This is a genomic window from Mycetocola lacteus (assembly GCF_003667575.1).
GTDB classification, from domain to species: Bacteria; Actinomycetota; Actinomycetes; order Actinomycetales; family Microbacteriaceae; genus Mycetocola; species Mycetocola lacteus.
The window spans coordinates 1-56,308 of sequence record NZ_RCUY01000011.1 but is presented as its reverse complement, the minus strand read 5'-3'; the positions used below and the strand labels follow the sequence as shown (position 1 = coordinate 56,308).

Genomic DNA, 56,308 nt, shown 5'->3' with positions numbered 1-56,308 from the left:
GGTCCGCGACACTCCGGCCTCGGCACCGATGTCGTCGAGAGTGGCGGCCGGGTTCGTGCGGAGAAGGCGATCCGCGGCGACAAGAATACGTGTTGTTTTTGCGACGGCACCGTCGGAGAGGCTCTGGCCAAAGACCTTTTCCCGGAGTTCTTCGCTCAGTTCACTCATTCGATAATTGTACAGATGGCATCCACTTTTTGTGAAACATAGAACTTAAAGTCCTGTAGTCATGCCTAGCATGAAACATTCGTGTTTCAGTTAGGGGATGTGATGACAAGCGTGAACGATGCCGATGTGTTGATCGTCGGGGCGGGGCCGGTAGGGCTCGTCATCGCCCATGAGCTCGCACACGCCGGTGTTCGCGCGAGGATCATCGATCATCGCGAGCGTGCCACTCGGCACAGCAAGGCCAACGTGGTGTGGCCCCGGTCTCTGGAACTTCTGGCTCGGCTCAATCTGGCCGAGCCTCTGTTGAGGCAGGCGCACCAGATTGAACATGTCGGTTTCACTCAGCGGGGACAGTCACCGCAGATCCACGACCTCGCTGAGCTGACGGATACGGAGTTTCCGTTTGCCCTGACGCTGCCTCAACCAGATATTGAATTCCTGTGTGAACAGCGACTCCATCAATTCAGGGTGCACGTCGAGCGCGGCACCAAATTTTTGGATGCGTCCCAGGATGCTAGCGGGGTGCTCACGACACTGCGTCGAGCAGACGGAACACCCGAGTACGGACGGTTTGCCTGGGTGATCGGTGCCGACGGCAGTAAATCTCGTGTACGGGAATGCGCCGGAATCGCCTTTGTGGGGGAGGTGGTGCCGGTCGACTATACCCTCGTGGACGCAGTTGCCCAGGGCATCGCCGCCGATCAGGGCTCGTACTATTTCGATTCGCAGCGCAGCCTGGCGATTGCCCCCATCGGTGCCGACCTCTTTCGGTTCGCCACCAGTAACCTTTCCCCGGAGGAGGGATCCGTCAGGCTCGCCATACAGCACCTCCTGGATAGCTTTGAGATCTCGGGGCGGATTGGCACGGTTCGGTATCGGGCAGACTTTCGATCCGAGACTCGCCAGGCCGCCACCTACCGTGCCGGTCGGGTGCTGCTGGCCGGTGATGCGGCCCACGTGGGTACTCCGGCCTCCGGACAGGGGATGAACACCGGCATCCAGGATGCGATTGCACTCGGCTGGAGGTTGGGTCGGGTGCTTCTGGGGCACCTGGGCGAGACGAGCCTGGATGACTATGCTCGGGAGCGCCGTGCCCACGTGGACACGGTTCTTGCCCTCACCCGCGCGCAAACAGCCCGGGTGGACGAGCATGGTGAGGACGGGCGGGAAGCGCCCGCTCTCCCGGGCCTGCGCCAGCTAGCGCAGCTTGATACGGAGTATGGGGCGGGTCACGACCGGGTTCCGCCCCTGCCTGCCTCGGCGGCGCATCGCCGCGCCTCGATCGACGGGACCTCACCCACCGTTTTGCTGTATCCAGGGTCCGTGTACTCCGCCGCGCACTGGCAACGCACTGTGCTGCGCGTGCGCGCCGAGACACCCGGGTATTTCCGAGTGATCGACCTGGCCGGGATTGCCGGTGGTCTCGGATTCCGCGCCGTGATTGGTCCTGCGCGCACGGCGCTGATTGTTCGTCCCGACCAACACATCGATCAACGCCTGGATCCCGATGCCATCCGTGTGCATACCTTCACCCAACTGGGGTGGCGGCGATAGCCGAATTCGAAGGGAAAGACCATGCCATTCATCCGCGTCAACACCATCAACCTCCACTACACCGATGCGGGGGAGGGACCGCCCCTGGTTTTCCTCCACGGGTGGGGAACTAGCGGGCGCGTCTGGGATCAACAGGCCGTGCACTTCGCCGCGCGATATCGGGTGATTCAGCCCGACTGGCGGGGGTGCGGCTACACCGAGGCGCGCGCCGATGGCAACACCATTGCGCAGATCGCCTCCGATATCGTCGAGTTCCTGGAAGCCCTGAACCTGGATCGAGTCACGCTGGTGGGCACCTCGATGGGGGCAACCTTCGCGATCGAAGCCGCGCGGGACCAACCGCAACGGCTGCGGCGCATCGTCGCCGTCGACGCCCCCTTTCATCTGGGGACCCGTTCGCCCGATTCTGCCGTCCTGTCCCTGAGCGAACAGCTGGCGAGCAATCGAATTGCCACCCTGTCACGGATGGTCTCCTCATGGTATTCGGGCGCGGATTCCGAGGCGTTCGGCGCGTGGGCTCGGGCACAGGTGTTTGCGTCCAGCCCGTTTATCGCCGCGCTTTACGCGGATCACCGGGAGTATGACCCGAGAGCCTACCTTCGAAACATTGCCGTCCCAATCACCCTGATTCACGGTGCCGAGGACCCGGATGTGCCGGTGTCAATTGCGCACGAAATCGCCGAGCTTTTGGGTCAGGAGCCACCCCACGTGATTGAGCATGCGGGACACTTTCCCCATCACACGGAAGCCGTGGCGTTTAACGCGGTCCTTGAATCCATCCTCGTATCCGGGGAGGCCACATGATCCGGACGTCGCCGGGCCGCACCGTGGTCCCGCGAGCATCACGACCCGGGCAGCGCTATCGACTGGCGGCCGCCGTTCTGATCGCGGTATTTGTGGTGCCGCTGTCGGTCTCGGGGACCGCGGTTGCGCTCGCCGATATCGCGGCGGCTCTCGGTCCTGATCCGGTGGGTCAACAGTGGGCGCTGAACGGGTTCAACATCACATTTGCCGCGTCGACCCTGGCGTGGGGGTCGCTCGCCGATCGCATCGGACGCTGGCGGTCCTTTAGTCTCGGCGGGGCGATCTTTATTGGTGCGTCCATCGTGAGTTTCTGTGCCCCCGACTATCTGCTTCTCGACGCGGCTCGGATTCTTGCCGGCATCGGTGCCGGTGCCATATTCAGCGTGGGCTCGGCGCTGCTGTCGCTTGCGTTTTCAGGGCCCGAGCGTGCCCGTGCCTTTTCCCTGATGGGGGCCGTGGCCGGGCTTTCGCTCGCCAGTGGCCCCACCCTGAGCGGAATCGTGACACAGGCGGTGGGCTGGAACCATATCTTTGCGATCCAGGGTGTGCTGCTGATCCTGTCCGTGGTCATCATGCTGACCTGCCGGGACATTACCCGGAGTGAACCGCGGGCACCCGGCGCGTTTGACTGGCCGGCAGCTTTGCTCTTTTTTGGTGTGATTGCCGCACTCGTATCCGCATTTGTGGCGGGATCCTCGGGGACCTGGATCACCCCGGGCACGCTGATTCCGGTGGCGATTGGGGGGCTGTGTGTGCTGGGTCTGATCCTTCGAGAGCGTCGAGTCCGGGTGCCGCTTCTCGATTTTCGGCTCATCGGCCGGCCTCGCTTTCTGGGGGTCACCCTCGTGGTGGTGGTCGCCAGCTTTAGCTTTGCCTCGTGTGTGACCTATGTGCCGAGCCTGGTGCAGGCGGCCTGGGGCGTGAGTCCCACCGAATCCGGACTCTTTGTGATGTTTATGACCCTGCCGACGCTGGGCGTCCCGCTTGTGGCCGGCTTCCTGGTGGGCCGGTGCGCGGCCCCGCGGACGGTCTTGGCCATCGCGGTTGTTCTGATGGTGCTCGGGTCGGCGGCAATCGCGGGCTTCGCGGGTTCCCCTCCGGGTGTGCTGGCCGCGGTCATGGTTGTGCTCGGTATCGGTTTTGGACTTCACGCCGGGCTCGTTGATAACGAGGCTCTCGCGGTGGCTCCGGAAAACAACGCGGGCCTGGCGGCGGGTTGGATCAACACGATTCGTGTCGGCAGCGAAGCCGTTGCCGTCTCGCTGTTTGGGGCGGTGTTCATCCCCGCCCTCGCCCGCGCCGATGCGGTGACGGCATTCCGCTCGGTGGGGATCGCCAGCGCCGTGATTGCGCTGGTTTTTGGTCTTGTCTCGATCATCACCATGTACTCGCGACGAGAGGACGTTCGGATCGGAACTACCGATCGGAGTGAGAAATGAGGAGTAACACCATGAATACACCAATCAGAGCCGCGTCCATCGATGAGCTCTTGGGCGACGCGTCCGGCCGATTTTTCGGTTCCCTCTATCGAGGTGCACAACAACAATCTTCGCTGAGCTTCCAGGCCAGAGATCCGCAGACCTGGAGCGTCCAGGGCTCGGCGATGGTGCGATATCCGGCGGACTGGGGCCGACGCGGTCAGGTGCAGCGTCTGCCGCACCTCAGCACCATCGATGTGGTGCTCTTCCTTGCTCATATTGGCAGCCGGTTTGGTGAGCTGAACCGGCGTAGCGGCAGCATCGCGCCCACCGATATCGCCGCGCTGACCCACGTCGTCTTAAGAGCCGGGTCGGCCCCCATCGAAGCGCTCGACAACGTCCCCATCCTCGGGATTCTGTCGGTGCAGAATCGGGCCGTGCACGCGGAGGTGAAAATCGGCAACATGCGCACCTCGGCCGACTACGCCATCATCACGAACGACTGGGGCGAAAGCGGTCGTGCCTCGCACCGGGCCGGAGACACCCCCGTGATTACGCTCACCCGGGTGGAGGTGGATGCCGAGGCACACACGGCGCGGTGCAGAATCGGCCTCTCCGGTCGGGTCGAGGCGGTGCCCGGAGACCTGCGGGTGGTCGCAAATATCGTCGCGTGCTCCCAGACCGCTCAGGCGCTGATCGCGGCGGTTGATGGCCTCTCTCGCGAGGACAGCGACACACTCTGGATGCGGAAATATGAGGGCTGGATTAATCCACCCGGGCAGCCAGGCCAAGCCGAAGCGCGCGTGAGTGTTGACCAGCACCGCACGATGAACGTGGGCGACCGGGTCTTCAGCATTTTCGCCGGGCAGGCATGTGGCTACGGTGTGGACTCCCGGTTCTCGTTGGCTCACGCGATTCCGCACGGTCCGGTGGCCCGGGCTGCCTGATGCTCTCGATCATCCGTTCGCCCGGACAGACGGACCTCAGGGATATCGACGTTGTGCGTTTAGGCCCCCGCGGCCCGCCAGCGGGGATCCCGCAGAATCGCGACGGCGCGCTCCACCCGGGCCCGGGCGCTCAGTGCATCGGCCGCGGTCAGTGCCCGGGCCACCGCCTCGGGGCCGGCGACCTCCACATGGGCGGCCTCATGAACGGAGTAGCGCAGAGCCGGGAGTTCCTGCCGGGCCGAGAATGATCGGCAGACGGCAAAGAGCTCGAGGGAGAGGTCCGAAACCTCGGGGGTGCTGAGCCCCAGCGTGGAAACCGCGAGCAGGGCCGAGCCCCACACGGGCATGTCCGTGTGGATACCGCCGATGCGCTGCAGCGCGATGGCGCGGGTGCGCAGGCGACGGAACATGGCAAGCTCAGGCTCGCGGGCCAGACCGTGCGCGGCGAGGGAGCCCGACGCCACCATCGTGTACCAGGCATAGGCGCGGGCAATCGGGGTGGCAAAGTTGCGTTCGGCGAGACGATACTGTTCCAGACCGCGGGCGCGCTCGCCGTTTTTCAGCGCGAGTTCGGCGCGACCGGCCCACGCGACCGATCGGAAATCCTCCTCGGTGCTGTTCATATGTGGGCTGGGTTCATCGGTGATCAGCGGTTCCAGCTCGGCGGGAGACTCGGTGTAAATCGCCAGGAGCCAGAGGATATGACGTCGGTTCTCGGCCAGGCCCAGGGTCGTGAGTCCGGGCAGTGCGAGCTTCGCCCAGGCAATGGAGTCCTCGATATCTGCGACCTCACTGGTGAGCTGGGCGAGGACCACGCGGGTCATCGTGAGTGTCCACAGGTCGCCGAGCACGCGCGCGAGCTTCTCGGCGCGCAGCGCGAAGTTGATGGCCTCCTGGGCTCGTCCGGCATTCTCGGCCAGCTGTGCCGCCAGGAGCAGACCGTAGACGGCAACCTGGGGCTCGGGGTCCTCCGCCATCGTGTGCAGCACGGTCATCACGCGATCGGGTGCTGCGGAGCCATGCAGCATCCGATAGAACGCCTCGATCCGGCGATCGGTGACCGCCCCCGCGTCGAGCATCTTGCGAATTCGTGTGAGCGCGGTCACCCCGGTCCGAAGATCATCAAACAGCCCAAAGACGCCGAGCACCACAAATCCGAGGCCCGCGGCATTTGCGCGCACCCCGGTGTAGTTTCGCTCCACGCGCGGCAGGGCAAGGATGGCCGCGGCCAGCCCATCGGCGTCGGTGTAGATGCTGAGCCGAGCCTGATAGAACGACACCAGTCCAAAGATCGCCAGGGCCGCGTGCGCATTGCCCCGTTCCAGGGCACCACGCAGGGCCCACATGAACGTGTCGTGCTCGAGCCGCACCAGGGCAAACCCCTGTGCCTGTTCGGGGCCGTCGGTGCGCGGCAGAAGCTCCAGCGCGCTCGCCTCGGCCCAGGCGATGATGCGATCCCGAAACGCATCGGTATCCCCGCGCAGCGCGAGCTCGGCGGTGCCAAACTCACGAATGGTTTCCAGCATGCGAAAGCGCATCGTTCCGGTGACCGGATCCTCGGAGGCTCGAACCAGCGATTGGAGGACCAGACCCTCCAGGTCTTCGGAGGCATCCCGACCCAGGGCGGACGAGGCCGCGGGAAGCCCAAACCCGTCGGGGAAGAGCGAGCACACGAGATAGGTTTCCCGTTCGCGTTCGGTCAGTAGGTTCCAACTCCACCCGATCACCGCGGTGAGGGTGCGGTGGCGGTCCGGCGCGATCCGGTTACCACCCGAGCGTGGGGGATCCAGCACCCCGAGACTGTGCTCAAGTCCGCCCAGGATCTGCGGCAGGGTGAGCACCCGGGTGCGCGCGGCGGCCAACTCGATGGCCAGCGGGAGCCCGTCCAGGCGCTCACACAGCTCGGTCACAAGGACCGGATCGAACCGGGCATCCGGCCGGGCCGCGCGGGCGCGCTCGGCAAAGAGCAGGAGCGCGGGGCCGGGCATCTCGGCATCCCCGGAGGCCAGCGGTGTGGGTTCATATACCCGCTCGCCGGGGACGAGCAGCGGGGACCGCGAGGTGGCGAGCAGACGTAGTTCCGGGCAGGCCCCCAGCACGTCCGCGCTCCAGGCGGCAACCGCATCAATCAGATGCTCACAGTTATCCAACACCAGCAGGGTCGGGGTTTGTGCCAGGGCCGCGAGAACACGTTCGGCGAGGTCCAGGCGTGGGGCATCGCCAACGCGGGCATCGGCCAGATTGTCGCGCAGACCCAGCAGCGCGGCGAGCGTGCGGGGAAGATCCTCCGCGCTTCGTACACCGGCCAGCTCGGCCACCACGATCCGCGATATTTGACCCCGCCAGGAGTGGGCGACCGCCTGAGCGAGCCGCGTCTTTCCGAGACCGCCGGGACCCAGGATGGTGACCAGACGGTGCTGGTGGAGGGCCTGCTCGAGGGTGTGGACATCCGCGTCGCGGCCGATCAGGGCATCGGCAAATCCGCGCAGTCCCATACACACGGTCACGGGGGTGAGATCGAGGGTGTCCACGGCCGTGGGGGTGCGAACCTCGACATCGCTCGCGGCGGAGTCTGCACGCAGGAGGCGGGCATGCTCGGCGCGCAGCGCGGGACTCGGGTCGGTGCCCAGCTGTTCGGCCAGGCGTTCGCGCAGGGACGCGAAGGTGGCCAGAGCTGCCGCGGGTTCTCCGAGCGCATCAAGCACTCGGATCAGTGTCAGATGATCGTCCTGACTCAGGGGCTCCAGCGCGCACAGTTCGTTCAGGAATCCCCGTGCGCCGGCGGGATCGGGGCCGGAGAGGAGGGTACCGAGGGATCGAAGTAGTACGATCCGGGTGTCCCTGGCGTGGGTGGCCAGATCGTCGGCAACGGGGAACGGATCAAGGTCAGACCCCGGATCCCCGCTCCAGAGCCCCAGGGCGTCGCGCAGTGCCGTGGGATCCTGCGGGGTGCGCAGGGCGGCGTGGGTGCGGCTCAGGTCGGAGTCGATACTCAGCCGGTATCCGGCCGGTTCGAGTGTGAGGGTTCCGGCGGGCAGTAGCCTCCGCACCCGGGAAACCAGGGCCTGAAGGGCACCACGCTGATCCGCCGGGGGCTGCTCGGGCCACAGCTCGTCGGCCAGGTATCCGGGGGAGCGGGGCTCACCCTGAGCCAGAGCAAGTACGGCGAGGAGAACCCGTGCGCGCTCGCCGGAGACGGGGGTCTCGCCCACCCGGATTGGGCCGAGAACACGCAGGATCGGGTCGGCGAAGCTCACGTGCCGATTATACGATTCTCGGGCGCCGGTGTGGCGGTTCCGGCTACAGGGTGCCGCGAATCGTGTCGCCCACGGGAATCGGGATCAGCCGAGTCACATCGGCGGGGCGCTCGAGCAGGCCCACCAGTGCGGCGTTGAGGGCGGCCACGGCCGGACCCTCGCCATGGCGGTCCAGCTGCTCCACACTCGACCACTTCTCGATCATCACGATGTCACCGTTCGGGTGCTGGTGGATCGCATAGAGCTCGCATCCCGACTCGGTCTGCACCGCCTCGATCGCCGGACGCAGGGCGTCCAGCACGGCCTCAAGCTGACCCTGTACGGGTGTGAACACGGCGGTGACTACAACGGCAGACATGGTGCGTCCCTTGATCGACGGGCAAAACTGTATGCCCCGATGCTATTGCGCCGCGGGCGAGACGCGCCCGGACGTGTCACGAATAGGAGGTGTGTGGGATTGTGTGTATAGTTGTGACGTTGCCAAACACCGCAGTGTTTAGCGCGCACCTCTAGCTCAATCGGCAGAGCAACTGACTCTTAATCAGTGGGTTCTCGGTTCAAGTCCGAGGGGGTGCACCAGCCCATTACACCCCGATTCCGCATGGAATCGGGGTGTTGTGTTTTTCCGCGACACCGGGTGGTGCGCCACGCGGGTGTCGATTTTTTCTCGCTGCCTTCTCTGGGTACAGTGGAGGTATCACGTCGGTTACGGCGTGGGCACCTCTAGCTCAATCGGCAGAGCAACTGACTCTTAATCAGTGGGTTCTCGGTTCAAGTCCGAGGGGGTGCACCAACAGAGTCCCGGCGAGTTTCCCGCCGGGACTCTTGGTTTTGCGGCCTGTGTTTTGCGGCCTGTAGTTGGAGCCGGGAACCTAATCGAGTGGGTCGATCTCGGCGAAGCGGTGCACCACCGCCAGATCTTCCTCGCCGAGGCCCGCGTCCACCAGGTCCGTGAAGACCCCCAGGTTGGTGCGCAGCTGGCGGGCGGCGGTGCCGGTTGCGTCGGCCTCGGCGACCGCGGCGGTGAGGTCCTTGACCATAAACGCGGCGATCCCGGTCGGGGTGTAGTCCCGGGTAATGATCCGCTCGGCCTTGGTCTCCAGCACCCGCGAACCCGCATACCCGCCCTGGAGCAGGGGGAGGAGGGCGGCCACGTCGATCCCCGCCCGCTCGGCGACCACGGCCGCCTCGGCCACCGCGGTCATCGTGGCGGCGACGATCATCTGGTTACACGCCTTGGCCACCTGGCCCGAGCCCAGCGGTCCCAGATGCAGCGGGGTTCCCATCGTGGACAGGATCGGCAGAACCCGCGCCACATCCTCGGGATCGCCACCCACCATGATCGACAGGGTCCCCGCCTCGGCCCCCTCGGTGCCACCGGAGACCGGAGCATCCACCACGCGCAGCAGGCCGTCGGTGTCGGCAGTGAGGCGCGCGGCCAGGTCGCGCAGCCCGGCGGGGGAGACGGAGGAGCACACCACCAGGAGGGTCGGTGCCGTGATCCCCGCGAGCAGGCCGTCGGGTCCGGCGAGCACCTGTTCCAGCTGTGCGAGATCCGGCAGCATCACGATCACGATCTCGGAATCTACTGCCAGTTCGCGCGGGGTATTGCGCGCGGTCGCGCCCGCTTGGACAAACGGCACCAGTTTCTCGGGGCGACGGCCCTGGACGAAGACCTCCACATCATCCGCCCTATGAGAGAGCAGATTGTGGGTCATCGGCGCGCCCATCGAGCCGAGTCCGATCACGCCAACACCAATTTTGGGAACATCATTGATCACCATCATGCGGCCACTATATCGAACTCCGTTCAGAGAGTTGGCCTCCGGGGGTTAGGATGGGGGCAGACCCCGCTCATCGTCGAAAGGAAGGTCCGCGTCGTCATGACCGATTCCCCCACCCGCCTCCGCGTAGTTGTGGCCACCCCGCTGCCCGAGGAACTCGCCACCCTGATCACCGAGCGTGAGCCGCGAATCGACCTGGTGCGCGAGGCTGACCTGCTGCCCCCGATGCGCTTTGCCGCCGACTTTGCCGGCGATCCCTCCTTCACCCGAACCCCCGAGCAGCAGGCCCGCTTCGAGGAGCTGCTGGACTCGGCCGACGTGCTCTACGGTATCCCCGACGTCAACCCCGCGGCCCTCGCTCGCACCGTGGCCGCCAACCCCGCGCTGCGCTGGGTGCAGATCATGGCAGCCGGTGGTGGCGGGCAGGTCAAGGCCGCCGGACTCTCCGAGGCTGACCTTGCCCGGGTGACCTTCACCACCTCCGCCGGCGTGCACGGCGGACCGCTGGCCGAGTTCGCCGTGTTTGGCGTCTTCGCCGGGGCCAAGACCCTGCCGCGTCTGCAGAAGCAGCAGTCCGAGCACGCGTGGACCGACCGCTGGGAGATGGGTCAGGTATCGGAGCAGACGATTCTGGTCCTCGGACTCGGCGGCATCGGTGCCGAGGTTGCGCGTAAGCTCGACGCCCTGGGCGCGCACGTGATCGGAACCAGCCGTCGCCCGGTGGACGTTCCCGGAGTCTCCGAGATCGTGCACCCCGACAACATTGCCGAGGTGATCGGCCGCGCCGACTCGATCGTGGTGACCCTGCCCGGGACCGCCGCAACCGAGAAGATGCTCAGCGCCGACCTGCTCGCGCTGGTCAAGCCCGGCGTGACCGTGGTCAACGTCGGACGCGGCACCGTGATCGACGAGGATGCCCTGACCGTGGCGCTTCAGGATGGCCGCGTGGGCTTCGCCGCGCTCGACGTCTTTGCCTCCGAGCCGCTGGATCCCACCAGTGCACTGTGGGACCTGCCCAACGTGCTGGTCAGCCCGCACACCGCCGCGCTGAATGCCGCCGAGGAGCGACGCATCGCCGAGCTGTTTGTGGCTAACGCCACCGCGATTCTGGATGGATCCACCCCCAAGAACGTGGTAGACACGGTTCAGTTCTACTAGCAGCACCCCGACGAGACACCTCTCGAAGAAAGCGAGCCCAGCGCGCATGACCGACGCACCCCGTACCGAGAAGACGGCCGCCCCCGCGGTGACCCGAGCCATCGCGATTCTTGATGTCTTGGCTTCCGCCCACGGGCAGCCGCTCGGGATCAGTGAGTTGGCCCGCGCGCTGGGCATCGCCAAGTCCTCGACCGCCAACCTGTGTGTGGCGCTGGAGGAGGGCGGGCTGATCCAGCGCGGCGACCTCGGTTACCGGCTCGGTCGGCGCACGGTGGAGCTCGGCGGCGCCTATCTGGCGAGCTTTGATCAGGTGCGCGAGTTCTACCGGGTGTGCTCCGAGTCGCCCGAGCTGAGTCATGAGCTGGTGCAGATCGCGGTGCTCGACGGGACCGACGTGCTCTACCTGGCCCGGCACGAGGGTCGCGCGCCGCTGCGGCTCACCGCCGGCATCGGTGACCGCTATCCGGCCGCCCTGACCGCCGTGGGTAACGCCCTGTTGGCGCGCCTGGACGATGAGGAGATCCGCGCGCGCTTTGCCGATCCGGAAACCCGTCCACAGGTCACCGCCGCCTCGACCACGGATCTGGATGCGCTGATTGCCAAGATCCGGCGCGCCCGCGAGACCGGTTTCGGGCTCGACGAGGGGGAGATGTTCCCCACGGTTACCGGCGTCGCGGTGGTGATTCCGCCGCGCAATGCGGGGGATCAGCCGCTAGCCCTGGGTGCCTCCATGATGGGTTTGGCCCCCGAGGATGGGCGTCGCGAGCGTGTCACGCGCGCCCTGGGAACCGCCGCCGCTGCGCTGTCGAACCCGCTGCTGGTCGGGGACGTCGCCTAGTTCGTTCAATATGTTGAACTTCGTTCAGCATGCTGTTAGTGTGGGGGCGTGGGCACCGACGCCCACATCGAGGTAACCCTCGCGTCAAGGTAGACGGCCCCCACCCACGGTGAACCCGGGAAGTCTCCAGATGCGAGCCGTCCCGAAAGGTACAGACCGTGTCCACATCCCCCGCCGCAGAGGTCCGCGGATCCGACGATCCGGAATACGCCAACAACCTGCGCCGCGCCACCCTTGCTTCCAGTGTCGGAAGCGCGCTTGAGTACTACGACTTCGCCCTCTACGGGCTCGCCTCCGCGCTGATCTTCGGTCAGCTCTTCTTCCCCGCCCTCGGCACCGGAGCCGGCATTGCCGCCGGTTTCGCGACCTACGCGGTGGGATTCTTCGCCCGCCCCTTCGGCGGCATCTTCTTCGGTGTGCTGGGCGACAAGCTCGGACGCAAGTGGGTCCTGATGGCCACCATCGGCCTGATGGGTGGTGCCTCGACCCTGATCGGTGTGCTGCCGACCGGCGAGCAGATCGGCATCTGGGCCCCCATTCTCCTGGTCTTTCTGCGGGTTCTGCAGGGCCTCGGTGCCGGGGCCGAACAGGCCGGTGCCACCACGCTGATGGCCGAGTATGCGCCGGTTCGCCGCCGTGGATTCTTCTCCGCCCTGCCGTTTGTGGGCATCATGGTCGGTACCGTGCTGGCCTCGATCGTGTTCTACCTGCTGGGCCTCGTGGACCAGCAGATCGTGCACGACTGGCTGTGGCGTGTGCCGTTCCTGGCCTCGATCCTACTGATCGCCGTCTCGGTCTTCATCCGCTACCGCCTGGCCGAGTCGCCCACCTTCGTTCAGCTGGAAAAGCAGGAGCAGGAGCAGCACTCGCCGCTCAAGGAGGTCTTCACCAAGTCCTTCGGTAGCGTCATCCGCGGCATCGGCCTGCGCATGGCCGAGAACGGTGGATCGGCGCTGTACCAGACCCTGGCGATCTCCTTCATCACCGTGTATGTGGGTGTCGAGAGCTGGGTCGGCCCGCTGGCCATCGCGATCGGTGCGACCCTCGGTGTGATCATCCTGCCGCTGGCCGGTGCGCTGAGCGACCGCTTCGGACGGATGCCTGTCTACCGCGCCGGTGTGATCATCCAGCTGGTGCTGGCGATCCCCGCCTGGTGGCTGATGTCTCAGGGCAACGTGAGCGTCATCATCCCGGTGCTCGCCCTGACCTACACCCTCTCCATCAACGTGATGCTGGGCGCCCAGTGTGCGACCCTGCCCGAGCTGTTTGGTAACCGCCACCGCTACGTGGGTGTGGCCGTCTCCCGCGAGTTCTCGGCGGTGCTCGCCGGCGGTATCGCCCCGCTGATCGGGGCCTCGCTGCTGACCGCCACCACCGGATCCTGGATCCCGCTGGCCGGCTACGTGCTGCTGCTCGGTGCGATCACCCTGTGGGCCACCTTCGTCACCCCGGAAACCCGCGGCCGCGACCTGACCCTGCACGGTGACGCCCTCTCGGACACCGCCGCCCAGATCGCCGAGCGCCCGCTGGCCACCGTCGGACGCTCCTAGTGCGCCGGGCCAGACTGCACATCGGGGGCGGCGCACCCGCCGCCCCCGGCCTCACCCAGATCGTCCCGGTCCGCGAGATCGACGGTGCCTGGTACGAGGTTGCCGACGAGTGGGCCGCGGTTCCGCCGCTCACCGGTCGCTACTGGCCGCTTGAGGGCGCGGTGCTCGCCGCCCCGAGTGACCCCCGGGTCATCCTCGGCATGGCTCACAACGGTTCCGCGGCCGACCGGGCCATTCCCCGGCAGGCGTTCATGAAGTCCGCCCGGTCCGCAATCGGTTCGGGGGAGCCGATCCGGATCGTTCCCGGACACGGAAACGTTGTCGCCGAGGCCGAACTCGCCGTGGTCATCGGGGTGCACTGCCGCAACGTCAGTGCACGCGACGCCGCCGAGGTCATCGCCGGGTATACGATCGGCAACGACGTGACCGCGACCGACCAGATCGCCCTCGACGAAAAGATGATCCAGTCCAAGAGCGGAGACGGCTTCACCCCGCTCGGCCCCTGGCTGGTCGGCGACCTGGATCCCGACTCGGTTCCGCTCGAACTCATTGTTAATGGGGAGCTGCGCTGCCAGAGCGACACCGACCGGCTCGCCTGGAACATCGCCGAGCAGATCGAATACCTGAGCGAGTATATGACGCTCGGACCCGGGGATGTGATCCTCACCGGCTCGCCGGAGACCGCGTCCCCGATCAAGCCCGGGGATACGGTGCGGGCCGCGCTGGACGGCATCGGCATCCTCGAAAACCCGGTGACCGCCCTCTAGGCGCGCCGGTTATGCGGGGCCCTCACGACGTCTTCGTGAGGGCCCCGATACCACAAAACCCCACGGGAAACCGTGGGGTTTTGTGTTGGGTTCTATCCCGAAGTCGGATTACCGTTCCAGGTGGCCGGGACCATGACCCACAGCAGCTCGGCGCTCTCATCCCCGAGCACCTTCCAGGAGTGCGGTTCGCGCCCATCCAGGGTCAGCGAATCCCCGGCCCCCAGCTCCCAGACGGCGTCGGCAAAGCTCATCTCGATCCGTCCGCGCACCAGGTACACCAGGTCCAGCTCGGCGCTCACCGAGTACGGGGCTTCGCCGCTGTGGCCGCCGGGATCCACGATCGTGCGCACCACCTGGACACGCTTCTCGGTCCGCGGGGACACCAGGAGCTCCAGCATGCCCTCGCCACCCAGGGTGATCCGCGGGGCATCTGCGCCGCGCACCACGAGCTGCTCGGAGCGCTTAAAGAGGTCGCCCACGGCCACGTTCAACACGTCACACAGCGCCACCAGGGTGCTCACACTCGGTGAGGTCTGGTTACGTTCCACCCGGGAGATGAATCCCTTGGAGAGACCGGTGGTTTCGGCCAGCTGCTCGATGGTGAGCAGCTGCGCCTGTCGTGCGGCACGCAGCCGATGCCCAATCGCGGTGCGGGTGGGGTCTGGAGAGACGGGAAGGGCGCGCATAAAACTCCCGAAGGCGAGTCGAAGTGTGGGCGTGCGTGTATTCCCGGTCAGTCTAGGTCAGAACCGGGGAACGGCGCAGGAAAAAATTTAGTCGCGTTCGATGCGCGGGTTGTCTTCGGCAACGGTCCCGATCGCCAGCGCGAGCGAGATCAGCCAGCTGAACCACAGCAGGGCGAGGCGCCAGTTGCGCGGCCCGGAAGCGGTAGCCCGGATCAGGCCCACCGCACCAAACGCGGCGCTGATGACACCAATGTTCAGAAGATACTTACGCATGCGCCCTCATTTCGAACCGGAACCCTTCAACCCTAGCGTGCGACCGGGGCCAGGCGGGAATATACCCGCCGTGGATACGCAGAAATCTATCGCGTGTGCAGACCCAGGTGGGTGCGGGCAAACCGCACGGTCTTGCGCAGCGCCTTGAGCCGTTCGGCGTCGGACTTGGCCCGGCGCGTATTAATCTCGGCCACCACCGCGCCGTCCCAGTTCTTGGCCGCCAGATACTCCAGGGTTTCGGCCACCGGCTGGGTGCCCATGCCCGGGATCAGGTGTTCGTCAAAGATCTGGCCATCGTCCTGGGAGCCCGAACCATCACACAGGTGGATATGACGAAGTCGATCGCCAAAGTGCTGCGCGAGTTCAAGCCCGCTCTGGCCGGCCAGGGAGGCATGGGAGAAGTCCAGGGTGACGTTATCGCAGTCCCAGTCGCTGGGATCCCACCCGGGAGCGTAGGCGGCAACCGAGCGGCCCTTCGCCTTCCACGGGAACATGTTCTCCACACCGATGTTGATGCCGGAGGAGGTTTCGATCCGGCGCACGATTTCGAGGAAGTTTTCCGAGTAGTCCTTCTGCCAGCGAAACGGCGGGTGCACCACCACGGTGTCCGCCCCCACGGCGGCGGCAAGCTCGGCCGAACGCTCAAGTTTCACCTGCGGGTCGCGCCCCCACACGAACGTGGTGAGCAGTAGTACCGGTGCGTGGATCGACAGAATCGGCAGGTGATACTTCTTGCTCAGCTTGCGCAGTGCAACCGCATCACGGGTGGTTGCGGCATTGGTCACCATGACCTCAACGCCGTCAAAACCGGCCTCCCGTGCGAGCTGGAACGCCCGCTCGGTCTCGAGCGGGTATACGCAGGACGTGCTCATTCCGATCTGTATCATCGGGGCCAGCATAGACCCCACAGGTGAAAATGAGGTGAGATCTGCACATCTTCGACTGATAGCCTGTCTGGCAACCACGGGGAGTATAACGATGACATCAGGTACCAACCAGTCCGAAGCCCGCTTTGACTTTGTGGTGGTGGCCAACCGTTTGCCGGTAGACCGCTACACCACTGCCGAGGGCGAGCCGGGGTGGCGGACATCTCCGGGAGGGCTGGTGACTGCCCTCACCCCGGTGATGGAGCGCCTGGGTGGCGCATGGGTGGGATGGGCCGGTGCCGATACCGAGGGCATCTCGCCGTTCACCCACAACGGCACCCGAATCGTGCCGGTTCCGCTCAGCGCCGAGGAGGTGGAGAGCTACTACGAGGGCTTCTCCAACGACACCCTCTGGCCGCTCTATCACGACGTGATCGCGCCGCCCACCTATCACCGCGAGTGGTGGGACTCCTATGTGAAGGTCAACCGGCGCTTCGCCGAGGCCGCCGCCGAAACCGCGAACGAGCGCGCCACCGTCTGGGTGCACGACTACCAGCTGCAGCTGGTGCCGGGCATGCTGCGTGAGCTGCGTCCCGACCTCACCATCGGTTTCTTCAACCACATTCCCTTCCCCGCCTACGGCCTGTTCTCGCAGCTGCCGTGGCGGACCCAGATCATCGAGGGTCTGCTCGGTGCCGATGTAATCGGCTTCCAGCGGGTTGCTGACGCCTCCAACTTCACTCGGGCCGTGCGTCGCCTGGTCGGCTATGAGACCAAGGGCACCAGCGTCTATGTGCCGTTGGAATCCGACTCCGCGCCCGGACAGACCGGCGGCTACCGCCGCGGCGGTCCCACCCGTCACGTGCTCGCCAAGCACTTCCCGATTTCGATCGATTCGGCCAGCTTTGAGGCCCTGGCGCGCACCCCCGAGGTGCAGGCCCGGGCGGCCGAGATCCGCTCGGACCTGGGCGGCTCGGGCAAGATCCTGTTCGGCGTAGACCGGCTGGACTACACCAAGGGCATCCGTCACCGGCTGAAGGCCTACGGGGAGCTGCTGGCCGACGGGCGGATTGACCCCGCCGACGTGACCCTCATCCAGGTCGCCAGCCCGAGCCGCGAGCGGGTGGAAACCTACCGCCAGCTGCGCGATGAGATCGAGCTCACGGTGGGCCGGATCAACGGCGACTTTGGTCAGATCGGGCACTCAGCTGTGCACTATCTGCACCATGGCTATCCGCGTGAGGAGATGGTGGCGCTCTACCTCGCCTCCGACGTCATGCTGGTCACCGCGCTGCGCGACGGCATGAACCTGGTGGCCAAGGAGTATGTGGCCACCCGCTTCGATCAGGACGGTGTGCTGGTGCTGAGCGAGTTTGCCGGGGCTTCGGATGACCTGACCCAGGCGCTGCTGATCAACCCGCACGACATCGAGGGTCTCAAGGACACCATCATGACCGCGATCAACATGCCCCAGCCCGAGCGGGCCAAGCGGATGAAGTCGATGCGGAAGAAGGTGCGCGAGAACGACGTGGAGCGCTGGTCTACCGCGTTCCTGGCCGAGCTGGAACGCTCGGCCGCCGCGCGCCTGGATGAGGCGCGCGGGCACCGGGTCGGGGCGGAGCAGCAGTGACTGCGACTGGCGAAGGCGCATCGGCTCCGGAACAGCACGGAGCTGAGGTGAACCCGGCGGCGGGCCTCGACCCCATCCTTGAGGCGGCTCTGAGCCGTTTTGCCCAGAACCCCCGCATCCTGGTGGCGCTGGACTTTGACGGGACCCTGGCCCCGATCGTGGATGATCCGATGAGCGCCCGCGCGCTGCCCGAATCGGCCGCGGCCATCGCCGAGCTGCGCGGCCTCACGGACACCACCGTGGCCCTGGTCTCGGGGCGCGACCTGGCCTCGCTGGATGCGCTGTATCCGGACTCCGCGGGCATCCTCATCGTCGCCTCCCATGGCGGCGAGTACCGTCTGGGTGAGGACGCCGGACCCGAGCCCACCGAGGCCGAACGGGCACGGGTCGCGGCACTGGTGCAGGCACTTGAGCGTGGAGCCGCCGGGATCGCCGGGGCCTGGGTGGAACCCAAGCCGCTGGGGGCCGCCGTCCATACCCGTCTGGCCGAGCAGGTCTCGGTGCCGGCACTGCACGGTGCCGCGCGTGCCTGGGTGCGCGCCAACGATCCCGAACTGAGTGAACGTACGGGAAAAGATGTGCTGGAATTTAGTATTTTGTCGGCCACTAAGGGCGACGGAATTGCACGTTTGCGCGCACATACCGGTGCCGATGCGGTGTTCTATGCCGGGGACGATGTGACCGATGAGGACGCCTTCGCGGCCCTTGAATCCGGGGATTTCGGACTCAAGTGTGGGCCGGGGGAGACGCGGGCCGAGCATCGGGTCGCGGGCCCGCGCGAGGTTGCGCTGGTACTTCGTGCGCTCGCCCGTGCACGTGCATCACGCGCATATGCCAAAACGGTCACGGATTAGGTCCTAGACTCTCTTTATGTCCGAGATTGACCTGAAGCCGCGAAGTCGCGCAGTAACCGATGGAATCGAAGCCACCACGTCCCGAGGCATGCTCCGTGCCGTCGGAATGGGAGACGCCGACTGGGACAAACCCCAGATCGGTATCGCATCCTCGTGGAACGAAATTACCCCGTGTAACCTCTCGCTTGACCGGCTTGCTCAGGGCGCCAAGGAAGGCGTCCACTCCGGTGGCGGATACCCGCTCCAGTTCGGCACCATCTCCGTCTCCGACGGTATCTCGATGGGCCACGAGGGCATGCACTTCTCGCTCGTCTCGCGCGAGGTCATCGCCGACTCGGTAGAAACCGTGGTCATGGCCGAGCGCCTGGACGGCACCGTGCTGCTGGCCGGCTGTGACAAGTCGCTGCCGGGCATGCTGATGGCCGCCGCCCGCCTCGACCTGGCCAGCGTGTTCCTCTACGCCGGATCGATCGCCCCGGGCTGGGTCAAGCTCTCCGACGGCACCGAGAAGGACGTCACCATCATCGACGCCTTCGAGGCCGTGGGTGCCTGCAAGGCCGGCACCATGAGCGAGGAAGACCTCAAGCGCATCGAGTGCGCGATCGCCCCGGGTGAGGGTGCCTGTGGTGGTATGTACACCGCCAACACCATGGCCTCGGTCGCCGAAGCCCTGGGCATGAGCCTCCCCGGCTCGGCCGCGCCGCCCTCGGCCGACCGTCGTCGCGACTACTTCGCCCACCGCTCGGGCGAGGCCGTGGTCAACATGCTGCGTCTGGGCATCACCGCCCGCGACATCCTGACCAAGAAGGCGTTCGAGAACGCCATCGCCGTAGCCATGGCCTTCGGTGGTTCGACCAACGTCGTGCTGCACCTGCTCGCCATCGCCCGCGAGGCCGAGGTTGACCTGACCCTGGACGACTTCAACCGCATCGGCGACAAGGTTCCCCACATCGGTGACCTCAAGCCCTTCGGTAAGTACGTCATGAACGATGTGGACCGCCACGGTGGTATCCCCGTCGTGATGAAGGCGCTGCTGGACGCCGGCCTGCTGCACGGTGACGCACTCACCGTGACCGGTAAGACCGTGGCCGAGAACCTCGCCGAGCTGAACCCCGACCCGCTGGACGGCGAGGTCATCCGCACCCTGGACAACCCCATCCACGCCACCGGTGGTCTGACGATCCTGCACGGTTCGTTTGCCCCCGAGGGTGCCGTGGTGAAGACCGCCGGCTTCGACGCCGAAATCTTCGAGGGACCCGCCCGGGTGTTCGAGCGCGAGCGAGGTGCCATGGACGCACTGACCGAGGGCAAGATCCAGGCCGGAGACGTCGTGGTTATCCGCTACGAGGGCCCCAAGGGGGGACCGGGTATGCGCGAGATGCTGGCCATCACCGCGGCCATCAAGGGTGCGGGACTCGGAAAAGATGTACTACTATTAACGGACGGTCGATTCTCAGGCGGCACAACCGGACTGTGCATCGGCCACATAGCACCCGAAGCAGTGGACGCAGGTCCTATTGCATTCGTGCGCGATGGTGATCTCATTCGGGTCAATATCGCAGCTCGCTCTCTTGACCTACTTGTCGAGGAGTCCGAGCTGGCCGCCCGCCGTGAAGGCTGGGCACCGCTTCCCCCGCGCTATACCCGTGGCGTACTCGCAAAATACTCTAAGCTCGTTCGATCGGCCGCTGAAGGCGCGATCACCGGCTAATTTTGCGTCCCCAGTCAGATCATCATCACTTGAGGAATCATTTGTCACATGTCAGCTGACACTCCCACCCCACGTCCCCAATCCGATAGCCCGATCCCGGGTCCGGCTCGTACCGACACTCCGGTGCTGACCGGTGCCCAGGCGGTTGTGCGCACGCTGGAACTGCTGGGGGTGACCGACGTGTTCGGTCTCCCCGGCGGGGCCATCCTGCCGGTCTATGACCCGCTGATGGACTCCACCGAGCTGCGCCACATCCTCGTTCGTCACGAGCAGGGTGCCGGCCACGCCGCTCAGGGTTACGCCGCGGCCACCGGCAAGCTCGGTGTCTGCATCGCGACCAGCGGTCCCGGTGCCACCAACCTGGTGACCGCGATCGCCGATGCCCACATGGACTCGGTCCCGATGCTCGCGATCACCGGTCAGGTGTTCTCGAACCTGATGGGAACCGACGCCTTCCAGGAGGCCGACATCGTGGGTATCACGATGCCGATCACCAAGCACTCCTTCCTGGTGAAGGATGCCAAGGACATTCCGGCAACCCTGGCCGCGGCGGCACACATCGCCACGACCGGTCGTCCCGGCCCCGTCCTGGTGGACATCACCAAGGACGCTCAGCAGGACTCGGTGCCCTTCATCTGGCCGGTCACCCTCGACCTGCCCGGCTACCGTCCGGTCACCAAGGCTCACGGCAAGCAGATCAACGCCGCCGCGCAGCTGATCCTCGAAGCCAAGCGTCCGGTGTTCTACGTGGGCGGCGGCGTGATCCGCGGCCGTGCCTCGGAGGAGCTCCTGGAGCTGGCCGAGCGCACCGGTGTGCCGATCGTCACCACCCTGATGGCCCGTGGTGCATTCCCGGACTCGCACCCGCAGAACCTGGGCATGCCCGGCATGCACGGAACGGTTCCCGCAGTGCTCGCGCTGCAGGAATCCGACCTGATCGTGGCCCTCGGTGCCCGCTTCGATGACCGCGTGACCGGCAAGGCGGACCTGTTCGCCCCCGACGCCAAGGTTGTTCACGTGGACATCGACCCGGCCGAGATCTCCAAGATCCGGATCGCCGATGTGCCGATCGTGGGCGATGTGAAGGACGTCATCGGCGACCTCTCCGCCGCCTACGCTCAGGCCCTGCCCGAGACCACCCCGGACATCGCCGAGTGGTGGACCCGCCTGAACGGTCTACTCGCCGAGTTCCCGCTGGGATACGCGCCGACCACCGACGGCCTGCTCGCCCCGCAGCACGTGATCTCGCGGATCGGTGAACTCACCGGCTCCGAGGGCACGTTCGTCTCGGGTGTGGGTCAGCACCAGATGTGGGCCGCGCAGTTCATCAAGTATGAGCGCCCCAACGGTTGGATCAACTCCGGTGGTGCCGGCACAATGGGCTACGCGGTTCCCGCCGCGATGGGTGCCAAGGTTGCCGAACCCGAGCGTGTAGTCTGGGCGATTGACGGCGACGGCTGCTTCCAGATGACCAATCAGGAGCTCGCCACCTGCCGCCTCAACAACATCCCGATCAAGGTCGCGGTGATCAACAATTCCTCGCTGGGTATGGTGCGCCAGTGGCAGACCCTGTTCTATGACGGACGCCACTCCAACACCGACCTCAACACCGGTCACGACACCGTGCGCATCCCCGACTTCCTGAAGCTCGCGGACGCGTATGACTGCCTGGGCATCCGGGTGGAGCGCGAGGACCAGATCGACGCCGCCATCAAGCTCGCGCTGGAAACCAACGACCGCCCCGTGGTCATCGACTTCGTCGTCTCGGCGGACTCGATGGTGTGGCCGATGGTTCCGCAGGGAGTATCCAACAGCTTTGTTCAGTACGCTCGGGAGCACGCTCCCGCATTCGATGAGGAGGTCTAAGCCATGTCGCGTCACGTTCTCAGCCTCCTCGTGGAGGACAAGCCGGGTCTGCTGACCCGCGTTGCCGGTCTGTTTGCCCGTCGCGGATTCAACATTGAGTCGCTCGCGGTGGGTGCCAGTGAGGTCGAAGGCCTCTCGCGCATCACCGTGGTCGCCGAGGTGGACGGTCTGCCGCTCGAGCAGGTCACCAAGCAGCTCAACAAGCTGATCAACGTGATCAAGATTGTGGAGCTGGACCCGACCCAGTCGGTGGAGCGCGAACACCTGCTGATCAAGGTTCGGGTGGATAACACCACCCGCTCGCAGGTTCTCGAAGCCGTGAACCTGTTCCGTGCTCGCGTGGTCGATGTGGCCACCGACGCCCTGGTGATCGAGGTCACCGGAGACACCGGCAAGACCCAGGCGTTCCTGCGCGTCCTTGAGCCCTTCGGGATCAAGGAGCTTGCACAGTCGGGCCTGCTCGCGATTGGACGCGGTTCGAAGTCCATCACCGAGCGCGTTTTCAAACACTAAATTTCCGTGCCCCAACGGGGAACACGGTCCAACACTTGCGGATCCGCACCGGCGGCCGCGGGATCAAACAAGGAGAATAACCAGTGACTGAGATTGTCTACGACCAGGACGCCGACCTGACGCTCATTCAGGGCAAGAAGGTAGCCATCATTGGCTACGGCTCGCAGGGCCACGCACACGCGCTCAACCTCCGGGACTCGGGCGTTGAGGTCGTTATCGGCCTCAAGGACGGCTCCAAGTCCATCACCAAGGCCGAAGAGGCCGGCTTCGCCGTCAAGAACGTTGCCGACGCCGCCGAGTGGGCCGACTTCATCATGATCCTGGCGCCGGACCAGCACCAGCGCTCGATCTACACCGAGTCGGTCAAGGACAAGCTGACCGAGGGCAAGACCCTGGCCTTCGCCCATGGCTTCAACATCCGTTTCGGTTACATCGAGGCACCCGCCGGTGTCGACGTTGTGCTGATCGCCCCGAAGGCTCCGGGCCACACCGTGCGTCGCGAGTTCGTCGCCGGCCGCGGAATCCCGGACATCGTTGCCGTTGAGGTTGACGCCACCGGCACCGCCTGGGACATCGCCCTGTCCTACGCCAAGGCCATCGGTGGAACCCGCGCCGGTGTCATCAAGACCACCTTCACCGAGGAGACCGAGACCGACCTGTTCGGTGAGCAGGCTGTTCTCTGCGGTGGCGTTTCGCAGCTGGTTCAGTACGGCTTCGAGACCCTGACCGAGGCTGGCTACCAGCCGCAGATCGCCTACTTCGAGGTGCTGCACGAGCTCAAGCTCATCGTGGACCTGATGTGGGAGGGTGGCATCGCCAAGCAGCGTTGGTCGGTCTCCGACACCGCCGAGTACGGCGACTACGTCTCCGGCCCTCGCGTGATCACCCCCGAGGTCAAGGAGAACATGAAGGCCGTTCTCTCCGACATCCAGACCGGTGCATTCGCCAAGCGCTTCATCGACGACCAGGACAACGGCGGCAAGGAGTTCCTGGAGCTCCGTGCCAAGGCCGAGAAGCACCCGATCGAGACCACCGGTCGCGAGCTGCGTTCGCTCTTCGCCTGGAAGCAGCAGGACGAGGACTACACCGACGGTTCGGCTGCACGCTAATCGTTAGCTGTTAGCTTCTAGCCGAAACCCGCCCCGGAGGATTTCTTCCGGGGCGGGTTTGTGCGTCCTGCTAGGGTGGGCCACAGCACCACGCGCGAAGGGGACCCGCACACATGACCGATCAGCACACCATTCGATCCGTGTACACCGAGGCGCTCGGCACCGATATCGACAGGCTCAAGCCCGAGGTGCGCGAGTACGTGGTCGGTCCGGGGGAGCAGGGTATCGGTGTGGGCACCGGAGTTTTCGAATCAGCCGGAACCAAGTTTGGCCGGCTGACCTGGCTCGCCATGCCCGTGGTCGGGCCGGCGATGCTGCTGGATCGACACGAGAAAAACGTCCCCTTCACGATCCTCAACCAGCCCGGAACCGATGAGCATGGAGCCCCCACCCTCGCCGCCTTCCGCCTTTTCCGTTTCCGCCGAGTCACCCGAGCGATGAGCGACATCATCCTTGCCGGACCCACGCCGGGTACCCTGCGCAACCGGGTGGGTACCTGGCGTGTGATCGAAATCATCCTGCGCTGCACCGCGACCGAACGGGGTCACCTCTCCCTGCGCTCGGAGGAGTGCGCGCTACGCCTCGGCCCGCTGCGACTGCGTCTGCCTCGCCTGCTCGGCGTGAGCGTCCGCGTAGAGGACGGCTGGGACGCTGAAAACAATCGCCGCACCGTGCAGGTGCTCGTGACCAATCCGCTGCTGGGCACCGTCACCAACTACCGCGGCCATTTCACCTACTCCCTGGTCTAGGGTCTAAGTGAAGGACCCCTCGCCCATTCCTGGTGCCGGGACACGAGGGGGATGATCGGGGGAGAATGTACACCGAAACGCTGCGTGGTCCACGCGGGCTGACCTGGCTGGGTATCACGGCGGCGGTTATCGCCGCCGGATCGGAATGCCTGATTATTGGGTCGCTGGGGCCTGTCTGGGGAACCCCCGCTTTCCCGGTGCTTGTCGCGGCGGGAATCTGGCTGCTCCTGATCCTTGGTCTTGCGAGTGCCGTGGGAATCCTGAACCGCACCAGAGTGTGTGTGAGCGAGGGCGAGATTCGCGGCTATCTGTCTCCGCTGCGAGTTGTGCGCATCCCGGTAACGTCCATCGTCGCGATGCAGAAAGTCACGGTTTTGCCGCGCGCCGCGGGTGGCGTTGGTTATCGCCTGATGCCGGGGAAACGGTTCTTGTTGCTGAGCGGAGGCCCCGCGGTCACGCTGACGGTGCAGAATCGACCCGTGTATACCCTGCGTTCGGAGTGTCCCGAAGAGCTGATGTCTGGCATTGGTCGAGAGGCGCGGCGCGTCCGGTAATCTGGAGGTATGAGCACCCCCTCCGATGACGACGCCCTGAGCTGGGCCGGCGACGCGACCGATGCCACGCTGGTTGGTCAAAACCCGGCCGTAGCCCCCAAGAAGAAGCCCGCCAAGAAGTCTCAGGTCCCCGCCGCGGGCACCGAGGTGGCTCCGGGATGGCGCGTGGTGGGCGGACCCAAGGCCGAGGTCGCCGTCAACACCGGTGGCACTCAGATGAGTTCGGTGCTGCTTCTTGTGCACGGGATCCTCGCCGGTGTGTACCTGCTCTACATGATCGGTTGGCTGCTCTCGATTGGAACCATCGTGTTTGGTGGTGCCGACCCGCTGGCAACCGGAATGACCTCGATCGGTAAGATCCTCGCCGTCCTGGCACCCGCACTGTGGTTTGGCGCCACCCTGTGGAATACCCGTCAGGCCGAGTCGCTGCGCTGGCGCGTGGTGGCCCTGATCGTCGGTGCCATCGTCCTGGCCCCGATTCCCTTCCTGCTTGGAGTGCGCTAATGACCGAATCCACCCCCGGCACCACTCCGTCCGCTTCGTCCGCTCGGGATGAGGAAATCGTGACCGAGAGCGAAACTCCCGAGTCGACACCCACGCATACCGGCACGGTTTCGACCTCCGCGACCGACGCTGCTCGGTCCGGAACCGCCGACGGTAACAAGCGCTCCGCCACGGACCTCGACAGTGCTGACGCCGACATCCACGATGCAGGTGTTGACGATGCGGATCCTGCCGATGACGACCTCGATGCCCTGGCCACCCCGGCCGAGAAGGCGACCCCGATCTCGAAGGTTCGCCGCTGGCTGACCATCGCGATTGCCGTGGTGTTTGGTCTGCTCTTCGCCTATCAGGTGTGGGGCGGTGTGGGCAGCGCGATTACGATTCCGCGTCGGGTTTCCGAAGCCGGTGGCTCGGTATCGGCCCTCGGCTGGACCATGCTGATCCTCAGCATCATCGTTCCGCTGATCGCGTTCTACCTCTCCTACCGGATCGGTCGTCGTCGTGGCTGGATCTCGATGATCCTCACCTATCTGGTTGGTGTGGCGGCCTCTTCGGCCATCGCACTGAGCCTCGCCGCCGCGTTTTTCCTGGCCTAATACCACCCGCGGGTGAACGATCGTTCACCCGCGGCAAAAGTGGAATGAATCACCTAGTAGAGTGTACGTACCTGGCGTCCCGATGATGCGGCGCGAGTCTTCCCAACCCTCGTTCCAGAAGGATTTGTTTTCGTGTCGAAACCCGTCGTCCTGATTGCTGAAGAACTCTCGCCCGCCACTGTCGATGCCCTCGGGCCCGACTTCGATATCCGTAACGTGGATGGCACCGACCGTCCCGCCCTGCTCTCGGCCCTGGCCGAGGCAAACGCCATTCTGGTGCGCTCGGCCACCCAGGTAGACGCCGAGGCCATCGCCGCGGCCCCGCACCTGCAGGTCATCGCCCGCGCCGGCGTGGGCCTGGACAACGTGGACATCAAGGCCGCCACCAACGCCGGTGTCATGGTGGTCAACGCCCCGACCTCAAACATCATCTCGGCCGCCGAGCTGACCGTGGGTCACATCCTCTCGCTCGCCCGTCACATCCCCGCCGCGCACAACGCGCTGGCTCAGGGACAGTGGAAGCGTTCGAAGTACACCGGTACCGAGCTGTTCGAGAAGACCGTCGGTATTATCGGCCTGGGCCGCATCGGCGCGCTGATCACCGAGCGTCTGAAGGCCTTCGGCGTCAAGGTTGTAGCCTATGACCCCTACGTCACCTCGGCTCGTGCGCAGCAGCTCGGCGTGACCCTGCTGAGCCTGGACGAACTGCTCGCCCAGTCCGACTTCATCACCATCCACATGCCCCGCACCCCCGAGACCATCGGCATGATCGGTGCCGAGCAGCTCAAGGCCATGAAGAAGACCGCGTATGTGGTCAACGTGGCCCGCGGTGGCCTGATCGATGAGGATGCCCTGCACGACGCCCTGGTCGCCGGTGAGATCGCCGGTGCCGGCCTCGACGTCTTCGTGAGCGAGCCCCCCACCGACCAGAAGCTGCTGGGTCTGGAAAACATCATCGTGACCCCGCACCTGGGTGCCTCGACCGAGGAAGCACAGGAGAAGGCCGGCGTTTCGGTGGCCAAGTCCGTGCGTCTCGCTCTCGGTGGCGACCTGGTGCCGGACGCGGTGAACGTTGCCGGTGGCATCATCGACCCCTACGTGCGTCCGGGCATTTCGCTGGTCGAGAAGCTGGGTCAGATCTTCTCCGCCCTGACCGTTTCGCCGCTCTCCAGCGTTGAGGTCGACATCCGCGGTGAGATCACCAACTTCGACGTTTCCGTGCTGAAGCTGGCCGCGCTGAAGGGTATCTTCAGCCAGGTTGTGAGCGAGTCGGTGTCCTACGTGAACGCCCCGCTGCTGGCCGAGGCCCGCGGTGTCGAGGTGCGCCTGGTCACCGACCCGGTCAGCGAGGACTTCCGCGACGTCATCACCCTGCGCGGTGCGCTGGCCGACGGATCGCAGATCTCGGTGTCCGGTACCCTCACCGGTCCCAAGCAGATCGAGAAGCTCGTCGCCATCAACGGCTACGACATCGAGGTGCCGATCGCCGAGCACCACGTCGTGATGCTCTACACCGACCGTCCCGGAATCGTTGCCCAGTACGGTGCACGCTTCGGTGAGGCCAACATCAACATCGCCGGCATGCAGATTGCCCGTACCGAGGCCGGCGGCCAGGCACTCACCGTGCTGACCGTGGACTCCCCGGTCTCGGAGGAGCTGCTCGAGCAGGTTCGCACCGACATCGACGCCGCGATCGTGCGCGCCGTGGGTATCACCGCGTAACACTCAAACATCAAACGGCGGGGCCGGAGGATTTTTCCTCCGGCCCCGCCGTTTTGGTCTGTGAGGACGCTACTTTTCGATCTCCACGACGGGGGAGTCGGGTGCATTGCGTCGCACCGAGTCGATGCCGTTCAGCGCACCCGATTTCGAGGCGTATCCCTCCGAGACCGCGATGATCTCGCCGTTTCCCGCCTTGAGCCGGAAACGGTACTCGCCCGCCTTATCCGTGTAGAGCTCAAACTTTCCCGCCATGATGCCCCTTTCTCCGGTCCGGCGCGGCGCGCCCGAATCCTGATGTCAGATTAGTTGCGTGCCGTCCGGAAAATAGCCCCCAGTGCGAGTCACGCGCGCGACCCATCCTGTCCGGGGATAGCTGTCCACAGACCGACTCCGCCCTCAATTTCTCCACAGCTTTGGCCACCAAATGCTTTTTGCGTCCGCGATTCATAGCGTTGACGGGGAGGAGAAAACACGGGGAGCGATGGCAAATAAATTTGGACCACGAAAACGACAACGGACGGAGCGCGAAACCCGGAGATCGAGGCGCGCGGGCGGTAAGGCCGGTCTTTGGTTTCCCAGAGGCCAACCGACCGACGAATCCACTGAAGAAATCGATCTTCCCCGGAGCTTTACGATGGTTATCCGTCGCGTCCGCCTTGTCCGCAGCGGAATGCTGGTGGAGTTCGCCGTTGTACTTGCTCAGCGGGATCATCGTGGGAAATCACATGAGGTGATGTCGATAGATACCCGGAATCACGGGACCGTGCACCGACACGGGCCTGGGCACGGTCCGCCCGAGACGATTGAGGAGATCTCCTCGCCAAACATTTTGGAACGTGCTCTGTCGGAGGCCATAGACGAGACGTATGCTGCGTACAACCGGATCATAGAAGGGAATATCGAATGACGTCGCACTCACGCATCCGCGTGCACACTGAGGCCGCCAGAAGGATCACATACAGCCTGATGTCTCCTCAAATCTCTCCAACGGTTCACCGAGACACACGGGGCCGCTCCGCCTATGTCATCGTCCTGCACGACTCTCGAATATCCGAAGCCCTGCACCGCGTCACCGAGTTGGGTGTCACGGTTAACGTCATGGTGGCTTTTGAGCAGAGTTTTGTTCCGATCCAGGTGACCCCGGGCCGCGGGAGGCGTGGCATCGGTGTGCCGGCGGTGATGCTGGAGACTTCGAGTACGGCGGAGGCCTTCTGGCACCTCCTTGAGTACCAGCCGACAGATGAGATCCGTCTCCGCTGGGGCAATCAGACCTTCAGCGTTACACGGACTCGGGAGCGATGGGCGTATCAGGCCGCCGAGGTGCCCGCGGGCGGCGGCCCAGGGACTGCTTGAGTTCCCGCACAAAGGCGGTGTTTGCCTCACGGCTCAGGTGAGTGGCAAGTACATCCTGCATCCCATAGAGTTCGATCACCAGCGGGGGCTGCTCGTCTCGTGTATCGATTGTGAACACCACGCCGTGATGACGCATGCGTTGGGCCACCACAAACCGTGATTCGATTTTCACGATGTCTCTTCTGCCCACCTCGAAGATTTTACGATTGCCGCGACGTTTCCCGTGCCACAGCTGAAGCGAGCCCCGAGAAGCCACGAGGGTGAGACCACTCAGCACGGAACGCTCTCGGAGTCGAATTCCGGTAAACGGTTCGAGGCGTTGGGGGAGGGTCCTGCCCGGTGCGACCCACCACACCAGCGCATCGGGATTCGCTTCTCGGAGCGCACGTGCGCGCAGGCGGGGATAGCGCGAACGCCAGGCGATGATTGGTAGGACGATGGCGATTCCCAGCACGGTACCGATAATGATGGCCAGCATCGCGTCCCCATCGGGGACAACCTGAATCACCCCGAAGAGCACAACGTAGATCAGAACGATCACAAAAAAGATGAGGACCGAGCGGATGACGAGCTCTTCGCGTATGGTCTGCCGAAGGGTTTTGGGCCCTGAATCGTCAACAATGGTGATCATGCATTCCCCCGAGAACCCATCCTAGTGTGACAGGCGGGAACGCCCGTGGTTCGGCTAAGCGGCCTGCTCCGTGGACTCCGCGAGGGTGCGGCGGATCTCGGCGGCGAGAGCCCGGGTGGCGTGCTGGGTGAGGTAGGACGGCAGCACGTCGTGGACCCCCAGGAAGCCCAGGAGGTGCTGGTCGCCGGCCCGATCACGCACGGTCAGTGCGATGCCGATGCGGCGATTCATGCCGGCGGTGAGGCGGCCGGTTTCCACTCGGATGATGGAGCCTGCCGGGAGGGTCAGGATCTGTCGGGAATCGGTGCGCTCGGTCTGAAAGAAGCCCAGCCCGGTGGGTTCGGCGACCAGTGCCAGGCCGTCGGCAAGTTCCCGGCGGGTGAGGTCTGGGCCGCCCAGCGCGGAGAGTGCGGGTCCGAAACTATCGGCCGGGGTGATCCACCAAACCAGGGCGTCCGGGCGCTCGGTACGCAGCGCACCAATTCGGCGACGGGCGCGCACACTCATCAGCGCGAGTAGCCCGATCCCCGCGGCGATCACCACCAGAATGCCCAGGGCGAGGACCAAGATGCGGGGGATCGGCAGGATCTGATCCAGCACATCCAACAGGACAAACACCACCACAATCGCGACGGCGACGGCCAGCGCGGTGTAGGCGGCAAATTCGATTCGGTTTGAGCGGCGCAGGCGCGCTCGCGGGTGCGGGCGGGTCATTGCAGTTCTCCTCTTCGGGTTGGGCGAGGTTAGGTGGTTCGGGTGGGAATCAGTCGGTGCACAACCGCCAGGATTGCCTCGGCGGGTACGGCATTGGGAGTGGGGACAGTGCTGTCCTCGGGGGTGCGCAGCACCGAGTCGTAGTACATGCCGTCGCTGATCAACATGACCGTCTCGGCAAGGACCGGATCGCCCAGCTCTTTCTCCAGCAGGGCGATGGTGTCGCGGCGAAAGCGCTGGAGGCAGGCGATGGCCCGGTGATCCTCCTGAGCCAGCCGGTTGAGGGCGATGGTGGCGTGGTCAAAACGGTCGTCGCTGAACAGTGAGGTGCGAATCAGACTGTCCACAACTCCGTCGGGGGAGGCCGTCATCTCGGCCAGGTACTCGGCCGAGAGGACATCGGCCCGGGCGATCAGGCCCAGGATCAGTGCGTCTCGGGAGCCGAAGTGGTAGAGCAATCCACCCTTGGAGATGCCCGCCTGGGCGGCGCACGCCTCGATGGTGGTGGCCCGTTCCCCCTGGGTGATGAGCAGGGATTCGAACGCGTCGAGGATGCGTTCTCGTGTTGTGCTCTCGGCAGCCATGCGACTCCTTTCGACTGAAATTCACGATCATATTGATTGTATACCGTCCAGACGGTACAGTAAATAAGTTCGTAATTGAAGAGGTGAACATGCTTTCCGTCAACCGCACCGCGGCAGACTCGCTCAGCCGTACCCGCCGCTGGGCCGCACTCGTTGTGCTGATGCTCCCGGTGCTGCTCGTATCGGTGGACAACACCGTCCTAAACTTTGCCCTCCCGGCCATCTCGGAAGCGCTGACCCCGTCGGCCACCGAGTTGCTGTGGGTGGTCGATATTTATCCGCTGATCCTCGCGGGCCTGCTGGTCCCGATGGGCAGCCTCGGCGACCGCCTGGGTCGTCGAAAACTCCTGCTGATCGGATCGATCGGCTTCGGCCTGGTTTCGGTCTTTGCCGCGTTTGCCGGTTCGGCCGGACAGCTGATCCTCGCCCGTGCCCTGCTCGGTTTCTTCGGTGCCATGCTGATGCCCTCGACCCTGTCGCTGCTGCGCAACATCTTTACCGACCGTAACGAGCGTCGCCTGGCGATCGCCGTGTGGGCCAGCGCGTTCTCCGCCGGTAGCGCCCTGGGTCCGGTCGTCGGTGGCCTGCTGCTGGGCAGCTTCCCCTGGGGATCGGTCTTCCTGCTGGCCGTGCCGATGCTGCTGCCGCTGGTGATCCTGCTGCCGATCCTGATCCCCGAGTCCAAGGACCCCAACCCCGGCAAGATTGACTATCTGTCGATCCCGCTGGCTCTGGGTACCATGGCCCCGTTTGTGTTCTCGATCAAGACCTTCGCCGAGGGTGCGAACGTGCCCCTGGCGGTTATCACCCTACTGATCGGTCTCGCCTGCGGTGTCACCTTCGTGCGTCGTCAGCTGCGCATCGAGAGCCCGATGCTGGACATGACCCTGTTCCGCCGCGGCCAGTTCTCCGGTGCGGTGCTGATCAACCTGCTCAGCGTGGTTGCGCTGGTGGGTGGACTGTTCTTCGTCTCCCAGCACCTGCAGCTAGTGCTGGGACTCAAGCCGTTTGATGCGGCCCTGGTGCTGGTGCCCGGTCTGATCGTGATGATCATCGCGGGCCTCGGTGTGGTGCCGGTCGCCAAGCGGGTGCGTCCCTCGATCGTGATCCCGGTCGCCCTGCTCACGAGTATCGCCGGCTACGTGCTGGTGGCCCTCACAGGCGGCGACATCGGCGCCTACGAGATGATGGTGGCCTTCGCCCTGCTGGGCCTCGGAATCGGTGCCGCCGAAACCGTGTCCAACGAGCTGATCATCTCCGGTGCTCCGCCGGAGAAGGCCGGGGCGGCGTCGGCCGTGTCCGAGACCGCGTACGAGCTGGGTGCGGTGCTGGGTACCGCGACGCTCGGTACCGTACTGTCCGCCTACTACCGTGCCGGGGTGGTGCTGCCCGAGGGTCTGACCCCCGAGCAGGTGCACGCCGCCGGGGAAACCCTGGGTGGCGCGGCCAATGTGGCCGAGACCCTGCCGCCGGACCTGGCGGCAACCCTGCTGGAATCCGCCCGTCATGCCTTCGACAGCGGTGCCGGTGTGGTCGCCTGGATCGGTGCGGGCCTGGTGGCCGCCGCCGCAATCGTGGGTGTCTTCACGCTGCGTAACGCCCGCTAGTCTCACCCCACACAACCCCGGATGCCCCGTGCATCCGGGGTTGTGTTGTTAGCGCAGCGGATCGAATGGGGTGAGGATCTCGGGGGCGATACCGGTCATGATCTGCTCGGTCAGGAGCTCGGCGGTGATCGGTCCGAGCACCATGCCCCACATCCCGTGCCCGCCCGCAACATAGACCCCGGGGGCTCGGGTACGCCCGATCAGGGCGAGGCCGTCGGGGGTCACCGGGCGAGAACCGACCCACTCGTTCGAGCGATCATCCAGGTCGACCCCGCGAAACAGCGGGCGCACCGAGCGGACGATCGCCTGGATTCTGCGCTGCTGCAGGGGTTCGTCGGGTCCGCGAAACTCCATGGTCCCGGCCACGCGTAGCCCGCCGCGGAACGGGGTGCAGGCCACTCGCTGGGTGGGGAAGTAGATGGGGCCCTGCACCGGTTCGGCGGTGGGCACGCTGAACGAGTATCCACGACCCGCCTGAACACGAGTGCGCACCCCGAAGCGTCGGGCAAGATCGGGAAGCCAGGCCCCGGTCGCGATGACCACCGCGTCGGCCGTGTGGACCGAGCCGGAACGGGTGCGTACCCGCACCTCACGGCGGCCCTGGCCACGCTGCGGGTCGATGCGGTCCACCCGTTCGCCGGTCAGGATGGTGCCGCCGTGTTCGCGCAGGACCCGGGCAAGGTCAGCGACGAAGGGCCCCGGTGCCAGGAAGCGCTGCCCGCTCAGCGTATAGACGGCGCTCACCGCGCCGGAGAGTTGGGCCGGGGCGGTGTGGACCCGTTCGAGCGTCACATCCTGTCCGGCTCGGGCGACGCGGGCCAGCTCATCCACAAACCCGCGGGCATCGCGGCCGCGCTCGAAGGCGACGGTGTACGGGGTCGTATGGGTCGGCTCGGCCACCCCGGCAGCGACCAGGCGGTCAAAGGCGTCCAGGGCGAGGGTGTCCAGCGTGGTGAGTGCCGCCATCGTGTGGTCCCAGCGCCGGTGCGTGGCGTGGGACGCAAAGCGGGCGAGGAAGCTCCAGAGGCGGGGGTCGATGCGCGGGGGAATGTGCAGGGGCGCATCGGGATCCAGCAGCGAACGGATCGCGTTCGGCCAGATCGCCGGGTCCGCGAGGGGCATCGCCAGACCCGGGCTAATCCATCCCGCGTTCCCGAGGGAGGAGCCTGCAGCCACTCCCTCACGATCCAGGACCGTCACGGCGACCCCGCGGCGGCAGAGTTCCAGGGCCGTGGCGAGGCCCACCATTCCCGCACCGATCACGATGGCCGAACGTGGAGCACTAAACATGGTTCCTCCTTCCGCACCGAAATCCTCGTCGATTTCGTGTGCCGGGCAGCGCCTTGTGGGCATGTCCCGCCTCCATCCTCGCCGTGCGGGGCGCTGAAAACAAGGGTGGTGAGGCGCTCGGCAAACTTACGGGTTGTCGGCGCTAGGGTTGAGCACTGATGCGCATCCCACACGGGTGTCATCCCGTTTGAGTGTGGGAGAGAAAGGACACGGCTTGCCCTCGACTATGCGTACCCCGTCCGTCCGGCGAATGCTGCGCTCCGTGCCAGCCTTGGCCATAGTGCTCGGTCTGCTGGCCGCCGGGATCTCCTGGATCGGCAGCGCGACCCCCTCATTCTGGTTTGATGAGATCGCCACGCTGATGGCCGCGCGCCTGGGCGGCCCGGGACTCTGGCAATTCCTCCAGCACAAGGACGCGGTGCACGGGCTCTATTACGCCCTCATTCACTTCTGGATTCAGGCGTTTGGTGACTCCTCGGTTGCGTTACGTGGGTTCTCGGCGCTCGCCGTGGGACTCGGCACCGCGGGACTGGTGGTGCTGGGGTCGAAGCTCGCCGGGGTTCGATTCGGGGTGCTCGCCGCGCTGATCTACCTGGTTCTGCCGCGCACCACGTTTATGGGCATCGAGGGGCGCTCCTATGCGCTCGCCGCGGCCATCGTAGTGTGGGGCGTGATCGCGTTGATCTCGGCCGCTCGGCGCAACACCTGGTGGTCCTGGGTGATCTACACGGTGGTGAGTATTGCCACCATCTACCTGTTCATGTATGCCGGGCTGATCCTCGCCGCGCACCTCGCCTACCTCCTGTTTGCGCATCGGGATCGCCGAACGCTGCTGCGCTGGGGAATCTCGGCGCTGATCATTCTGGCGGCCGTGCTCCCGCTGGTCCGGGCCGGGTATGGACAGCGCGGACAGATTGCCTGGCTCTCCGGACAGCCCATCGTCAATGCCTGGACGACGCTGGTGGAGCCGTGGCTGGATGGGTCCTGGCTGCTGGCGATCCTCGTAATTGTGTTGCTGGTGATCGCCGGGCGTCGTCTCCCACAGATCCTGGCCCGGTTTGGTACGCCGCTGGTGGCGCTCGCCGCGGGCTGGGCGTTTGCCCCGCTGATTCTGATGCTGATCGCCAACTCGCTGTTCGGTCCGCTCTACACCTCGCGCTACATGTCGTTCACCACCCCGGGTTTTGCGCTGCTGTTGGCGCTGGCGGTTTCGGTGTTTTCGCGGCGCTGGATCGTCTGGGTATTGGTGGGGGCGATCGCGTTGGCAAGCCTGCCGACCTACGTGGCTCAGCGCGGACCCTACGCCAAGCAGAACGGCGTTGACTTCCTCCAGACCGCGCAGACCATCGCCGAGCACGCCTCACCGGGGGATGCGTTCTTCCTGCAAAATGACAAGACGACCACCATTCGTCCGCGACTCAGCGTCAACGGCTACCCCGCGGAGTTTGCCGGGCTTGAGGATCTTGCGTTTGTGCGCAGCGACCTGGAGAACGGCAACTTCAACGATGTGACGCTGCCGCCGCGCAAACTGGGGGAGCGGCTGCGAGGCGTCAGTACCGTTTGGGTGGCCGGCTCACAGCACACCACCCCGGAAATCAAGGCGATGAAGCGGGAGCTAGCTCGACACGGCTTTGTGGAGCGGGAACGCTACCCCCTCAACCGCACGGTTGTCACCGAATACGTCCGGGAGGAGACCCGATGAGTACCCCTGCACCGATCGCGCCGGTACCTCCGCGCACCTCCTCGGTCTTTGCCTGGATCGCCTTCGTATTTGTGGCGACCCTGGCCTCGATTCCGCGCTACCTGGTGCTGGTGGATCAGGTGCGCACCTCCACGCATAAAGAACTCCTGGCGCTGCTGCGCGACCCGGTGCGCGCCGAGCAGGTCGCAACCCTGAGCGTGGTGGGTGTCGCGGTCTTCTTTGTGATCGTGTTGATCGTGGTTGCCTGCACCGGTAATGCGCTCGAGCGCCGCTTTGCCCGCCGATCCTGGCACCTGGGCCCGGTGGATATCGGTACCGGCGTGGTCACCGCGGCCCTGATGACCCTGCCGGTCCAGTTGGTCTGCGGGATCCTCGGTATCGGCACGGTGCCGCCGCTGGCGATGGTCTACGTCCTGATCGTGGCCGCAATCCTGCCGCCGCTGCTGCTGCGCCCCGAACGTTTGGGCTCTGGGTACGCGGTGACCCTGCCACTCGCGGTCCTGCTTCTGCTGCAGTAACCGCGTCCACACGCACTCCCGCGCACGAGTAAGGTGGATTCAACAACACCCACCCCAGGCTGAGCAGGAGCATAATGTCGCGCAGTGTCAAACTTGCCGTGATTCGCGGAGACGGAATCGGACCCGAGGTTGTAGCCGAGGCGGTGAAGGTCCTTGACGCCGTCGTGGAGGGCTCCGAGCTCAGCATCGACAAAACCGAGTTTTCGCTCGGTGCGGCCCGCTATCTGGAGACCGGCGATGTCCTGACCGACACCGATCTGGAGGCCATTGCGGCGCACGACGCGATCCTGCTGGGTGCCATCGGCGGCGTTCCCGGAGACCCGCGACTGCGCGATGCCAATATCGAGCGCGGTCTGCTGCTCAAGCTCCGCTTCAGCCTGGACCACTACGTGAACCTGCGCCCGACCAAGGTCTACCCGGGTGTTCCCAGCCCGCTGGCGAACGCCGGAGATGTGGACTTTGTGGTGGTTCGCGAGGGCACCGAGGGTCCGTACGTGGGAAACGGTGGCGCGATCCGCGTGGGTACCCCCGCCGAGGTGGCCAACGAGGTTTCGGTCAACACCGCCTACGGTGTGGAGCGGGTGGTCCGCCACGCGTTTGAGATCGCCACCCAGCGTCGCAATAAGCTGACCCTGGTGCACAAGACCAACGTGCTGACCTTCGCCGGTAAGCTCTGGCAGCGCATCGTCAACGAGGTCGCCACCGAATACCCGCAGGTGAGTGTGGACTACCTGCACGTGGACGCGGCAACTATCTTCTTTGTCACCGACCCTGCTAGATTTGATGTCATCGTCACGGACAACCTCTTCGGCGACATTCTCACCGATTTGGCCGGCGCAATCAGCGGCGGCATCGGACTGGCTGCCTCGGCCAACATCAACCCCGACGGCACCTTCCCCAGCATGTTCGAGCCGGTACACGGGTCCGCTCCCGACATCGCTGGGAAGCAGATCGCCGATCCCACCGCGGCGATCCTCTCCACAGCACTGCTGCTTGATCACCTCGGTGCCCCCGAACTCGCTCAGCGGGTTGTGGCCGCCGTGGACGCCGATATCGCCGCTCGTAACGGGGCTACCCGTTCCACCGCTCAGGTGGGCGACGCGATCGCCGCCCTGATCACCGCAGCACAGTAACGTTTGAAGGATTTGAATCATGGCACATGACACCACCACCGCCCCGCTCGCGTTCTCGCACGAGGCCAACACCTCCCCGCGCAGCGCGGAGGAGGTCGCACAGATCCTTGCCAACCCGGGCTTTGGTAACCACTTCACCGACCACATGGTGCAGATCGACTGGACCGTGGAAAACGGCTGGGCCGACGCCCGCGTCATTCCCTACGGCCCGCTGATCCTCGACCCCGCCTCCTCGGTGCTGCACTACGGTCAGGAGATCTTCGAGGGCCTCAAGGTCTACCGTCACGCCGACGGTTCGATCTGGACCTTCCGTCCCGACCAGAACGCCGAGCGTCTGCAGCGCTCCGCCGCCCGCCTGGCCCTGCCGCAGCTCTCGGTGGCGGACTTCGTCGAGTCGGTGCGTCAGATCGTTAAGGCCGATGAGCGCTGGGTTCCCAGCGCCCCGGACACCAGCCTGTACCTGCGTCCGTTCACCATCGCCAACGAGACCTTCCTCGGTGTGCGCTCGGCTCACAAGGCCAGCTACCTGGTGATCGCCAGCCCCGCCGGTGCGTACTTCACCGGGGGTATCAAGCCGATTTCGATCTGGCTGTCCACCGAGTACTCCCGCGCCGGCCGCGGTGGAACCGGTGCCGCTAAGTGTGGTGGCAACTACGCCGCCTCGCTGCTCCCGCAGGAGGAGGCGTACCGCAACGGCTGCGCCCAGGTCATGTTCCTGGACGGCGAGACCGGCACCCGGATCGACGAGCTCGGCGGCATGAACGTGTTCTTCGTCCGCAACGACAAGACCGTGGTCACCCCCGAGCTCACCGGCAGCATCCTCGAGGGCATCACCCGCGCGAGCATCATCCAGCTGCTCCAGGACCGTGGCTACACGGTGGAGGAGCGCGCCATCGGTATCGATGAGTGGCGTGCGGGCGAGGCCGACGGCACCATCACCGAGGTGTTCGCCTGCGGTACCGCCGCGGTGATCACCCCGATCGGCCAGCTCAAGTCCACCGATTTCACCATCGGATCCGAGGACGCCGAGCCCGGCGAACTGACCCTGAGCATCCGCGAGGAACTCACCGACATTCAGTACGGTCGCCGCGAGGACCGTCACGGCTGGATGGTCCGCGTCGACGGCTAATCCAGGCATTCACGACACCGCCCCGGCTCGGAGATTCGAGCCGGGGCGGCGTCGTTCAGGTTTAGGATGGGTGCATGAAGATCGCACGTTTTAGTCACGACAATCGCATCGCCTACGGCATCATCGACGAGACCGAGATCGTGGTCCTCGACGGGGATCCCATGTACGCGGGCTTCGACACCACCGGCGAGCGTGTGCCGCTGGGTGAGGTGACCCTGCTGGCCCCGGTGATCCCGCGCTCGAAGATCGTCGCGGTGGGCAAGAACTACCGCGACCACGTGACCGAGATGGGTGGCGCGGATGCGACCCCGCCGGCCGAGCCGCTGCTGTTCTTCAAACCCAACACCTCGGTCATCGGGCCGGAAAACCCGATCCTGATCCCGCCGATCACGAAGCGCGTGTCCTATGAGGCGGAGCTGGCGATCATCATCGGGTCGGTGGCCAAGAACGTGCCCGCCGCCGACGCCGACAAGGTCGTGTTTGGGTACACCATCGCCAACGACGTGACCGCCCGCGACTTGCAGGAATCCGACGGCCAGTGGGCCCGGGCCAAGGGCCTGGACTCGTTCTGCCCGATCGGCCCGATCGTGGAGACCGAGTTTGATCCGGCCGGCAAGCGCATCATCTCCCGCCTGAACGGCGAGGTGCGTCAGGACGGTGTGCTGGATGACATGATCCACGACATCCCCAAGATTATCGAGTACGTCAGCGCCGCCTTCACCCTGCTGCCCGGCGACATCATCCTCACCGGCACCCCCGCGGGCGTGGGCGAGATGAACCCCGGCGACCGCGTGGAGTGCGAGATCGAGGGCCTGGGCATCCTGAGCAACCCGGTGCGCTAATCCGTCTTTCTCACCGGGCCCCTCCTTCCGCATTCGCGGTGAGGGAGGGGCCCGGTTTGTTGGTTCGAGGGTCATCCGTCGCGCGCCCGTTCGAAAACCGACGCGGTCCTCGGAGGGCACATTCGGCGCTGTTAGCGTCATAACCATGAGGCACATACTCGTCGGGTCCGCGCGGGCCGGTTCGCGATAGAATGATTGCGATGTCTACCTCTCTCTCACACCTCGTAACCACCGCGACCGGCTCCGACATTCGTGTCCGTTTCTGCCCGTCGCCCACCGGTACCCCGCACGTCGGTCTGATCCGCACGGCGCTGTTCAACTGGGCCTATGCCCGCCACACCGGCGGCAAGCTCATCTTCCGTATTGAAGACACCGATGCGGCCCGCGACAGCGAGGAAAGCTACCAGCAGATCCTCGATGGCCTGCGCTGGCTCCACATCAACTGGGATGAGGGTGAGGGCGTCGGCGGCGAGCACGGTCCCTACCGCCAGTCCCAGCGTTCGGAGATCTACGCCGAGGTCATCGAGAAGCTCAAGGCTTCCGGTCACCTCTACGAGTCCTTCTCCAACGCCGAGGAAATCGACGCCCGTAACGAGGCCGCCGGCCGCGCCAAGCAGCTCGGTTACGACAACTTCGACCGCGACCTCACCGAGGAGCAGAAGGCCGCGTTCCGCGCCGAGGGCCGCGAGCCCGCGCTGCGTCTGCGCGTGCCGGACACCGACCTGAGCTTTGACGACCTGGTGCGTGGCGAGATCACCTTCCCCGCCGGTTCGTTTAGCGACTTCGTGCTGGTGCGCCCCAACGGTCAGCCGCTGTACACCCTGGTGAACCCGGTGGATGACGCCCTGATGGGCATCACCCACGTGCTGCGCGGCGAGGACATCCTGCCCTCGACCCCGCGTCAGATCGCCCTGTACTCGGCCCTGATCGAGATCGGTGTCGCCACCGCGATCCCGCGCTTCGGCCACCTGCCCTACGTCATGGGTGAGGGCAACAAGAAGCTCTCCAAGCGCGACCCCGAGTCGAACCTGTTCCTGCACCGCGAGCGTGGATTCATCCCCGAGGGCCTGGTCAACTACCTGGCGCTGCTGGGTTGGGGCCTGTCCGCGGACCGAGACGTGTTCAGCATCGACGAGTTCGTTGCCGCCTTCGACGTGGCCGACGTGAACCCCTCGCCGGCACGCTTCGACCTCAAGAAGGCCGAATCGATCAACGGTGACCACATCCGACTGCTGGATGTGGCCGACTTTGCCGAGCGCACCATTCCCTACCTGCAGACCGCGGGTGTGCTGGGTGCCGAGGTTACCGAGGCCGAGCGCGAAATTTTGGCCGAGGCTGCCCCGCTGGTGCAGGAGCGCATCGGCCTGCTGGGTGAGGCTCCGGCCATGCTCGGCTTCCTGTTCACCGACGCCGCCAGCCTGGACTACCAGGAGGACGCGCTGAAGAGCCTTCCGGCCAACACGACGGATGTGTTGACCGCCGCAATCGCCGCACTGCAGGGTGTGGCAGATTTCACGACCGACCCGATTCAGGAGGCGCTGAAGTCCGCCCTGATCGACGGCCTCGAACTCAAGCCGCGGATCGCCTATGGTCCGCTCCGGGTGGGAATTTCCGGTCGCCGGATCTCCCCGCCGCTGTTTGAGTCGATGGAAATCCTGGGCAAGGCCGAGACGCTGGCGCGTCTCGAGCGTCTGTCCGCACTGCGAGGGGAATAGAAATAATGATGGATGTTGACGTTGTGGTTGTGGGCGGGGGCCCCGCCGGACTGTCCTGTGCACTGAACCTGGTGCGTGCGCGTCAGCGTGTGCTGGTGCTGGATGGAAACCGTCCGCGGCACGCCGCGACGTTGATGTCCCACGGTTTCCTCACTCGGGACGGGGTGCCGCCGCTTGAGCTGCGACGCCTCGCCCGGGAGGATGTGGAAGCCTACGAAAACGGAACCGTGGCCTTCGCCCAGGTCGACAGCATCACCCCGGCGGGGGAGGGCTTTGTGGTCAAGGCTACCGGCGTGCGCGGGGCCGCCAACCACGAGGTGCGTGCGCGCCGCGTGGTGCTCGCGACCGGGCTGACCGAGCGTCTGCCGCAGGTCCAGGGCCTGCGCGCGTTCTATGGCACCTCCGTTCACTCCTGCTTCGAGTGCGACGGCTTCGAAAAGAGCGACCAGCCGCTGCTGATGCTCGGCGAAACCGAGGACCTGGTGCGCCGCGCACTGCACACCTCGCTGTGGTCGAACGATGTGATCGCGCTGAGCAATGGCAGCGACCGCGTTCCGGCTACCGCCGAGGCCGAGCTGGCCGGGGCGGGAATCCGTCTGGATCGCAGGCCTATTGCCGAGCTGGTGGGCGACCGCACCGGTCTGACCGGCGTGCGGTTTGCCGACGGTGAGGTTCTTGAGCGCAGCGCCGGTTTTGTGCGGCCGGAGTGGACCGTCCCGGACAGCTTCCTCGCCGACCTGGGCCTCGAGCGTACCGTCAGTGCCCACGTGGGCCCGGCGGCGGACTCTGTCGACCCCGAGGTGGGTGCGCTGATCACCGTGGATGCCGAGGGTCGTACCAGCGTGCCCGGCGTATACGCGGTGGGGGATATCACCCCTCCCGGTCCGCAGCAGCTGATCGTGGCCGCCGGTGCCGGTGCGCGCACGGCCGCAGCGGTGCTGCGCGACACGCTCGACACGCGCATTCATGCCGTCGATTTGGCGTCCAGCTAAGCCTCGGGCTATTCTAGAAACATCAGCACGGCACTGAGAAAAAGGTTCCGAACTGATGGGGTATGGTGTAATTGGCAACACGGCTGATTCTGGTTCAGTTGTTCTTGGTTCGAGTCCAGGTACCCCAGCAAATCAACTCCTCGCTTTTCGAAGCGGGGAGTTTTTGTTTGTGGCGATGGGGATCTGGCGCTCCCGAGGTCGTTGGTCCTCTTGCGCGAACATCGTCTCAATACAGAACCCCCTCGGAAAGCCGAGGGGGTTCTGTACGTTTCGTGGGGTGGTTAGCGCTGGGCGCTATCCCGAGGCTGCGAGGCTTTTTCGGCTGCGCCCGTGGTGTCGTTCCAGCGGCCGCCGGCCGCCCAGAACTGGCCGATTTCCTCCAGGTCGCGGCCCTTGGTTTCCGGGGCAAAGCGGAGGACGAAGCCAAAGGCAGCCAGGGCGAGGATCCCGAAGCAGAGGAACGTGCCCGAGCCCCCGAGGCGGGTGAGCACCGTCAGGAACAGGGATCCGACCAGAATGTTGCCCACCAGGTTGGCCGAGAGCATCGTGCTCGCCCCGAGCGAGCGCAGGTGCGTGGGCATCGTTTCGCCCGCGTAGACCCACACCAGCGAGCCGAATCCGAAGGAGAACCCCGCGGTGAAGAGCATCAGGCCGATAAAGCCCAGCGTGGTGAGGGCACCGGTGAAGGTGCCGTTGCCGACCAGGAACACGGTGACCAGGAGCGCGTTGGCGAGGATCATGGTGCCGATGCCGATCAGCAGGACCGGGCGGCGCCCCAGACGATCGATGAACGCGAGTGCGAGGAATACCGCGGCTAGGCCCGCCGCCTGCACGAGCGCCGAGAGGCCCAGTTTGGTCACGTCGTCGGTGAAGCCCATCGCCTCGAAGATGCGCGGGCTGTAGTAGACGATCGCGTTGATACCGGTGATCTGCACAAAGAATCCCAGGCCCACGATGAACAGGGTCGCGCGCAGGAACGGGCGGCGCAGCATGTCCCGCCAGGTTCCCTTTTTGTGGGTGTTCATGCTGTCCTGGATCAGCGCCAGCTCGCGCTCCACATCGCCGCCCTCGCCCTCGATGCCGGCTAGGGTCGCGCGGGCCTCGTCGAGTCGGCCGTGCAGCAGATACCAGCGCGGGGTATCCGGCAGCTTCAGCAGGACAAAGGTGATGACTAGGCCGGGGATCGCGGCGAGGCCCAGCATCCAGCGCCAGTTCTCCGAGGGGGCGAGGGCCATGACGATGAGGTAGCCGAGGATGATGCCGATCACGGTTGCCACCTGATACATGACCAGGAACGCACCGCGCGAGCGGGCCGGGGCCGACTCGGCCACAAATACCGGCACCACCACAACCGAGACGCCGATGGTGGCCCCCAGGAGGAAGCGGGCGAGGATCAGCAGTTCGAGCGTCGGGGCCAGGCCGGAGGCGAGCGAGAAGAGCGCGAAGGTCGCGGCGACCCCGACCATGACCGCCTTGCGGCCGAAACGATTGGAGAGGTATCCGCCGAAGATCGCGCCCAGGATCTCGCCAACCACCACCGTGGTGGTCACCAGCTGCTGCTGATCCAGGGACAGGTTGAAATCGGTGGCGAGATAGAGCATCGCCCCACCGATATTGGACGAGTCATAGCCGTAAATGATGCCCACCGTGGTGGCGGCGATGCCGATCAGGAGGGCGAGTCGGGTGGGACGCCGGGTAGCAGGTAACGTCTGCATTGAGAAACCTCGTTTGTGTCGTGAGCCTAATATTTCACTCTGCACTCGACCCTGCCATATTAAACGCAAAATCACGACATTATCTAATATGTCTTATGGCAAAAATGACGGCATGCAAAAGTTCCCCCGGGACCCGTGAGGCCCGAGGGAACAATTGCTAGCTCGCCAGCGCCGCAGTGGGAGGCGTGCGCGCCGCACGAATCGCCGGGTAGAGCCCGGCCACCGCCCCGATCACGATCGTGGCCGCGACGCCGGCGATGATCACCAGCGGTGGCACCGAAACTGGCCACCCGTTGGCGTTGGCAAACACCGTGATCACCACCATGCCGATCCCCACCCCGGCCACCCCACCGAGAGCCGAGAGCAGCAGCGCCTCGGCGAGGAACTGCGAGCGGATGTGTTTTCGGGTGGCACCGAGGGCACGGCGGAGGCCGATCTCTCGGCGACGCTCGAGGACCGAGATCACCATCGTATTGGCGACACCGATGCCGCCGACCAGGAGCGCAACCGAACCGAGTCCCACCAGCAGCCCGGTGAAGGCGGTGTCGGCGGCGTTCTTGGCGGCCAGTGCGTCCGATGGACGCGAGACCTCCACCTCCTCGGGGTTCTCGGGGTTCACGGCCCGGGGGAGAAGGGCGCGAATCGCATCCACCGACTCATCCGAAGATCGCTCATAAATCGTGGTGGGGTTCTTCTCCCAGCCGAGCGTCTCAATGGCCGTATGTTCGCTGAACATCGCCATCGTGTCGAGCTCGGGGGCCAGCGGCACCGGGTCCAGCACACCCAACACCGTGAACAGCTGATCGTGAATCCACACCTGAGTGCCCGGGGTGACCACGCCCAGTCGCTGCGCTGCCTTGGCCCCGAGGACCACCGTGGGGTAGTTCGCGGTGGCTTCGTTGAACCAGTTTCCGGACTTCATGCTCGCCTCGGTCACATCAAGCAGGGTGTCCGATACGGCCGCGGCGGTGATGCCACCGGACTGCCCGGAGTCGATTAGCCGGCTGCGATAGCTTTTGATTCCCTCCAATTCTGCCAGCCAGGCGGTTTTTTCCACCCCCTCGATGCGGGAAACCTGCCCGGCGGCGGTCTCGGGGAGTTTTGACTGGTCGCCGAACAGCGACTTTCCGGCCCCCACCGTGAGCATATTGGTGCCCAGTGAGCTGAGTTGCTCGTTGAGTTTCGCCTGGCTCGAGGTTGAGATGCCCACCACCGCGATCATCGCGGCGATACCAATCGCGATACCCAGTGCCGACAGGACCACCCGGGTGGGCCGTGACTTGAGGCCCGAAGCTCCCAGGCGCAGCACGTCCTTGCGCAGGAGCCGCGAGCGGGTCTTGGCCGGGAGTGCGCTCACCTGTTCCTGTGCGGTGCGGCGGCGTTTCATGGGGTGTCCTTACTGTCGGAAACCACGCGACCGTCACGAATCATGATCCGGCGCGGGAGTTTCTGGGCGAGCTCCACGTCGTGGGTGATGACCACGATGGTGGTTCCATCCCGGTTGAGCTCATGCAGCAGCTCAACCACGCTGGCCCCGGAGGTCTGGTCGAGGTTACCGGTGGGCTCATCGGCCAGCAGCAGCGGCGGACGGGAGACGACCGCTCGCGCGATGGCCACCCGCTGCCGCTCACCACCGGAGAGCTGGGAGGGCTTATGGGTTGTGCGGTGACCGAGCCCCACCCGGGTGAGCGCATCGCTCGCCCGGCGTCGGCGCTCCCGCAGACCCACTCCGGTGTAGAGCAGGCCGTCGGCCACGTTGTCGATGGCGGACACCCCCTCGGAGAGGTGGAACTGCTGGAAGACAAACCCGACCCGGTAGGCACGTAGCGCCGAGAGGGCGTTATCGCTCATTCGGGCGACGTCGGCGCCGTCGATCAGGGCCGAGCCCGTGGTGGGCCGATCGAGGGTCCCGATCAGGTTCAGCAGGCTGGACTTGCCCGACCCACTCGGCCCCACAATCGCCACCATCTCGCCGGCCTCCACGATCAGGGAGACCCCGTCCACCGCGCGCACCGGCGGGCTTCCGTGTTCCCGGGTTACGTGGTTGAGTTCGATCACGTGTGCACTCATAGTTTCGGAATCACCACCTGGTCGCCCTCTTTCACGCCGTCACCGGTGATTTCCACCGAGCCTCCGGCGAACAGGCCCGGGGTTACGGAGACCTTCTTGGTGGTGCCATCGGCGTTGAGGATCTCGACCGAGTAGCCGTCCTTCCCATCCGGGGTCAGGGCCCCGACCGGGACCACGAGCACGTTTTCGGCGCTCTTGGTGGGGAAATCGATCGACACCGCGGCCTCCTGGAGGCCTGCCCCGGCCGCGGGATCATCCAGAATGATCTCCACCGGAATCACAGTGCTGGCCTTACCTCCGCCATCGCCTCCGCCATCACCATCTCGGCTGATGGGGGTGCCCACCGATGCAATGGTGCCGGTGGTTTTGGTTCCGTCGGGTAGGTTGACGGTGACCTTGCCATCCACGGTCGCGATGGACTGCTGGGCGAGCTTGAGGTCGGCGGTGATCTTCCGGCCGAGTCCGGTGATGGTGAGGATCGGTTTTTCGCCCCCGGCCATGCTCCCAAGCACCGTCTCCACTGAGTTCACCCGAACATCCTCGGGCTCAAAGACGATGGTGCCCAGCGCAATGGTTCCGGTCTGCTCCAGGCCCAGCGATTTCTGCCACTTCTTGATCGCGGTTGTGGTGGCCGCGGTGAACTTCTCATCCGGGGTTCCCCCAAAGAAACCCAGGTCGGCAAGGCTCTGCTCGAGCTGCTTGATATCCGGACCTTTGTCCATATCGGCGGCAAAGTCGCGCCAGGCGGGGATACTGCCACGCATCAGGGTGATCGGCTTATTGTCCACTGAGAACAGGGTCTGGCCCAGTCCGATGGTGGCACCGCCCGCGGGCAGGCCGGTGATGATGCCGGCCAGGGCCGTGGCCAGGTCTCGAGCTTCGCCGTGACCCAGCTTGCCCTGCGCGGTAATGGTTTCCTGGAGGGTCTGCCGAACCACCTCGGTGGTGGGCGGCGGCGCTGCGGGTGGCGGAGGATCGGCGGCGGCACTGCCGCCGCGGAAGACAAAGAATGCTGCTCCGGCGCCGATCGCAACCACCGCGGCGAGCGAGATGATGAGTCCGAGCCGCTTGCGGCGTGAGGCTGGGTGTGTGGTTGCTCCCATTAGTTGGCTCCGATTCCGGCTTCCTTATTGCACTTGTCGAGCACAGCCTTGTCGGCGTTCTGCGGGACCGTGATCGCGTTGGGGCGGTCGCTGTCGGGGACATCGATGCCGTTGTCGCGCAGGCACTGCGAGAACTTCAGAGCGGCCTCGTTGACCTCCTCCTTAGACTTCTTGTTGGCGCCTGGTGCCTCGCCCACCTCCTTCATACATTTTTCTGAATCTGCCAGATAGGCATCCAGCTCGGGGCCTTCCTCCAGGCCCTGCATTGCCTGCCCGGGCTCGGGCATATCGTGGCCGAGCTTTTCCATGCAGCCGTTGAACTTCAGGACCCACTCCTGGTACTGCTGATCGGTGGTGCCGCCGCCGTTGCCCGCGGCGGGCTTGCTGTCGCCGCCGGCCTCGGGGGATGGGCTGTTACCCGAGGAGCCTGCGCTACATCCGGCCAGGAGTGCGATGCTCAGCGGGATGACCGCCAGTGCGGCAGCCAGGCGGGTTTTACGGGTGAAAGGGATGGTTTTCATGGTGAATCTCCTCGTTGGTTGGTGCGTTCGGGGTGAACGTGATTCCAGTACAGCCGAGGGGGTGTTCAGGTGATGTCAATAAAATAATTGATGTTTTTTTTACATCTAATGTGCTTAAATATTTGCATATCAGATGATCGCATCGGGCGATTATCGCAACGTCCGGAAAGGGGCGCACCGATGCGAGTATTGATTGTTGACGATGAGGAGCTCCTGGCTCAGGCCATCCACGAGGCATTCCGACGCGAGATTATCGCCGCGGACATCGCCTACGATGGCGCCACCGCGCTCGAGATGGACTCGGTCAACGAGTACGACGTTGTGGTCCTGGATCGCGACCTTCCGGTGATTCACGGAGACCGGGTCTGCGCCGAGCTCTCGGCCGCCGGATCCCGCGCTCGCGTGCTGATGCTGACGGCCTCGGGGCGGTTGACCGATAAGGTTGAGGGCTTCCGACTGGGTGCCGATGACTATCTGGCCAAGCCCTTCGCATTCCCCGAGCTGATCGCCCGGGTGCGCGCACTCGGTCGACGTACGGCCGAGGCGACTCCGGTGGTCTATGAGTATCACGGAGTGCGTCTGGATGCCTTCCGTCACGATGTGTTCCGCGACGGCACCTATATTCGTCTGAGCAAAAAGGAGTTTGCCATTCTGGAGGTGCTGATGGCTGCCGATGGGGCGACCGTGAGCGCCGAGCGCATCCTGGAAAAGGCGTGGGATGAAAACGTGGATCCCTTTACCAACTCGATTCGGGTGACCCTCTCAACCCTGCGGAAGAAGCTGGGTCAGCCGGGGATCATCGAAACCGTGTCGGGTGTGGGCTACCGAATCGCGGCCCCCGTTGAGTAGCCCCGCCGCCGCACCCAAGCCCTCGCTGCTTTCCTGGCGACCGCGGGTCACCGCGCGTGCTCGACTCACCATTGTGTTTACCTCGATGCTGCTGGGCTGTGGCTTGCTGATGATGGGTGCGCTCTATGCGGTCATGAAGTATGTGCCGACCTATGCCATTACCAGCGCCGTCACCCCTAATAGTTTCAAGCCGAGTGATTCGAACATCGCCCCATTGCAGACGCCCCCCGCTCAGGTGCCTGCTTCGCCGAACCCTGACGATGGCAAAAATGGCTCCGTGGTGGTGCGCAGTGTGCACGACCTGCTCTCGGTGCTGCTGGAAAGCTCCGGTGCGATCCTGGCCGTCGTGGTCCTCGTGGGTGGGCTAATTTCCTGGATCGTGGCCGGTCGCCTGCTGCGTCCGGTGCACGAGATTACCCAGGCTGCGCGCAAGGCTGCCGAAGGGTCGCTGGATCATCGAGTGGGACTGACCGGTCCCCGGGATGAGTTTTCCGAACTCTCGGACACCTTCGATTCGATGCTTGCCCGGTTGGAGCGCTCCTTCGCCGAGTATGAGCGCTTTGCGGCCAATGCCTCGCATGAGCTCAAAACCCCGCTGGCCACCACGCAGGCACTTCTTTCTCTCGCCGCTGATAGTCCCGAATCCACCGACACCAGGCTGCTGATCTCGCAGCTGCAGGACACTACCGCGCGCAGCGTGGACACGGTGACTGCGCTGCTTGAGCTCGCCGAAGCCGCCCACGGGGAATTGCAGACCGAGGAGGTCGACCTGGGCAAACTGGTGGGGGAGTGCGCCCTCGGACTGCGCGCCGAAGCGCGCGCCCACGGGGTGTTTGTCGAGACCGAGTGCCCGGTGGGCTACGTGGTGGAGGTCAATCGGATCCTGCTCTCGCGGCTCCTGGATAACGTGCTGAATAACGCCGTGCGCCACAACATCGATGGTGGGAAGGTGACGGTGGAGCTGATTCGACAGGACGGCATCGTCCGCCTGATCGTGGTCAACTCCGGCGCTCACCTGGGCGCAGATGAATTGGAGCGCATCACCGAGCCCTTCTATCGTGGTGCCGGCCGGGTGCGGGTACCCGGGCAGGTGCGCGGTAATGGACTGGGGCTTGCGCTGGCCTGCAACATCGCCCGCGCACACGGGACCGAGCTGGTGGTGCGAGCCAACCCCGACGGCGGACTGATCCTGGAAATGGAGCTGCCATTGGCGATGGCGAAGGCCAAGTCCAAGGCCGAGCTGGCGCGGGTCTAGGGCGGCAAAAATCCGACAAATCCAATTGGTATATTAGATATTTACAGTGTCTCTCGGTTAGTATGGGGGCATGCCCGTGCCCAAGAAACCCAGTGTCACCCCGCGGTTGCTCCTGCGTGATCAGGTGTATGACCGCATCCTCAACGCGATCGTTTCCGGCGAGTTTGAACCCGGACGCACGCTCTCCGATAAGGAGCTGGAGGTGTGGCTGGGTGCCTCGCGCACCCCGATTCGCGAGGCTCTCGGGCGCCTGGCCAACACCGGGCTGGTCGAGGTACAGCCGCAGAAAGCCACGCGGGTGGCCGAGATCGACCCGGTACAGTTCGGCGAGATGATGGAGGTGCTCGGCGCGCTCTATGCCGCCGCAATCCGCGAGGTCGTGCCACTGCTCACCGACGCCGACCGCAAAAAGCTCACCACCCTGCTGAAGAAGCTGGTCGGCCCGGCTGGGCGCAAGGCCGAGCAGGCCCCGGTCATCCTGACCGAGATTTTTGAGGTCTACATCACCCGCTATGACAACCGGGTGCTGCTGCGCCAGCCCGCCCGGTTCGATCCGCACGTGCAGCGCATCCTGCGTACCCACAGTGACCGGATCAGCCGCACCTCCACCTACGATGCGATTCGCGAGATGGTCGAGGCCACCCTCGCCGGGGACGCCCTCGAAGCCTCCCGCGCCGCCTCGCGCTACTTTGCCTCCGAGGTGAGCGACTTCCATGACCAGATCCTCGCGGCCAACGCCGCGGCCCCTGCCCTGACCTCGGCACCCACAGAGAAGGCCTCCTAATGCCCCGCACCGGACGCGCCCCGATCCGTCGTCGCCTGCTGCGCGACGAGATTTACGACACCATCCTCAACGCGATTCTCGACGGCACCCTGGAAGCCGGCGAGCAGCTACACGATGAGGAGCTACTAACCTGGCTGGGAACCTCGCGTACCCCGATCCGGGAGGCCCTGAACCGTCTGGCCGAAAACGGTATCGTCGAGCTGGTTCCGCATAAGTACACGCGGGTGGCCCCGCTGGACTTCCGCAACATCAACGAGGCGATCTTCACCACCGGAGTGCTCCACGAGCACGCTGCCCGCAAGACTGTCGGTTCGCTGAGTACAGAGCAGCTGGCCGCCTTACAGGGCTTCGCCGAGGATGCTCGTGCGTGCCTGGACGAGGATAACCTCGCGGGTCTGGGGCCGGCGATCCGCGACTTCTTCCTGGTGTTTGAAAAGGCCACCGGCAACCAGATCATGGTTGAAACCGTGGAGGGGCTCTCGCTCCAGCTGTTGCGTTTCCTCACCCCGCGGGAGGGCCTGACCGGAGTGAATGAGATCGTCGATCAGCTTGAGGCCATCAACGCCGCCGCCCACACCGGCGATGCCGAGGCCACCGGGGATCTGATCTATGCGATGTACGAGCCCACCCGCCGCAACTTCATCGAAACCTTCCGCGGTCAGGATTAGCGCCCCGTATACAAATCGCCCGCCCCGGGAACGGGACGGGCGATTTGTGTCTGCGCTATGCGGTGGGCAGGGGCAGCTGGAAGACGGTTTCGATCGCGAGCTCGGCGGCGATTGAGTCGCCCGCCTGGAGCGCTGTAATCAGCGCCGGGTAGCCAGCTTCGAGGGCGGCCCAATCGGTGCTCTCCACGTTGCGGGTAATGGTGAGCTGATAGCCAAGACCGTCGATGCGGTCCTGGGTTGCGGCCACCAGGATCCGGTTCGGGCAGTACTTGAGGAACAGGTGCACCATGTCCCAGCCCAGCGTGCCGTGGGCATCGTAGTCGCGGGTGGGCAGGGTTTCGGCGGCGGCCTGCACGGACGTGATCAGTTCTGCGCGCTGAGTGTCGGTCAGCTCGGCCACGGTAACCCGAACCACACCGCCAACCAGCGCACCCAGGGTCTGCATGATCTGGGTGCGGTCCTCGGGACGCGGTTTGGCCACCCGGGTGTAGCGCTGCGGAGCCATTTCGATCAGGCCGTAGCGGGCCAGGTCGTTCAGGGCGTCACGCACCGGGGTCCGAGAGATGCCCAGCCACTCCTGCAGCTCACCGTCGTTGAGGTTTTCGCCGGGCTTCAGGGTGCCGTCCAGAATGGCAGCACGGATCTGTTCCGCGGCGGACTCACGTAGGGATTTGCGGGCGACCGGGGCGCTTCCGGACGTGATGGGCATGGTGCCTCCTCATGGCAGGGGGTTACTCGATGGAGTAGAACGATCCTATCGGAGCGAGCCTGTACGCACGCCCCGGGGCGCGCGGTACTCGCGCCCCGGATTGCATTAAATCGGCGAGCTGCCAGTGGTGGGATGGAGCACTTCGGTGGTGCTGGACTGACCGGCGAGCCAGCGGTTGATGCGCTCAGCCGCGCGGCCCAGTGTTCCCTGGAGCGACTCCACCTCGGCGGCCACGTATGCCTGATAGGCGGGCTCGCGTACGGTGCGCACCTCGGCCAGCAGCTCGTCGGCGCTGTGCCCCACGGTGATCGGGGATCGTGCACCGGTGACGCTCAGCCAGAAGTCATCACACTTGGAAGCATAGGACAGCGCTACCGTGGGCACCCCGAGAGATACCGCGGCCACCGCACCGTGCAGGCGTTCGGAGATGAACAGCCCACAGCGGGCGATCTGTCGCATGGTCGCCTCCACATCGCCTTCGAAGGTGATGACCTCGGCAAGGGGACCCACCATTCGGGCGAAGCGTTCGGCACCCTCACGGTCGGAGCTGGAGAGCGCGAATACCTTCACCCGATCGATCCTCTCGGCCATGCTGATCCGGCGCAGCGCCTCGGCCACCACGTGCGGGTCAAAGCGGGACTCGGGATCCGCGCCGAGCGCCACACCGATGGTGGTCTCGTCGCGCTCCTCGCCAGAGAAATCGATTAGCGCGGGATAGAGCAGCGCGGGATCTCCAATCACCGGGGTCGGCATCCAGTTAGCCGCACACTCGCGGGCCGTCAGCGGTCCGCGCACACCCATCAGCGCGACGCCGGAGAGGTCGGCCCAATCGGACCAGCCCTGCTCCTGCAGGCCCAGCGCAAACGTGTCGGTGGACTCGGCAGCCCCGGCCCCGGGGATCAGGATTCCGGCGGCATCGTAGGCCAGCTGTGCGCGCCGAGCGTGCCCGGCCCAGTTGGCAAAGCCCACGGTGGTTCCGCCGCCCAGGAGCACGAGGCGTTCGGCACCGGCGGTGCGCATCCGGTCCATCGCGACCCGGGGTGCCTGGGACACATAATCGCGGCGGCTGAGCGGCGCCGAGAGGGAGAGGTCGTCGGTGAGGGCCGCCTGCCAGGTGTCGCGCAGCAGGTCGTCGCCGAAGTTCATGAAGCCGTGCCAGCCGAGATACACCAGGCGGCGAGTGGGGGTGGTGGCCATGGGATGCTCCTAGCTGTGGGTGGTGCGCGGATGGCGGTCCGCGGCGGCGAGTTTGGTGAGGGTGTCGAGCAGGGGAATCAGGGCCGCGTCGATCTGGGCGGCCATCGTGCGAAACGCGGTGTCGTCCAGGCCAAAGGGGTCCAGCACGTCGTCGTCCGCGGGATGAGCGGCCTTCGAATCGGTACGGTGTCGCAGGGCGAGCGGGGTGAGTGCGCGCCAGCGGGCGGGAATGTCGGGGGCGGCGAGGGCGTCATTCAGGTCTTCGGCGGCGGGGGTTCCGCAGGTTTCCAGCAGGCGCGCAAACTCACGCAGGGTGAAGGTGCGACGCAGGGCCCCGGGAACCAGGTCCAGTACATCGGCACGGTGTTCACGGGCGAGGCCCAGCACCAGGTCGGCGTCCTGCACCATCGAGGTGGTGAGCTGGCGGGCGACGGGACCGGCGGCGGGGATGCCGCGCTCGCCGAGGATCCGTGCGGACCCGGCCTCCATCGGGCGGCCCACAACCGCGCGGGTGCCGGCGCTTGTCACGCGAAACACTCCCGGGGCGATCCGGTCGGCCATCGCCTGCAGTGCTCGTTCGGCGTACGGAGAGCGGCAGATGTTGCCGGTGCAGACCACCAGCACGTTCAGCGGGGTCATACGATCGCCTCATTGTGCCGAGGTGCGCCGGCGGTCGCGGGCTTGCGGATCGGACCGGCCGGGGGCTTTGCCTGCGGGGAACCCGGCTTCGAGCCCTTCTTCGCGCGGCGTGCGGACTTACGCATCTCGCGGCGGGAGGGTTCGATGGTGTCCTGATAGCCGTAGGTGGCGTAGGCGCTGGCGCGCTGCGGCATCCGGTTGAGGGCGACCCCGAGGATGCGAGCACCCACGCCGTCGAGGTTATCCAGGCCCGCGCGCAGCTCCTCGTTGTGCAGGCGGCCGTCAAGGGTCGCGACCATGAGCACACCCGAGGTGATGGTGGACAGCACGGCCGGGTCGGTCACCGGCAGGGTGGGCGGGGCATCGAGGATGATGGTGTCGTAGTGCTCCTCGAGGTCTCGCAGCAGCGTATTCATGGTCGCCGAGCCGAGCAGCTCGCTGGGGTTTGGCGGGATCTGCCCGGAGGTGAGCACATCGAGCTTGCTGCGGTTGCCCACCGACTGGATCGCATCGGCCACGTCCACGCGGCCGGCGAGCACGGTGGTCAGACCCACTGTGCCCTCCAGGCCCAGGTAGGTGGCCACGCGGGGGCGGCGCAGGTCTGCGTCGATCAGTAGCACGCGGCCGCCGCCCTCGGCGAGCATCAGTGCCAGGTTGATCGAGGTGGAGGACTTGCCCTCACCGGGCAGGCTCGAGGTCACCACCACGCTCTGAGAGGTGTGATCGAGGTTGGTGAACTGCAGCTGGGTACGCAGCTGGCGGAAGTTTTCGGCGCGCACACCGTATGGGTCGGTGAGGATCGCCAGCGGGTCATCGTCCAGGCCCGGCTCCTCGGCGATCACGCCGAGAATGCTGGCATCGGTGATGTTGGTGACGCCCTCGCGGTTTCGGATTCGGGTGTCCAGGAGTGAGCGCAGCACCGCGTAGAGCACGCCGATGGCGCCGCCCACACCGATGGCCATCAGCAGGTTCTTTTTGATGTCGGGGGAGGACTGCACGGTGGGGACCACGGCCTCCTCGGCCACGCTCATCTTGATCAGCGAGGTGGAGGCGGATCCCTCAACCACCTCAACCTCGGAGACGAGGCTCTCGGCCACCGCATCGGCGATGCGCTTAGCTAGTTCGGGATCGGGGTGGGTCACGGTGATGTTGATCAGAACCGTCGTGGGGGGAGAGGCCGCCGAGATGGAGGCCTTGAGCTGGTCGAGGCTCATCTTCAGGTTGAGCTTCTGGATTACGGGTTCCAGCACGCGCGAGCTGGTGGCCAGGCTCACGTAGGAGGAGACACGGCGCTCGGAGAAGGAGTTTCCCTGGGCGAGGTCGCCTACCGAGTCACCGCCACCCACCGAGACAAACAGCTGGGTTTTGGACTGGTACTGCGGGGTCGCGACGGCGGTGGCGACACCGGCGATTCCGCAGGCGATCACGATGGCGATCACCACGGCGATCCAGTGACGGCGTACCGCCGCTATGTAGTCGGTGAAGTTCATTGCTGGGCTCCTGGTGATCTGCTGGGCTGTTGTGAGGGATGTCTTGGTGGGAGGCGGGGGAGGCGCGGGATCTGGCGTGCCATCTAATATTTCGATGGCCGGGGGAGAATTCCCTCGGACGGGGAAAATCCGAGGGAATTCAGGGGACTAGCGGGTCTTTGCTTCGTTCTGCTCACCCTTGTCGTCGATCTTGGGGGTGTTATCGGTGGTCAGGGTGTTGGCGCTACCGGTGATGGTGGCGTTCTGCACGGTGGTGCCCTGAATGTCGTTGATCGCACCGTTGACGGTGAGGTTGGTGGTGGCACCGATGTGGATGATGCTGTTGCTGGCCTCGATCTTGATGGTCTCGCAGTCGGGCACGGTCACGTCCACGTTGTTGGTGGTGATCGTGGCGACGCCGTTTTCACACTTGCCCTCGACCTTTTCGATCTCCTCGGGGTTCGAGGGGTCCTTGGCCTCTTCCTTCTTGGTGTCGGCCGAAGCCGATGCGGAAGCGGAGGGCTTGGCGTTGTTCTTGTCCGGGGCGTCGGCGCTGCAGGCGGCCAGGCCGGCGATCAGGCCGAGTCCGGCCAGGGTGGTCACGATGGTGCGGGTTGCGGTCTTCATGGGGTTCCTTACGGGTAGGGGCCGGGTGGCTCAGTTCGGGCTCGGAGAAGGGTTGTGTCCGTCCCACTATGTTCTAACAATCTGATATTTCAGAACATGAATGAGTCTGTCACAAATAAAGACTAAGCGCAACACCATCTAATATTTTACTCTCACTTTTTTGCGATTGTGTCACCGTGATCGGGCTGTGAAACACAAAACTGGGGGCGGGATTACTCCCGCCCCCAGTCGTGGGTGTGTCGAAACGACTATGCGCTCGTGACTAGTTGGCCTTGACCGTGAAGGTCAGGTCGGTGTGCTTCATGTCGCCGTTGAGCTCCTCCTGGCTGACGCGGAAGGTGTACTTTCCGTTGGCCAGTTCGAAGGTTCCAATGGCTTCCCAGGTTCCGTCAGAGCGGACAGTGGTCGATGCTACCGGGCGGCTGGTGCCGTTCACGGTGATCTTGGAAAGCGGCTCGCCCTTGCCGGTGTAGGTCACGGTCTTGGTGGAGACGGTGCCGTCCTGAGCGGGGGTCGTGACGGTGACATCCGAGGAGGTGCCGGTGCGGACCTTGAAGGACACGGTGTCGCGGCTGGTGGCGGCGCCGCCCACGGGGGTCTGCTCGACGTTCAGG

At 65.3% G+C, this 56,308-nt stretch carries 54 protein-coding genes and 3 tRNA genes (1 of these 57 cut by a window edge); 34 read left to right on the top strand and 23 right to left on the bottom strand.

The window, feature by feature from the left end; all coding sequences use genetic code 11:
- Positions 1-168, bottom strand: the beginning of a protein-coding gene (locus D9V34_RS12575) for a TetR/AcrR family transcriptional regulator (protein ID WP_121686975.1). 447 nt of this gene lie to the left of the window's left edge; only the first 168 of its 615 coding nucleotides appear in the window; the start codon lies at positions 166-168; the stop codon falls past the left edge of the window.
- Positions 169-270: 102 nt separating this feature from the next.
- Here D9V34_RS12575 and D9V34_RS12570 point away from each other — a divergent pair, with 102 nt between their 5' ends.
- The 4 genes from D9V34_RS12570 to D9V34_RS12555 are packed head-to-tail and all read left to right on the top strand — an operon-like array spanning position 271 to position 4,891.
- Entirely contained in the window at positions 271-1,722 is a 1,452-nt protein-coding gene (locus D9V34_RS12570; protein WP_121686974.1) for an FAD-dependent monooxygenase, read from the top strand.
- 21 nt (positions 1,723-1,743) lie between these two features.
- Entirely contained in the window at positions 1,744-2,526 is a 783-nt protein-coding gene (locus tag D9V34_RS12565; protein WP_121686973.1) for an alpha/beta fold hydrolase, read from the top strand.
- A complete protein-coding gene (locus tag D9V34_RS12560) occupies positions 2,523-3,965 on the top strand; it encodes an MFS transporter (protein WP_121686972.1) in 1,443 nt (480 codons plus the stop codon). The genes D9V34_RS12565 and D9V34_RS12560 overlap by 4 nt, the downstream gene beginning before the upstream one ends.
- Positions 3,966-3,976: 11 nt before the next feature.
- Positions 3,977-4,891 (top strand): AvrD family protein, encoded by a 915-nt coding sequence (locus tag D9V34_RS12555; RefSeq protein WP_183091780.1) that lies wholly within the window; start codon positions 3,977-3,979, stop codon positions 4,889-4,891.
- Between the two features lie 59 nt (positions 4,892-4,950).
- Here the strand turns inward: D9V34_RS12555 and D9V34_RS12550 are convergent, their stop codons facing one another.
- Together D9V34_RS12550 and D9V34_RS12545 are read right to left on the bottom strand one after the other, a co-directional pair.
- Positions 4,951-8,148 carry an ATP-binding protein gene (locus D9V34_RS12550; protein WP_121686970.1) on the bottom strand — a complete coding sequence of 1,066 codons (3,198 nt, stop codon included), beginning with the start codon at positions 8,146-8,148 and terminating at the stop codon, positions 4,951-4,953.
- Between the two features lie 43 nt (positions 8,149-8,191).
- Positions 8,192-8,506: a putative quinol monooxygenase gene (locus D9V34_RS12545; RefSeq protein ID WP_121686969.1), complete on the bottom strand. Its 315-nt coding sequence runs from the start codon at positions 8,504-8,506 to the stop codon at positions 8,192-8,194.
- A gap of 145 nt (positions 8,507-8,651) precedes the next feature.
- Here D9V34_RS12545 and D9V34_RS12540 point away from each other — a divergent pair.
- Positions 8,652-8,727: transfer RNA gene (locus tag D9V34_RS12540), tRNA-Lys, on the top strand.
- Between the two features lie 138 nt (positions 8,728-8,865).
- Positions 8,866-8,941, top strand: a tRNA-Lys gene (locus D9V34_RS12535).
- A 79-nt stretch (positions 8,942-9,020) separates the two neighbouring features.
- Here D9V34_RS12535 and D9V34_RS12530 read toward each other — a convergent pair.
- A complete protein-coding gene (locus D9V34_RS12530) occupies positions 9,021-9,935 on the bottom strand; it encodes an NAD(P)-dependent oxidoreductase (protein ID WP_245991774.1) in 915 nt (304 codons plus the stop codon).
- Between the two features lie 96 nt (positions 9,936-10,031).
- Here D9V34_RS12530 and D9V34_RS12525 point away from each other — a divergent pair, with 96 nt between their 5' ends.
- The 4 genes from D9V34_RS12525 to D9V34_RS12510 all read left to right on the top strand — a co-directional run bounded on the left by D9V34_RS12525 (position 10,032) and on the right by D9V34_RS12510 (position 14,245).
- On the top strand, positions 10,032-11,090 hold the full coding sequence (locus tag D9V34_RS12525) for a D-2-hydroxyacid dehydrogenase (protein ID WP_121686968.1): 1,059 nt from the start codon (positions 10,032-10,034) through the stop codon (positions 11,088-11,090).
- Between the two features lie 46 nt (positions 11,091-11,136).
- The gene (locus D9V34_RS12520) at positions 11,137-11,928 is read left to right on the top strand and encodes an IclR family transcriptional regulator (protein WP_030148601.1); all 792 of its coding nucleotides are present in this window, start codon (positions 11,137-11,139) and stop codon (positions 11,926-11,928) included.
- A gap of 158 nt (positions 11,929-12,086) precedes the next feature.
- Positions 12,087-13,478 (top strand): MFS transporter, encoded by a 1,392-nt coding sequence (locus D9V34_RS12515; protein WP_121686967.1) that lies wholly within the window; start codon positions 12,087-12,089, stop codon positions 13,476-13,478.
- Entirely contained in the window at positions 13,478-14,245 is a 768-nt protein-coding gene (locus D9V34_RS12510; protein ID WP_220700521.1) for a fumarylacetoacetate hydrolase family protein, read from the top strand. Before D9V34_RS12515 ends, D9V34_RS12510 begins: the two co-directional genes overlap by 1 nt.
- Positions 14,246-14,337: 92 nt before the next feature.
- On the opposite strand, the gene D9V34_RS12505 is transcribed toward D9V34_RS12510, so the two are convergent.
- From D9V34_RS12505 to D9V34_RS12495, 3 genes are all read right to left on the bottom strand, one after another.
- The gene (locus tag D9V34_RS12505) at positions 14,338-14,931 is read right to left on the bottom strand and encodes a helix-turn-helix domain-containing protein (RefSeq protein ID WP_030148604.1); all 594 of its coding nucleotides are present in this window, start codon (positions 14,929-14,931) and stop codon (positions 14,338-14,340) included.
- 87 nt (positions 14,932-15,018) lie between these two features.
- Positions 15,019-15,204 (bottom strand): hypothetical protein, encoded by a 186-nt coding sequence (locus D9V34_RS12500; protein WP_030148605.1) that lies wholly within the window; start codon positions 15,202-15,204, stop codon positions 15,019-15,021.
- A gap of 86 nt (positions 15,205-15,290) precedes the next feature.
- Positions 15,291-16,091: a sugar phosphate isomerase/epimerase family protein gene (locus tag D9V34_RS12495; RefSeq protein ID WP_121687295.1), complete on the bottom strand. Its 801-nt coding sequence runs from the start codon at positions 16,089-16,091 to the stop codon at positions 15,291-15,293.
- A 91-nt stretch (positions 16,092-16,182) separates the two neighbouring features.
- On the opposite strand from D9V34_RS12495, the gene otsA reads away from it, so the two are divergent.
- The 11 genes from otsA (at position 16,183) to serA (ending at position 27,878) form a co-directional block, all read left to right on the top strand.
- Positions 16,183-17,700: an alpha,alpha-trehalose-phosphate synthase (UDP-forming) gene (gene otsA, locus D9V34_RS12490; RefSeq protein WP_121686966.1), complete on the top strand. Its 1,518-nt coding sequence runs from the start codon at positions 16,183-16,185 to the stop codon at positions 17,698-17,700.
- Complete coding sequence (gene otsB, locus D9V34_RS12485; RefSeq protein WP_121686965.1) at positions 17,697-18,554, top strand: trehalose-phosphatase; 858 nt, start codon at positions 17,697-17,699, stop codon at positions 18,552-18,554. The genes otsA and otsB overlap by 4 nt, the downstream gene beginning before the upstream one ends.
- Before the next feature lie 16 nt (positions 18,555-18,570).
- Positions 18,571-20,265, top strand: a complete 1,695-nt coding sequence (gene ilvD, locus D9V34_RS12480; RefSeq protein ID WP_030148609.1) for a dihydroxy-acid dehydratase — start codon at positions 18,571-18,573, stop codon at positions 20,263-20,265.
- Positions 20,266-20,313: 48 nt separating this feature from the next.
- Positions 20,314-22,131 (top strand): acetolactate synthase large subunit, encoded by a 1,818-nt coding sequence (locus D9V34_RS12475; protein WP_030148610.1) that lies wholly within the window; start codon positions 20,314-20,316, stop codon positions 22,129-22,131.
- A gap of 3 nt (positions 22,132-22,134) precedes the next feature.
- On the top strand, positions 22,135-22,644 hold the full coding sequence (ilvN, locus tag D9V34_RS12470; protein WP_121686964.1) for an acetolactate synthase small subunit: 510 nt from the start codon (positions 22,135-22,137) through the stop codon (positions 22,642-22,644).
- Between the two features lie 83 nt (positions 22,645-22,727).
- Complete coding sequence (gene ilvC, locus D9V34_RS12465) at positions 22,728-23,753, top strand: ketol-acid reductoisomerase (RefSeq protein WP_121686963.1); 1,026 nt, start codon at positions 22,728-22,730, stop codon at positions 23,751-23,753.
- A 113-nt stretch (positions 23,754-23,866) separates the two neighbouring features.
- Positions 23,867-24,502, top strand: coding sequence for a DUF4166 domain-containing protein (locus tag D9V34_RS12460; protein ID WP_121686962.1), 636 nt, complete (start codon positions 23,867-23,869; stop codon positions 24,500-24,502).
- 65 nt (positions 24,503-24,567) lie between these two features.
- Entirely contained in the window at positions 24,568-25,056 is a 489-nt protein-coding gene (locus D9V34_RS12455) for a hypothetical protein (protein ID WP_121686961.1), read from the top strand.
- 9 nt (positions 25,057-25,065) lie between these two features.
- Entirely contained in the window at positions 25,066-25,560 is a 495-nt protein-coding gene (locus tag D9V34_RS12450) for a hypothetical protein (RefSeq protein ID WP_121686960.1), read from the top strand.
- The gene (locus tag D9V34_RS12445) at positions 25,560-26,156 is read left to right on the top strand and encodes a hypothetical protein (RefSeq protein WP_121686959.1); all 597 of its coding nucleotides are present in this window, start codon (positions 25,560-25,562) and stop codon (positions 26,154-26,156) included. The genes D9V34_RS12450 and D9V34_RS12445 overlap by 1 nt, the downstream gene beginning before the upstream one ends.
- Positions 26,157-26,288: 132 nt before the next feature.
- Positions 26,289-27,878, top strand: coding sequence for a phosphoglycerate dehydrogenase (gene serA, locus D9V34_RS12440; protein ID WP_121686958.1), 1,590 nt, complete (start codon positions 26,289-26,291; stop codon positions 27,876-27,878).
- A gap of 69 nt (positions 27,879-27,947) precedes the next feature.
- On the opposite strand, the gene D9V34_RS12435 is transcribed toward serA, so the two are convergent.
- From D9V34_RS12435 to D9V34_RS12415, 4 genes are all read right to left on the bottom strand, one after another.
- Positions 27,948-28,130, bottom strand: coding sequence for a YegP family protein (locus tag D9V34_RS12435; RefSeq protein ID WP_121686957.1), 183 nt, complete (start codon positions 28,128-28,130; stop codon positions 27,948-27,950).
- A 1,027-nt stretch (positions 28,131-29,157) separates the two neighbouring features.
- The gene (locus D9V34_RS12425; RefSeq protein ID WP_121686955.1) at positions 29,158-29,862 is read right to left on the bottom strand and encodes a hypothetical protein; all 705 of its coding nucleotides are present in this window, start codon (positions 29,860-29,862) and stop codon (positions 29,158-29,160) included.
- A gap of 54 nt (positions 29,863-29,916) precedes the next feature.
- Complete coding sequence (locus tag D9V34_RS12420) at positions 29,917-30,576, bottom strand: hypothetical protein (RefSeq protein ID WP_121686954.1); 660 nt, start codon at positions 30,574-30,576, stop codon at positions 29,917-29,919.
- Between the two features lie 29 nt (positions 30,577-30,605).
- Positions 30,606-31,160 (bottom strand): TetR/AcrR family transcriptional regulator, encoded by a 555-nt coding sequence (locus D9V34_RS12415; RefSeq protein WP_121686953.1) that lies wholly within the window; start codon positions 31,158-31,160, stop codon positions 30,606-30,608.
- Between the two features lie 89 nt (positions 31,161-31,249).
- Between D9V34_RS12415 and D9V34_RS12410 the strand changes: the two genes are divergently transcribed.
- Positions 31,250-32,767, top strand: coding sequence for an MFS transporter (locus D9V34_RS12410; protein ID WP_121686952.1), 1,518 nt, complete (start codon positions 31,250-31,252; stop codon positions 32,765-32,767).
- A 48-nt stretch (positions 32,768-32,815) separates the two neighbouring features.
- On the opposite strand, the gene D9V34_RS12405 is transcribed toward D9V34_RS12410, so the two are convergent.
- Complete coding sequence (locus D9V34_RS12405; RefSeq protein WP_121686951.1) at positions 32,816-34,057, bottom strand: NAD(P)/FAD-dependent oxidoreductase; 1,242 nt, start codon at positions 34,055-34,057, stop codon at positions 32,816-32,818.
- A 262-nt stretch (positions 34,058-34,319) separates the two neighbouring features.
- On the opposite strand from D9V34_RS12405, the gene D9V34_RS12400 reads away from it, so the two are divergent.
- The 8 genes from D9V34_RS12400 to D9V34_RS12365 all read left to right on the top strand — a co-directional run bounded on the left by D9V34_RS12400 (position 34,320) and on the right by D9V34_RS12365 (position 42,216).
- Complete coding sequence (locus tag D9V34_RS12400) at positions 34,320-35,759, top strand: glycosyltransferase family 39 protein (RefSeq protein WP_183091779.1); 1,440 nt, start codon at positions 34,320-34,322, stop codon at positions 35,757-35,759.
- Positions 35,756-36,277, top strand: coding sequence for a hypothetical protein (locus D9V34_RS12395; RefSeq protein WP_121686949.1), 522 nt, complete (start codon positions 35,756-35,758; stop codon positions 36,275-36,277). The genes D9V34_RS12400 and D9V34_RS12395 overlap by 4 nt, the downstream gene beginning before the upstream one ends.
- A 74-nt stretch (positions 36,278-36,351) precedes the next feature.
- Positions 36,352-37,410 carry a 3-isopropylmalate dehydrogenase gene (locus D9V34_RS12390; RefSeq protein ID WP_121686948.1) on the top strand — a complete coding sequence of 353 codons (1,059 nt, stop codon included), beginning with the start codon at positions 36,352-36,354 and terminating at the stop codon, positions 37,408-37,410.
- Positions 37,411-37,429: 19 nt separating this feature from the next.
- Positions 37,430-38,539: a branched-chain amino acid aminotransferase gene (locus tag D9V34_RS12385; RefSeq protein ID WP_121686947.1), complete on the top strand. Its 1,110-nt coding sequence runs from the start codon at positions 37,430-37,432 to the stop codon at positions 38,537-38,539.
- Between the two features lie 74 nt (positions 38,540-38,613).
- On the top strand, positions 38,614-39,381 hold the full coding sequence (locus D9V34_RS12380; protein ID WP_121686946.1) for a fumarylacetoacetate hydrolase family protein: 768 nt from the start codon (positions 38,614-38,616) through the stop codon (positions 39,379-39,381).
- Between the two features lie 200 nt (positions 39,382-39,581).
- The gene (gene gltX, locus D9V34_RS12375; RefSeq protein WP_121686945.1) at positions 39,582-41,096 is read left to right on the top strand and encodes a glutamate--tRNA ligase; all 1,515 of its coding nucleotides are present in this window, start codon (positions 39,582-39,584) and stop codon (positions 41,094-41,096) included.
- A gap of 5 nt (positions 41,097-41,101) precedes the next feature.
- Positions 41,102-42,088: an NAD(P)/FAD-dependent oxidoreductase gene (locus tag D9V34_RS12370; RefSeq protein WP_121686944.1), complete on the top strand. Its 987-nt coding sequence runs from the start codon at positions 41,102-41,104 to the stop codon at positions 42,086-42,088.
- A 56-nt stretch (positions 42,089-42,144) separates the two neighbouring features.
- A tRNA-Gln gene (locus D9V34_RS12365) sits at positions 42,145-42,216 on the top strand.
- Between the two features lie 153 nt (positions 42,217-42,369).
- Here the strand turns inward: D9V34_RS12365 and D9V34_RS12360 are convergent.
- The 5 genes from D9V34_RS12360 to D9V34_RS12340 form a co-directional block, all read right to left on the bottom strand.
- Positions 42,370-43,803, bottom strand: coding sequence for a sugar porter family MFS transporter (locus D9V34_RS12360; protein ID WP_121686943.1), 1,434 nt, complete (start codon positions 43,801-43,803; stop codon positions 42,370-42,372).
- 157 nt (positions 43,804-43,960) lie between these two features.
- Positions 43,961-45,190, bottom strand: coding sequence for an ABC transporter permease (locus D9V34_RS12355; protein ID WP_121686942.1), 1,230 nt, complete (start codon positions 45,188-45,190; stop codon positions 43,961-43,963).
- The gene (locus D9V34_RS12350) at positions 45,187-45,873 is read right to left on the bottom strand and encodes an ABC transporter ATP-binding protein (RefSeq protein ID WP_121686941.1); all 687 of its coding nucleotides are present in this window, start codon (positions 45,871-45,873) and stop codon (positions 45,187-45,189) included. The genes D9V34_RS12355 and D9V34_RS12350 overlap by 4 nt, the downstream gene beginning before the upstream one ends.
- Positions 45,870-46,976: a peptidoglycan-binding protein gene (locus D9V34_RS12345; RefSeq protein ID WP_121686940.1), complete on the bottom strand. Its 1,107-nt coding sequence runs from the start codon at positions 46,974-46,976 to the stop codon at positions 45,870-45,872. Before D9V34_RS12345 ends, D9V34_RS12350 begins: the two co-directional genes overlap by 4 nt.
- Positions 46,976-47,497 carry a hypothetical protein gene (locus tag D9V34_RS12340; protein ID WP_121686939.1) on the bottom strand — a complete coding sequence of 174 codons (522 nt, stop codon included), beginning with the start codon at positions 47,495-47,497 and terminating at the stop codon, positions 46,976-46,978. Before D9V34_RS12340 ends, D9V34_RS12345 begins: the two co-directional genes overlap by 1 nt.
- Positions 47,498-47,677: 180 nt before the next feature.
- On the opposite strand from D9V34_RS12340, the gene D9V34_RS12335 reads away from it, so the two are divergent.
- From D9V34_RS12335 to D9V34_RS12320, 4 genes are all read left to right on the top strand, one after another.
- Complete coding sequence (locus D9V34_RS12335) at positions 47,678-48,346, top strand: response regulator transcription factor (RefSeq protein ID WP_121686938.1); 669 nt, start codon at positions 47,678-47,680, stop codon at positions 48,344-48,346.
- Positions 48,339-49,601, top strand: coding sequence for a sensor histidine kinase (locus tag D9V34_RS12330; RefSeq protein WP_121686937.1), 1,263 nt, complete (start codon positions 48,339-48,341; stop codon positions 49,599-49,601). Before D9V34_RS12335 ends, D9V34_RS12330 begins: the two co-directional genes overlap by 8 nt.
- A 70-nt stretch (positions 49,602-49,671) precedes the next feature.
- On the top strand, positions 49,672-50,385 hold the full coding sequence (locus tag D9V34_RS12325; protein WP_121686936.1) for a GntR family transcriptional regulator: 714 nt from the start codon (positions 49,672-49,674) through the stop codon (positions 50,383-50,385).
- Positions 50,385-51,053: a GntR family transcriptional regulator gene (locus D9V34_RS12320; protein WP_121686935.1), complete on the top strand. Its 669-nt coding sequence runs from the start codon at positions 50,385-50,387 to the stop codon at positions 51,051-51,053. Before D9V34_RS12325 ends, D9V34_RS12320 begins: the two co-directional genes overlap by 1 nt.
- Positions 51,054-51,108: 55 nt before the next feature.
- On the opposite strand, the gene D9V34_RS12315 is transcribed toward D9V34_RS12320, so the two are convergent.
- From D9V34_RS12315 to D9V34_RS17855, 6 genes are all read right to left on the bottom strand, one after another.
- Positions 51,109-51,762: a GntR family transcriptional regulator gene (locus D9V34_RS12315; RefSeq protein ID WP_121686934.1), complete on the bottom strand. Its 654-nt coding sequence runs from the start codon at positions 51,760-51,762 to the stop codon at positions 51,109-51,111.
- A gap of 105 nt (positions 51,763-51,867) precedes the next feature.
- Positions 51,868-52,959 (bottom strand): polysaccharide pyruvyl transferase family protein, encoded by a 1,092-nt coding sequence (locus D9V34_RS12310; protein ID WP_121686933.1) that lies wholly within the window; start codon positions 52,957-52,959, stop codon positions 51,868-51,870.
- Between the two features lie 9 nt (positions 52,960-52,968).
- Positions 52,969-53,598 (bottom strand): arsenate reductase/protein-tyrosine-phosphatase family protein, encoded by a 630-nt coding sequence (locus tag D9V34_RS12305; protein ID WP_121686932.1) that lies wholly within the window; start codon positions 53,596-53,598, stop codon positions 52,969-52,971.
- Entirely contained in the window at positions 53,595-55,088 is a 1,494-nt protein-coding gene (locus D9V34_RS12300) for a tyrosine-protein kinase domain-containing protein (RefSeq protein ID WP_121686931.1), read from the bottom strand. The genes D9V34_RS12305 and D9V34_RS12300 overlap by 4 nt, the downstream gene beginning before the upstream one ends.
- A 147-nt stretch (positions 55,089-55,235) precedes the next feature.
- Entirely contained in the window at positions 55,236-55,694 is a 459-nt protein-coding gene (locus D9V34_RS12295; RefSeq protein ID WP_121686930.1) for a DUF3060 domain-containing protein, read from the bottom strand.
- A 262-nt stretch (positions 55,695-55,956) separates the two neighbouring features.
- Positions 55,957-56,308, bottom strand: a 352-nt coding sequence (locus D9V34_RS17855; RefSeq protein WP_183091778.1) for an Ig-like domain-containing protein, incomplete at its 5' end; no start/stop codon positions are given.

What these genes read in the sequence shown, in the direction of transcription:
- D9V34_RS12345 (WP_121686940.1), bottom strand. Translation starts at nt 46,976, where the DNA reads ATGGGAGCAACCACACACCCAGCCTCACGCCGCAAGCGGCTCGGACTC.
- D9V34_RS12570 (WP_121686974.1), top strand. Translation starts at nt 271, where the DNA reads ATGACAAGCGTGAACGATGCCGATGTGTTGATCGTCGGGGCGGGGCCG.
- D9V34_RS12380 (WP_121686946.1), top strand. Translation starts at nt 38,614, where the DNA reads ATGAAGATCGCACGTTTTAGTCACGACAATCGCATCGCCTACGGCATC.
- D9V34_RS12320 (WP_121686935.1), top strand. Translation starts at nt 50,385, where the DNA reads ATGCCCCGCACCGGACGCGCCCCGATCCGTCGTCGCCTGCTGCGCGAC.
- D9V34_RS12545 (WP_121686969.1), bottom strand. Translation starts at nt 8,506, where the DNA reads ATGTCTGCCGTTGTAGTCACCGCCGTGTTCACACCCGTACAGGGTCAG.
- D9V34_RS12305 (WP_121686932.1), bottom strand. Translation starts at nt 53,598, where the DNA reads ATGACCCCGCTGAACGTGCTGGTGGTCTGCACCGGCAACATCTGCCGC.
- D9V34_RS12325 (WP_121686936.1), top strand. Translation starts at nt 49,672, where the DNA reads ATGCCCGTGCCCAAGAAACCCAGTGTCACCCCGCGGTTGCTCCTGCGT.
- D9V34_RS12300 (WP_121686931.1), bottom strand. Translation starts at nt 55,088, where the DNA reads ATGAACTTCACCGACTACATAGCGGCGGTACGCCGTCACTGGATCGCC.
- otsA (WP_121686966.1), top strand. Translation starts at nt 16,183, where the DNA reads ATGACATCAGGTACCAACCAGTCCGAAGCCCGCTTTGACTTTGTGGTG.
- D9V34_RS12360 (WP_121686943.1), bottom strand. Translation starts at nt 43,803, where the DNA reads ATGCAGACGTTACCTGCTACCCGGCGTCCCACCCGACTCGCCCTCCTG.
- D9V34_RS12385 (WP_121686947.1), top strand. Translation starts at nt 37,430, where the DNA reads ATGGCACATGACACCACCACCGCCCCGCTCGCGTTCTCGCACGAGGCC.
- D9V34_RS12495 (WP_121687295.1), bottom strand. Translation starts at nt 16,091, where the DNA reads ATGATACAGATCGGAATGAGCACGTCCTGCGTATACCCGCTCGAGACC.
- D9V34_RS12525 (WP_121686968.1), top strand. Translation starts at nt 10,032, where the DNA reads ATGACCGATTCCCCCACCCGCCTCCGCGTAGTTGTGGCCACCCCGCTG.
- D9V34_RS12335 (WP_121686938.1), top strand. Translation starts at nt 47,678, where the DNA reads ATGCGAGTATTGATTGTTGACGATGAGGAGCTCCTGGCTCAGGCCATC.
- D9V34_RS12390 (WP_121686948.1), top strand. Translation starts at nt 36,352, where the DNA reads ATGTCGCGCAGTGTCAAACTTGCCGTGATTCGCGGAGACGGAATCGGA.
- D9V34_RS12340 (WP_121686939.1), bottom strand. Translation starts at nt 47,497, where the DNA reads ATGAAAACCATCCCTTTCACCCGTAAAACCCGCCTGGCTGCCGCACTG.
- D9V34_RS12295 (WP_121686930.1), bottom strand. Translation starts at nt 55,694, where the DNA reads ATGAAGACCGCAACCCGCACCATCGTGACCACCCTGGCCGGACTCGGC.
- D9V34_RS12425 (WP_121686955.1), bottom strand. Translation starts at nt 29,862, where the DNA reads ATGATCACCATTGTTGACGATTCAGGGCCCAAAACCCTTCGGCAGACC.
- D9V34_RS12355 (WP_121686942.1), bottom strand. Translation starts at nt 45,190, where the DNA reads ATGAAACGCCGCCGCACCGCACAGGAACAGGTGAGCGCACTCCCGGCC.
- D9V34_RS12405 (WP_121686951.1), bottom strand. Translation starts at nt 34,057, where the DNA reads ATGTTTAGTGCTCCACGTTCGGCCATCGTGATCGGTGCGGGAATGGTG.
- ilvN (WP_121686964.1), top strand. Translation starts at nt 22,135, where the DNA reads ATGTCGCGTCACGTTCTCAGCCTCCTCGTGGAGGACAAGCCGGGTCTG.
- D9V34_RS12520 (WP_030148601.1), top strand. Translation starts at nt 11,137, where the DNA reads ATGACCGACGCACCCCGTACCGAGAAGACGGCCGCCCCCGCGGTGACC.
- D9V34_RS12460 (WP_121686962.1), top strand. Translation starts at nt 23,867, where the DNA reads ATGACCGATCAGCACACCATTCGATCCGTGTACACCGAGGCGCTCGGC.
- D9V34_RS12370 (WP_121686944.1), top strand. Translation starts at nt 41,102, where the DNA reads ATGATGGATGTTGACGTTGTGGTTGTGGGCGGGGGCCCCGCCGGACTG.
- D9V34_RS12395 (WP_121686949.1), top strand. Translation starts at nt 35,756, where the DNA reads ATGAGTACCCCTGCACCGATCGCGCCGGTACCTCCGCGCACCTCCTCG.
- D9V34_RS12435 (WP_121686957.1), bottom strand. Translation starts at nt 28,130, where the DNA reads ATGGCGGGAAAGTTTGAGCTCTACACGGATAAGGCGGGCGAGTACCGT.
- D9V34_RS12505 (WP_030148604.1), bottom strand. Translation starts at nt 14,931, where the DNA reads ATGCGCGCCCTTCCCGTCTCTCCAGACCCCACCCGCACCGCGATTGGG.
- D9V34_RS12420 (WP_121686954.1), bottom strand. Translation starts at nt 30,576, where the DNA reads ATGACCCGCCCGCACCCGCGAGCGCGCCTGCGCCGCTCAAACCGAATC.
- D9V34_RS12310 (WP_121686933.1), bottom strand. Translation starts at nt 52,959, where the DNA reads ATGGCCACCACCCCCACTCGCCGCCTGGTGTATCTCGGCTGGCACGGC.
- ilvD (WP_030148609.1), top strand. Translation starts at nt 18,571, where the DNA reads ATGTCCGAGATTGACCTGAAGCCGCGAAGTCGCGCAGTAACCGATGGA.
- D9V34_RS12560 (WP_121686972.1), top strand. Translation starts at nt 2,523, where the DNA reads ATGATCCGGACGTCGCCGGGCCGCACCGTGGTCCCGCGAGCATCACGA.
- D9V34_RS12555 (WP_183091780.1), top strand. Translation starts at nt 3,977, where the DNA reads ATGAATACACCAATCAGAGCCGCGTCCATCGATGAGCTCTTGGGCGAC.
- D9V34_RS12450 (WP_121686960.1), top strand. Translation starts at nt 25,066, where the DNA reads ATGAGCACCCCCTCCGATGACGACGCCCTGAGCTGGGCCGGCGACGCG.
- D9V34_RS12350 (WP_121686941.1), bottom strand. Translation starts at nt 45,873, where the DNA reads ATGAGTGCACACGTGATCGAACTCAACCACGTAACCCGGGAACACGGA.
- D9V34_RS12455 (WP_121686961.1), top strand. Translation starts at nt 24,568, where the DNA reads ATGTACACCGAAACGCTGCGTGGTCCACGCGGGCTGACCTGGCTGGGT.
- D9V34_RS12565 (WP_121686973.1), top strand. Translation starts at nt 1,744, where the DNA reads ATGCCATTCATCCGCGTCAACACCATCAACCTCCACTACACCGATGCG.
- D9V34_RS12410 (WP_121686952.1), top strand. Translation starts at nt 31,250, where the DNA reads ATGCTTTCCGTCAACCGCACCGCGGCAGACTCGCTCAGCCGTACCCGC.
- D9V34_RS12475 (WP_030148610.1), top strand. Translation starts at nt 20,314, where the DNA reads ATGTCAGCTGACACTCCCACCCCACGTCCCCAATCCGATAGCCCGATC.
- D9V34_RS12445 (WP_121686959.1), top strand. Translation starts at nt 25,560, where the DNA reads ATGACCGAATCCACCCCCGGCACCACTCCGTCCGCTTCGTCCGCTCGG.
- D9V34_RS12530 (WP_245991774.1), bottom strand. Translation starts at nt 9,935, where the DNA reads ATGATGGTGATCAATGATGTTCCCAAAATTGGTGTTGGCGTGATCGGA.
- gltX (WP_121686945.1), top strand. Translation starts at nt 39,582, where the DNA reads ATGTCTACCTCTCTCTCACACCTCGTAACCACCGCGACCGGCTCCGAC.
- D9V34_RS12415 (WP_121686953.1), bottom strand. Translation starts at nt 31,160, where the DNA reads ATGGCTGCCGAGAGCACAACACGAGAACGCATCCTCGACGCGTTCGAA.
- D9V34_RS12500 (WP_030148605.1), bottom strand. Translation starts at nt 15,204, where the DNA reads ATGCGTAAGTATCTTCTGAACATTGGTGTCATCAGCGCCGCGTTTGGT.
- D9V34_RS12315 (WP_121686934.1), bottom strand. Translation starts at nt 51,762, where the DNA reads ATGCCCATCACGTCCGGAAGCGCCCCGGTCGCCCGCAAATCCCTACGT.